Source organism: Antribacter soli (assembly GCF_021568775.1).
GTDB lineage: Bacteria > Actinomycetota > Actinomycetes > Actinomycetales > Cellulomonadaceae > Antribacter > Antribacter soli.
On the sequence record NZ_JAKGSG010000013.1, the window covers coordinates 1 to 41,772 of the forward strand.

The following is a 41,772-nucleotide window of genomic DNA, read 5'->3' on the forward strand; positions in this document are numbered from 1 at the left end:
GCCTTGGGTTGGTCGTGTTGCCGCCCCCCGCCGCCCCCCGGGGGGGGGGGGGGGGCGGGGGGGGGGGGGCCCCCCCCCCCGGCCGCCGTGCGGATCGCGTCCGGGCTCAGCGCCCGTCAGCGGATCGGATCAGCGGGTTCAGGAGATCCCGAGGGCCTTGAACGCCTCGACCGCCTTGTCCCACGAGGCCTCGGCGTCGTCGGTCTTGTCGACCTCCACGCGCGTGATCGCGTCCGTGACCGTCTGGTGGATCGCGAAGTAGTTCGCGCCCTTGAACGGGGCACCGTCGATCGCCTTGGCGCGGTTCGAGAAGATCTGGCCCACCGGGGCTTCGTTCATGAACGCGTTGGTGAACTCCTGGACCTCGGCGGAGTCCTGCGCCTCGACCTGCGACGGGAAGGTGCCGGCCTCGACGAATGCGGCGGTCTGCTGCTCAGGAGCGGTCAGCCAGGCAGCCAGCTTCTGGGCGGCCTCGGTGTTCTCGCCGGAGGCGGGGACGGTCAGGAAGGAGCCGCCCCAGTTGCCCCCGCCGCCGGGGAAGACGTCCGCGACGTTCCAGCCCGTGACGCCACCGGAGTTCGACTCGATCGGACCGGTCATCCAGGACGGGCAGAGCATCGTGGCGAAGGCGTTGTTCTGGAACCCCGCGGTCCAGTCGTCGCTCCACTGGCCAAGGCCGGCGGAGAGGCCCTTGGTGACCGAGGCCTCGATCACGGCGTCGTAGATAGCCTTGATCTCGGTGTTCTCAGCGAGGTCCTTGACCGTGCCGTCGCTCTCCTCGTAGGCGTTGTCGATCTGGTTGACCATGCCCTGCGAGATCGCGGTTCCGGCGTCGAACCACGCCGAGTCGGACGCGGCGACGAACTGCTCGCCGGCGGCGAAGTAGTCGTCCCACGTGGCGCTCTCGCCGCCGAGCAGCTCGGCGACCCCGGCCGGGTCGGACGGCAGGCCGGCAGCCTCGAAGAGGTCCTGGCGGTAGCAGATGGCCTCGGGGCCGATGTCGGTGCCGTAGCCCAGGAGCTGGCCGTCCGGCGTGGTGGCCTGCGCCACCTTCCAGTCGACCCAGCGGCCCTCGAGCTCGGGGTCCGTGAGGTCCACGAACAGGTCCGGGTACTGCATGAGCTCGGGCAGCCAGTCGACCTCGATGGCCTCGATGTCGGCCAGGCCCTCGCCGCCGGCGGCGAGCTTGGTGGTGAGATTGGTGCGGGCGTCGCCGGACTCGGCGGCGACGACCTGCTCGACCGTGACGCCCGGGTTCTCCGCCTCGTACTGGGCGAGGAGCTCGTCCGTGTAGCCGAAGTTGTTGAAGGTGGCGACGGTGAGGGTGATCTCGCCGCCATCGGCGCCGTCCCCCTCGTCCGTGCCGCCGCCGCAGGCCGTCAGCGCGAGAGTGATGGTTGCGATGCCGGCTGTAGCCGCGAGGGCGCGGCGCCGGGTGGTTCGGGTGCTGCTCAGCACGGTGACTCCCTTGTCTGGTGTGACGTGTCGGAACTGACAGGTCTGTCCGTGGTTGCGCTCCCACGGTCCTGTGGTAGCGCTTCCATGGTGCCCCCTGATGGTGCCGGTCACGCCAAGCAAGAGTCAAGCCGCAAGTTGTCCCGAGCGGGCCGCCGCGCGTCACTCCGTAATGAATCCGCAGGTCAGAGGCCGTTTCGCGCGCCCCGACGTGACCCGATCGTTATGCGAAAGGTCCGGCATGTCACCGACGCGGCGCGTCAGCCTCGCCGGCGAGCCACACGCGGCCGGCCTCGGCCTCCGCCTCGAGGGTCGACCGGACGGCGCCCGCCGCAGCCTCCTCGACGACGGCCGCGAACAGGGGGACCGACGCCCGGACGTCGCCCGAGTACGTCAGGCGCGTGCCGCCGTCGGGCAGCGAGTCCAGCGACATGGTGCCGACCACGCGCACCGGGACGCCCGGGATCTCGACGGCGACCGTGCCGACGCGCCGGCCGCCCGAGGCGGCCTCCCACGCCTCCGCCTGCCGGATCTCCAGCTCGGCGCCCACGAACGGGCGAGCATGGGCGGGGATCTGGTCCGTGGAGAAGGTGCGGCGCACCACGACGGTGAAGCCGGCGTCGACGGAGCCCGTCACGTCCGTCTGTTCGACGATGCCCGTGCCCACGGTGCGCTCCGCGCGCCAGCGGACGAAGACCTCGTCGGCGAGCATCGCCGAGACGTCGTCGAGGCTCGCGGTGTACGTCTGGTCGACGATCAGGTGCACGGGCTCTCCTCGGGGCGTGCCGGTGGGTGAACTCTAACTTCTCCCAGGTGTACGACGTCCGGGCGGTCACCGAAGTTTCAGGAATCGTCTCCGGAACCGTCTTCCCTGCCCGGCCTGTGTCGGCCCGGCACGGGCCGCCGCGAAACCTCTTAGGCTGGGCGCGTGTCCGCCATGAGTGACCTCATCTCCCAGCACGCCGACCTCGAGCCGGCCGACGTCGAGTGGCTGCACCTGCTCGTGGGGGACTGGCAGGTCGTCTCCGACCTGGCCTTCGCGGACCTGGTGCTCTGGCTGCCGACCGCCGACGGCGGGTTCGTCGCCATCGCCCAGTGCCGCCCCTCGACCGGTGCGACGGTGCACTACGACGACATCGTCGGCTCGTTCGCCCCCGAGGGCCAGCGCCCGCAGCTGACCCGCGCCCTGGACGAGGGCCGGGCCCAGCGCTCCCGCGAACCGCGCTGGTTCGGCGCCTACGCGGTGCGCGAGGAGGCGATCCCGGTGGTCCACAAGGACAAGGCCGTGGCCGTCGTCGCGCGGCAGACGAACCTCGGTTCGGGGCGCACGCCCTCGCGGCTGGAGCTCAACTACGTCGAGGCGGCCGACGACCTCGTGGCCATGGTCGCGCGTGGCGAGTTCCCCTCGCCGAACGCCGCGACCGGCCCGCGTCGCGGTGCGCCGCGCGTCGGGGACGGCCTGATCCGCCTCAACTCCGAGGGTGAGGTGCTGTACGCCAGCCCCAACGCGCTGTCGTGCTTCCACCGGCTCGGCGTGATCGGCCCGCTCGTGGGCCAGTCGCTCGTCGAGGTCACCGCCGACCTCATGGAGTACCAGAAGAACCCCGTCGACGAGTCGCTGCCGCTCGTCGTCATGGGCCGGGCGCCGTGGCGCACCGACATCGAGGCCAAGGGCGTGGCGCTGTCGCTGCGGGCGCTCCCGCTGACCGACCACGGGCAGCGCATCGGCGCCGTCCTCCTGTGCCGCGACGTGTCCGAGCTGCGCCGGCGCGAGCGCGAGCTCATCACCAAGGACGCGACGATCCGTGAGATCCACCACCGGGTGAAGAACAACCTCCAGACCGTGGCGGCGCTCCTGCGCCTGCAGGCCCGGCGCATGGACCTGCCGGAGGCGCGTGCGGCCCTGGAGGAGGCGATGCGGCGCGTCGCGACGATCGCGCTCGTTCACGAGAGCCTCTCGCAGACCCTCGACGAGGTCGTCGAGCTCGACGACATGGTCGGCCGCGCCCTTCGGCTGACCGCCGACGTGGCGTCCGCCGGGACGAGCGTGCGGACGGTGCGCACCGGGTCCTTCGGCCTCGTCCCCGCCCAGGACGCCACCCCGCTCGCGCTCGTGCTCACCGAGCTCGTCACGAACGCCGTGGAGCACGGGTTCCACGGGCGGTCCGCGGGCGTGGTCGAGATCGGCGTGGAGCGGCACGACTCCGCGCTGCGCGTCGTCGTGGCCGACGACGGCGTGGGGCTTCCCGAGGGCCGCGGGCCCGGCAGCGGGCTCGGCACGCAGATCGTGCGGACCCTTGTCATGAACGAGCTCGGCGGCACCATCGAGTGGTCCGGGCGCGAGGGCGGCGGCACGCAGGTGGTGCTGGAGCTCGTGCTGCGCGACGGCGCCGGGCGCAACGCCTGAGGCGGTGGTCCGGGCGGCGGTCGCGCCGTCCGGGCGTGCGGTCCGGGCGTGCGGTCCGTGGGTCGGCCGCGCTGCGCCGTCGGCCGCCCCTGCCTCCTGCCGGAGACGCGCCAACGGGCCTGGGCCCCCGGGGGTGCTCAGGCCCGCTGTTTCGTACGGGGTGGTCTCAGCCGGCGCGGCGGGCGCGGGCGGTGCGGCGCTTCAGCGCACGACGCTCGTCCTCGCTCATGCCGCCCCAGACGCCGGCGTCCTGGCCGGAGTCGATGGCCCACTTGAGGCAGGTGTCAACGACCTCGCAGCGACGACAGACGGCCTTGGCCTCCTCGATCTGCAGCAGGGCGGGGCCGGTGTTGCCGATGGGGAAGAAGAGCTCGGGGTCCTCGTCGAGGCACGCAGCGCGGTGGCGCCAGTCCATGGTTCGTATACTCCTTGGAAAGGAACTTCCCGCCGTTCGCTCGCCGCCGTGGGGGGAGCCGTGGTCGTGCGTTCTGGGGGCGCAGGACCAGGGTGGAAAGTGATGTTCCCTGATCGCCCGGCAGCCGAGAACGGGGGTTTGTTCGGGGTGGTAGTGGATTGCTGGGATCAAGATTCACACCTCGTGAAGCGCCGCACAAGGGGTTACGGCGAAGTTTCTCGGGTATGAAGCGTGAGGTATCCGTCACACTATTGTGAATGCCCGGTTCGCGGCTATCCTGGCGCGTCGCGGTCGTTCCCCGAAGGCGTATTCGTGCACAAGTCTTTGCTCTTTCTGCGTTCACTCCTCACCCTGCTTGTGGTAGAAGCGGCGGTCCTCGCTGCGCTCGCGGTGGTCCTCCTCGTGGAACTCGTGGCCGGGCGGTCCGGATCCGTCGGGGTGAGCCTCTTCCTCGTCCTGTTCCTGCTGGGTGTGGGCTGGGCGCTCGTTGCCGCAGGAAGGGCCCTGCGCGCCGGCCGTCGAGCCGCGCGCGGTCTCGTCATGACCTGGCAGCTCTTCCAGGTGCTTGCCGGCGTGTGGTTGATCGGGAGCGGAGCCGCCTGGGCCGTCGTCGGCGGGATCGCCGCACTGGTCCTGGCCGCCGGCGTCGTGGCGCTGCTCTTCTCGCGCCCCGTCGTGGAGGTCACGACCGAGGGGTGAGCGGCCGCGCCCTCAGCCGACCTCAGCCGGTCTGAGCCGGCCTCAGCCGGGCACGAAGACCTGGCACAGCACCGGGTCGCCCGGGCCGAGCCAGACGGCGCGACCCGGCGGCCCGCCCGCCCCGGCGAAGCGGGCGGGCGCACCGAGCGCGGCATCCGCGTGCCGGTCGTTGCCGAGCAGCACGAGCCGCGGCCCCACCCGGGCCGTCAGACCGCCCACCGACGGGCCGTCGGCCGACAGGGCGAAGGCCGCGCCCTCCGTGAGCGCCGCCCAGAGCGGGTCCTGGCCCGGCAGCGCGGGAGGTAGCGCCGCACGCAGGGTCTCCACACCGTCGACCACGACGAGGGTGCGCGGGGGCTCGTCCGTGAGCCGGTCCGTGAGCGAGCCGTCCGTGGGCGAGCCCAAGGCGTGCGAACGCAGGAGGGCCGTCACCGCCGCCGTGTCGTGCGGTCCGGCGAGCGTCCCGAACCCGGGGTGCGCGCGCAGAGCACCGAACCGACCGGCCGACCGGGCGGGCACCAGCGCGTGCACCCGCAGGCCCCGGCGCAAGGCCTCGGCCGCCAGCGTCACCAGGGCCGTCGTCCGGCCGGACCGCACCCGCCCGACCACCGCCAGGTGTCCGTCCGCCGGGTTCCAGGCGACCACCGCCCGCCGCTGCTCGTCGGGCAGGTCGCCGAGCGCCAGCGGCACGCTCCCCGACGCCGCACCGGTCGCCTCGGGTGGGAATGTCCTGACCGTACGGGCAGCGCCGGTGGCCAGGGCGGTCACCGCCGGGTCGTCGGCCATGACCCGTTCCGGCAGGGGCGCCAGCCAGGGGGCCGGTCCCGGCCGCAGATCCGCCGCCTTCGCGGCCGACCGCAAGCCGTCGACGATCTGCTGGACCGGATCGGCCGCTCCGTCGGTGACGTGACCGCGCAGCAACCCGGGCGGGCTGACTGCTTTGCCGCCCGGGGCGGCCGCTCCGCGCCCCTGGCCGGGTCGGTGACCGGTCCCGTGCCCGGGCCAGGCCGGGGCGCGGCGCACTGCCGGCGGCACGGGTCGCGGCGGGACCGCTGCACAGGCGGCCTGCAGCACGACGGGCGTCCCCGCCCCGACCTGGAGCAGGGCACGCCCGGGCAGGCCCACCGGGATCCGGGCGGCTGCGGGGCTGCCCACCACGTCACGGGACTCGGTTGCGTCGACGACGCGCAGCGCCAGCCGTGCCGTCACGTTCGCCCGCAGATCGGCGCCGACCGCGCCCGCCGGCCGCTGGGTCGCGAGCACGAGGTGCACGCCCAGGGAGCGACCCTGGGCGGCGACGCGCAGGAGCCCGGGCACGAAGTCGGGCACGTCGTCGGCGAGAGCGCGGAACTCGTCGATCACGACGACGAGACGCGGGAGCACCCCGGCGGGGAGGCGTTCGACGTCGGCCACCCCGTGCCGGGCGAGCGTGGCCTTGCGACGACGGAGCTCCGCGCTCAGCCCGGCCAGCGCCCGGGCGGCGAGCCCTGCCTCGAGGTCCGTCACCCGGCCGACGACGTGCGGCAGCGCCCCGCACGCCCCGAGACCGGCGCCGCCCTTGAAGTCGACGAGGACGAGCGCGAGGTCGGCGGGCGACCGGCCCAGCGCGAGTCCGAGGATGAGCGACTGCAGGAGCTCCGACTTGCCCGACCCGGTCGTGCCCGCGACCAGCAGGTGAGGCCCGTCGGCGACGAGGTCGATCGAGACCGGCGCCCCGTCGGTCCCGACGCCGAGCGGCACCGCCCACCCGCTTCCCGCCGCCCACCGCGTGGTGGTCCGCTCGGCGAGCTCGGTCGCCCGCCGTTCCGGGGCCCAATGAGGCCAGGACCTGGCGCCGGGGCTGTCCGCCGCCGTGGGCGGGGTGTCGAGCCCGTGCAGCGCGGCGAGCGACACCGATGCCGGCAGCCGTGGATCCTCCGGATCCGGCTCCTCGACCGAACCGGGACCGCCAGGAGGAGCGAGGCCGCGGGACCTCACGTCCCCGACGCCGACCAGCGCCGTCGCGCTCCGACCCACCCATGCCGCGCGGACCAGGCGTCTGCCGAGCCGCTCGGCCCAAACCGCGTCGACGCCTGCGGACCGTCCCCGCAGCCGGGGGCCGTCGGCGCGCCGGACCTCGACCCGGCCGTCCCCGGCGACGCGTGCCACGGCGCGACACCACGCGGGCACGGGCGGCCCGGCAGCACCCGGCCCACCAGCACCCGGCCCACCACCGGACCCGCCGGCGATGGACCGGACGACACCCGGCCCACCACCACCGGACCCGCCGCCGAGGCGTGGCAGGCCCGGTCCCGTGGTGAGGCACAACAGCACGAGCGCACCGGCGCGCGCGGCGTCGGCGGCCGCGGCCAGGGCCGTCGGCGTGGCCGGGTCGTCCACCACGAGGACGCGTGGCCCCGCCCGCTGCGGCAACCAGCGGCACCACTCCCACGTCGCGATGCTCTCGCCCGCCACGTCCACCCTCGCGCCGCGCACGGCGAGCCCGGCGACCACCGCACGGGCGAGGCTCCGCGCCTTCTCGGCCGGCCCGTTGATGACGAGTGACCCGTCGGCGACGAGCGCGTCCGCGAGCCGGGCCGGCAGCCACCGGGCGCCGCCCGCCGGCCAGGACGCGAGGTGGCGGCCCGGCATGCCTTCGCTGCCGCCGGCGCCGCCCAGGTCGTGCCACGCGGAGCACGCCGCCGCCCACGCTCCCTCCGGCGCGTCGTGCAGCGCGACGGCGAACGCCATCAGCGCGTCCGGTCCGCGTGGCCGCGTCCGGCCACGTCGAGACCGGCGGAACCCGCCGGCCCACTCGCCCACGCCGATCCCGGCACCGGCCCCGTCGCCCGTCCCCGCGCCAGACCCGGAGTGGTGCCGGGAGGCGAGCGACCGGCGTCGGGCGGCGAGGACCTGGGGGACGACGGCCACGAGGCCGACGAGGGCGAGGAGCGCCAGCGCGGGCTGGTGGAGCGCGGCCGCGAGGCCGAGCGAGCCGGCCGCAGGCAGGACCGCCGCCACGAGCGCGATCCCGCCCAGCCTGTCGCGCGGGACCGGCGGCATGAGAAGCCGCGCCACGCCGCCCGCCACCCCGTACTCGACACGGCCACAACCAGCCCCGGAGACCGCGAGCGTCGCGCCGGGCAGGAGGGGCGGCAGGCCGACGACGGCGTCGTCCCCGACGGGCACGCCGTCGGCCTCGAGGGGCTGGTGCGCCAGCTCCGGACGGCGCAGGAGCGCGGCAAGGGCACCACGGAGGTCGCCCAGGCGGGCGCCCGGCCGCAGCAGCAGGTCCTCGTCCGGGTGGAGGGTCACGCGGACGCCGGGCACGGGGTCGGGAGACGTCATGCCCCCACGGTGCCGCGCCCGGGGGTGGTGGCGGGCGGACGACGACGGCGCCTGTGCACAGGTCCGCCGTGCACAGGCGCCGCGTCAGCGACGGACGACCGTCACTCCACCGCGAGCGCCGCCACCGGCGAGGTGCGGGCCGCTGCGCGCGCCGGCACGACCGACGCGAGGAGGCCTGCCACGAGGGCGACGACGATCACCACGATGACGTCCGTCCAGGGCACCGCATACTGCACCTCCCCCATGAGGGACAGGGCTGTGGCCGCGCCGGCCCAGCCGTAGACGAGGCCGAGCGCGACGCCGAGGACCGCGCCGACGCCGGCGATGAGCATGCCCTCGACCGCGAGCATGCCGCGCAGCTGCTCCTTGCTGAGGCCGATGGCCCGCAGCGTCGCGGACTCCCGAGTGCGCTCGATGACGGACAGGGACAGCGTGTTGGTGACGCCGATCAGGGCGATCACGACGGCGACGGCGAGCAGGCCGACGACGATGCCGAGGATCACGTCCACGACCTGCCGGAACTGCGCGGCCTGGGCGGCCGGCCCCATGACGAGTGCGGAGCCGTCCACCTGACCGACGGCCTGCTGCACGTCGGCGAGCACCGTCGTGGGGTCATCGCCCCCGCCCAGGTGCGCCCAGACGTCGGTCCAGGTGTCGTCGCCCGCGACGCGGGCGAGGTCGGCGGAGGTGAGCGTGCGGTTGAGCGGCGCGGAGGCCGTGAGGACCACGCTGAGGTCGATCGAGCCCTCGGGCCCGGTCACGGTGACCGGTTCGCCGGCGGCGACGGACAGCGACTCGGCAGCCTCCTGGGTGAGCAGGATCGAGCCTTCGGTGAGGCGCTCCGCGTCGTCGGGCGTGTTGACGACGCGGGCGAGCTCCGCGGGGTCGGCCGCCGTGACCTCGAGACCCTCCACGTCGCCGACCGTGAGGATCGCGTGGGCCACCTTGGCAGTAGCGGCGACGCCCTCGGTGGCCGCCGTGGCGTCGTGGACGTCCGCGAGGTACCTCTCGTCGGACGGCGCGACGCTCAGGTCGTAGGGGAACGCTTCGTCGAGCATGACGTCGCCGGACGACCGGGCGCTCGCCGCGCCCGTCGACATCATGGTGACGAGGGTGACGCCGATGAGCAGCGCCGTGGACGTGGCGGCCGTGCGGCGCGGGTTGCGCAGCGTGTTCGCCACCGCCAGCCGTGCGGCGGGGCCGGTGCGGGCCACGAGAGCACCCAGGCCGGCGGCCACGCGCGGCAGCCACAGCACGGAGCTGAGGACGACGCCGAAGAACGACAGCGCACCGCCGAGCACGCTCGCGACGAGTCCGAACTGGGGACCGCCGTTCATCCCGAGGACGACGCCGAGGCCGAGGGCCGCGAAGCCGCCGAGGGTGCACAGGATCGCGATCACGAGACGGGCGCGGCCCGAGCGGGCGCGCAGCGTCGGCGCGTCGGCCGGGCGGAGCGCGGCCAGCGGGGCGACCCGCGTCGCGGCCCGGGCGGGTGCGAGCGCGGCCAGGACGGTCACGCCGATCCCCACGGCGAACGGCAGCACGACCGACTGCCAGGTCGGCGTGATCGCCCCGGGCAGGGGCACCCCGAGGTCGAACGCGGGTGCGACGAGCAGCGCCACCTGGGCGAGGACGCCCCCCGCCAGGATGCCCGCGGCCGAGGCGATCGCGCCGAGCACCGCTGCCTCCAGCAGCACGCTGCGGTAGAGCTGGCCGGTCCCGGCGCCGATGCAGCGCAGGAGGGCGAGCGTCCGGGTGCGCTGGGCCACGAGCACCTGGAACGTGTTGGTGATGACCATGGCCGCGACGAGCAGCGCGATGGCGGCGAACGTCAGCACGAAGACGAGGAAGACGAGGTTCTGGCCGCCCGTCTGCGCGGCGGTCTGGTCCTCCGCCCTCTCCTGGGTGGTCTTGACCGCGACGTCTCCGGCGACGGCGGCCGTCGCCGCGTGGATCGCGTCGTCCAGGCCGGCCGGGACCGTGGTGCCCTCCGGGGGCGTGTCGAGCGCGACGAGCAGCTCGGTCACCAGGTACGGGGAGGGCTCGTCCGCGTTCCAGGCGTCGATCGTGACGGACGTGACCGCCGCCGCGCCGCCATAGCCCGCGTACGCGCCGTAGGGGTCGTCGGTGAGGCCGGTCACCTCGAGCTCCTCGGTGACCTCCTCGGGCTCGCCGAGCTCGGCAGCCGGGTCCTCGGACCGGCTGTCGGCCCAGCCCTCGGGATACACGGTGCGCCGGAGGGTCACCGTGTCGCCGATCCCGGCGCCGAGCCGCTCGGCGACCTTCGTCGTCAGGGCGACCTCGTCGCCGGAGGCGGGCCACGCGCCGTCGGTCAGCTCGAGCGGCGAGAGACGTGGCTCCACCGGCACCGGCGCGAAGGCCAGGTAGCCGCCCTTGCCGCCGTTTCGCAGGTCGCCGTAGTAGCCCACGACGGGCTGGACGGCGGCGACGCCGTCGACGGCGGCGACCTTCTCGACGGTCTCGGCGTCGAAGGCGGCGAGACCCTGGTCGTCGTCGACGGAGACGACGACGTCGGCCCCGGCGTACGACGCCGCCACCATGTCGTACGTGGTCCTGGTGATGACGCCGCCCGCGAGCAGCGTCACCGTGACGAACGCCGTGCCGATCGCGATCGCGACGCCCGCGGCGGTGAGCCGCCCGACGCTGCGCCGCATCTGCCCCAGCGTGAGACGCGCGGTGGGGTAGGACGTGGGCATCAGGCCACCGGACCCGTCTGCACGGCCGGCTCGAGCGTGCGCAGGGCGTCGAGGCCCGCGAGCGCCGACTCCGGCGTCGGGTCGGTGATGTCGCCGGCGATACGGCCGTCCGCGATGAGGACGACGCGGTCCGCGTAGGCCGCGGCCGACGGGTCGTGCGTGACCATGATGATGGTGCGGCCCAGCTCGCGGACGGAGCGGCGCAGGAACGACAGCACCTCGGCCCCTGAGCGGGAGTCGAGGTTGCCCGTCGGCTCATCGGCGAAGACGACGTCGGGCTGCGCGATCAGGGCGCGGGCGATCGCGACGCGCTGCTGCTGCCCGCCCGACAGCTCCGCCGGCCGGTGGCTCAGCCGCTGCTCGAGCCCCAGCGTCGAGACCAGGGTGGCGAGCCACTCCGGGTCCACGCTGCCGCCTGCCAGCTCTACCGGCAGCGTGATGTTCTGCTCGGCCGTGAACATCGGCAGCAGGTTGAACTGCTGGAACACGAAGCCGACGCGGTCGCGGCGCAGGCGGGTCAGCTCCCGGTCGCCGAGCCGCGTGATGTCGGTGGTGCCCAGGAACGCCTGACCGCTCGTGGCCGTGTCCAGGCCGGCGAGGAGGTGCATGAGGGTCGACTTGCCGGAGCCGGACGGCCCCATGATCGCGGTGAACTGCCCGGCCGCGAAGTCGACGTCGACGCCCGCGAGGGCGTGCACAGCCGCCTCGCCGGTGCCGTAGGTCTTGGTCAGGGAGCGGGCTCGGACTGCGGGCGACGACGACCCGACGGGTAGGTACACGGTGGTGTCCACGGGGGTTTCTCCAGGTCTGGGGATCTGACGCTTGCCTCCCGCGAGGGTCCAGGCGAACCGTGGCCGGGCGGAAGCCGAGAAGGATCTGACGCTTGCCTCCCGCGAGGGTCCAGGCGAACCGTGGCCGGGCGGAAGCCGAGAAGGATCTGACGGTGCCGACGCTACGGAGCGCGGGTCGCCGGCGCGTCCCGCTCCGGGCTGGTCCTGCGGTGCAGGGGCGTCATCCCCGGGTCGTACGTCCCCCTGAGCCTCCCCGCACGGCCTCGGGGCGGGTCACGCTCCCGGACGGACGAGCCCCGCCTCGTACGCGGTCACGACCGCCTGCACGCGGTCCCGTGCCCCCAGCTTGGCCAGGATGCGTCCGACGTGCGTCTTCACGGTCGCCTCCGCGACGTACAGCTCGCCCGCGATCTCGCCGTTGGAGCGCCCGCGCGCCATGAGGACCAGCACCTCGCGCTCGCGCTCGGTCAGGGCGGAGAGGGCAGCGTGCGCGGTCGCCAGGGCCGGGTCCTCGGCCGGCAGGGCGGTGACGAGGTGCTCGAGCAGGCGCCGGGTGGACGACGGCGCGATCACGGCGTCGCCGCGGTGCACGGTCCGGATCGCGGCGAGCAGGTCCTCAGGCTCGGCGTCCTTGAGCAGGAAGCCGCTGGCGCCGGCCCGGATCGCGTCCAGGACGTACTCGTCCAGGTCGAACGTGGTGAGCACGATCACGCGGGGCGCGTCGCCCGACGGCGGGGGTGTCGCCCCGCCGAGCAGCCGCGCCGTGGCCGAGAGCCCGTCCAGGTGAGGCATGCGGACGTCCATGAGCACGACGTCGGCGCGCAGGCCGTCGGACGGGCCAGAGGTGGCGAGCAGCTGCAGCGCCTGGAGCCCGTCGCCCGCCTCGCCGACGACCTCCAGGTCGGGCTGCGAGTCGATGACCATGCGCAGGCCAGCGCGCACGAGCGGCTGGTCGTCGACGAGCGCGACCCGGATCGCGGGGCGGGTGGTGGTGTCGGTGGTCATGGCTCCTCGGTGGGCCCGGGGACGGCGGGCACGGGCTCGTCGGCGGCTGCGGGATCGTCGATCATGACGGGCGGCACCGGCACGGCGAAGCGCACCCGGAACCCGCCGCCCGGGCGGGGGCCCGCGACGAGGGTCCCGCCGAACAGCGCGGCGCGCTCCTGCATGCCCCGCAGACCGTACCCCGGCGTCGCGGCGCGGGCGCCGCCGTCGGGATCGTCGCGCCCGGCACCGCCGTCGGCGGCGAGCCCGCGCCCGTCGTCGTCGACGCGCAGCTCGACCTCCCGCTCGCCCCAGCCCAGAAGGACGCCGACGCGCGGCTCGGGCCCGGCGTGCTTGAGCACGTTCGTCAGGGCCTCCTGGCAGATGCGGTACAGCGTCAGGCCGACCCCGGGCGGCAGGCTCCGCTCCGCCCCCACCCGGGTGAGGGAGACGCGTGCCCCGCTCGCGCGCACCTGGTCCACCAGGGCGGCGATCTCGGTCACGTCCGGCTGGGGCGCCAGCGGCGCCGGGCCGGCGTCCGTACCGCCTCGGGTGCCCGACGGCGGTCGCCCGCCGTCCGCCGTCGTCGCCGGCGGAGAAGGTGCCGCCGTCGACGGGCTGGACGCGGCAGGCTCGCCGCCCACAGGGAGGGGGAGAGGGAGCGGGCGGTGGGCCGGCGGGCTCGGCGTCTCCTGCCGCAGGACGCCGAGGAGCCGGCGCATGTCGGCGAGGGCCGCCCGGCCGGTCTCGGCGATCGTGCCGAGCGCTCGGCTCGCCGCCTCGGGGTCGTTCGCCGCGGCGTACCGGCCGCCGTCGGCCTGGGCGATGACGACGGACAGCGAGTGCGCCACGATGTCGTGCATCTCGCGGGCGATGCGGGCGCGCTCGGCCGCCGTCGCGATCTGCGCCTGCTGGTCGCGCTCGATCTCCAGGCGGACGGCGCGCTCCTGCATCGCGACGAGCATGGTGCGGCGTGAGCGGCGGACGAGAGCGAAGGCGAACACGGCGAGGAAGACGAGGATCGCGAAGATCGTGGACGGCACGGCCTCGAACCAGGTGTCGCCGGACATGCGGCCCACGAGCACGCCCATGAGGACCGAGCCGCCGAGCGCCGCACCGGCGCACGTGAGGTACGCCCAGCGGGGGCCGTAGACCGTCAGGGTGTACAGGGCGCCGGCGACGAAGAGGTCGGCGGGCAGGATCGCCGGGTATCCGCTGATCATGTGGGCGAGGACGACGGCGTACACCGCCAGCGTGGAGTGGACCGGCCGCAGCCGCGCCCAGGGCAGAGGCGCGAGGACCGCCAGTGACCACAGGGCTGTGGGCACGCCGACCCCGTAGCCCGTCATGCTGCTCGCGAGGGGCACGGTCAGCAGCGCGGCGAGCACCGTGCCCCCGAGATCAACGAGGAACCGGTGGTCCTCCTGCCACCGCGTCAGCCGTTCGTACCAACCCATGCGGGCCAGGGTAGGTGCCGTGATTGCGCCTTCGCGTCCTCCCGTGGTAGCACTCTCCTCGTACCCCAATCACCCGAATGGATTCGGGAGGGGCAAACCGACACGGCTCTGGGATGGCGCTGCAACGTGTGGAATGCCCTAGCATGGGGGAATGACTCACGTACTCCTAGCCGAGGACGACCCGGCCATTGCCGAGCCGTTGGCACGCGCGCTCACCCGTGAGGGTTACGACGTCGTCGTGCAAGGAACCGGCAAAGGTGCGATCGAGAGCGCGAGCGGGGCGGATATCGTCGTCCTGGACCTTGGTCTGCCGGACATGGACGGGCTCGACGTGGCGCGAGAGATCCGGAGCAGCGGCCTGACCGTACCGGTCCTGGTGCTCACGGCGCGCGCCGACGAGGTCGACCTGGTCGTCGGCCTCGACGCCGGTGCCGACGACTACGTCACGAAGCCGTTCCGGCTTGCCGAGCTGCTCGCACGCGTTCGGGCGCTCCTGCGCCGCTCGCACGGCGAGACCGGCGAGGAGGAGGAGCTGCACGCCCAGGACGTGCGCGTGGACGTCGCTGCCCACCGCGCCTTCCAGGGCGACCGCGAGCTGCACCTGACCACCAAGGAGTTCGACCTCCTACGCGTCCTCGTCGCCAACGCCGGCTCCGTCGTCGTGCGCGACACCCTGATGCGTGACGTGTGGGGCTCGGACCCGGTGGGCTCGACCAAGACGCTCGACATGCACGTGTCGTGGCTGCGCCGCAAGCTCGGCGACGACGCCAACGCTCCGCGCTACGTCTCGACGGTGCGCGGTCTGGGCTTCCGGTTCGAGATCGGGGCGAGCTAGCCGCATGCGTGAGCGGCTTCGGGCGGCCACGCTCTGGGCGGTCCTCGTCGCGGTGATCCTCCTCGGCGTGCCGACGACGATCTTCGGCGCGCGCTACATCTACGGCGAGGAGGTCCAGCGGATCGCCGACCGGGCCACGGAGCTGTCCGTGACCTTGGAACGCCTCTACCAGGCGGACCGCGAGATCTCGCAGGAGACCCTCGACAACGCAGCCGAGGGCCTGTCCACCGACATCCCGGCGCACGTGCTCATCAGCCTGCCGACGGGCGAGGAGCTCACGGCCGGCGAGCCGGTCGACGGCCCGCGCATCGATGCGGGCCCGCCCGGCGGCGTGACGGAGAGCCGGATCTCCGTGACCCTCGCCGTGTCGGCCTGGCCGGCGTGGATCAAGGCGGCGAACGCCATGTTCCTCGTGCTCCTGGCCAGCATCGCGGCGTTCGTCGCGGGCGCGATCGTCGCCGTCATCCAGTCCAACCGCCTTGCCGAGCCGTTCGTGTACCTCGCGGCGTCCGCGGAGCTGCTCGGTGCCGGGCAGGTCCGGCCACGCCTCGAGCCGTCGGGCGTCGAGGAGATCGACCTCGTCGCGGCCGAGCTGGCCCGCAGCTCCGACCGGCTGGCCGGCCGGCTCGCCGTGGAGCGCCAGTTCACCGCGGACGCGTCGCACCAGCTCCGCACCCCGCTGACGGCCCTGACGATGCGCCTGGAAGAGATCACCCTCACGTCCTCCGAGCCGGACGTGCAGGAGGAGGCGCGCATCTCCCTCGAGCAGGTCGAGCGCCTCGTCGGCGTGGTCGACGACCTGCTCGCCCGCTCGCGCAAGGCGCAGGGCGGCACCACCGAGACGGTCGAGCTCGGGGTGATCTTCCGTCAGCAGGAGGAGGAGTGGCGGCCCACGTTCGAGCGGGAGGGGCGCGGCCTCGCCGTGGAGGTCCCGGCCGAGGGACTCGACGTGCTCGCCACCCCGGGCGCCCTGGCGCAGGTGCTGTCCACCCTCCTGGAGAACTCGCTCAAGCACGGCGCGGGCACGACGACGATGCGCGCGCGGCTCTCCGGCACCACCGGGGCCGTGGCGATCGAGGTGACCGACGAGGGCGAGGGCGTGCCCGAGGAGCTCGCGGGCCAGATCTTCGAACGTGGCGTCACCTCGGGCGCCGGTACCGGCCTCGGTCTGGCACTGGCCCGGGACCTGGTCACCGCCGACGGCGGACGGCTCGAGCTCTCCCAGCGCACACCGCCGGTGTTCTCCGTGTTCCTGGCGGGGGTGCCGAAGTCGTACGACCCGCGTGTCCTGCTCCCCGAGGGCTCGGTCGTGTCCTCCGAACGCCGCCGCAAGGGTCGCCGCTCGCGATCGTGAGAGGATCGGGTCCCGTGACGCAGATCATCGACATGGCGACATCCACCACCGCGATCGACGGCCTCCTGGTCCTCACCATGAAGCAGGTGCAGGACGACCGGGGCACCGTCCGCGAGCTCTTCCGCGCTTCCGCCTACACCGGGCTGCTTCCCGGCGTGGACCGCTGGCGGCAGGTCAACGCCACCGAGACCCGGTACGGCGCGGTCCGTGGTCTGCACGGCGAGGCGATGACCAAGCTGGTCGCGATCGTGAGCGGCCGCGCGCACGGGGTCTACCTGGACACGCGCGAGGGCTCGTCCACGTACGGTGCGGTCGTCACCGTCGACCTGGTGCCGGGCACCCAGGTACTCGTTCCGGCCGGCGTGTGCAACGGCTTCCAGTGCGTGAGCGAAGAGGGGTCGCAGTACATCTACTGCTTCGACGACGAGTGGACGCCGGGCATGGCCGGTGTCGCCTTCACGCCGCTCGACGAGGGCCTCGGCATCGAGTGGCCCGTACCGGTCGACCCGGCGGACCCCGCTCAGATCTCGGCGAAGGACGCCGGTGCGCCGCGCTTCAGCGAGGTCCGCGCCGCTGTCTGACCGCGCGGACGGGTGAGGGGCCGGCGCCACGCAGGCCCGCACCCTGTCCGGTATGTGAGGTGCGCGGGAGCCGCGGAATTCCGCCGGTATTCTTGGCCACCGTGACCGTAATTTCTGGGCCTCCGCCCGGCCCTGGACTACCTGGATCCCGCGGGAGGCGCACGTCACCACCTGTGGTCGCGGTGGTCGGCGGAGGACAGCTCGCCCGCATGATGGCCCCCGCGGCGGCGGAGCTGGGCGTCCGCCTCCGGGTGCTCGTCGAGGAGCCGGGGTCGGCGGCCGCCCAGGTGATCACCGACGCCCCCGTCGGTGCCGCCTCGGACGAGGCCGCGATCCGTGCGCTCATCGCGCCGGACGACGGCCGGGACCCGGCCGCCGTGCTCACCTTCGAGCACGAGCACGTACCGAACGCCCTGCTGACCGACCTGATCGAGCACGGCACCCCCGTGCGCCCCGGCCCGCACGCGCTGGTCCAGGCGCAGGACAAGATCGTCATGCGGGAGCGCCTGGAGGCGCTCGGCGTGCCCTGCCCGCGGTGGCGCGCCCTCCCGTCAGGCCCCGGCGCCGGTGAGGCCGGGGGACCGGCCGCCCTGGCCGAGTTCCTCGCGACGGTCGGCGGAGCCGCCGTCGTGAAGACCTCCCGCGGCGGGTACGACGGCAAGGGCGTGCGCCTCGTGACGTCGCCCGACCAGGTGGCCGACTGGTTCGCGGCCGCCGCGGCCGGTGCTCCGGCGCTGCTGGTCGAGGAGAAGGTGCCGTTCACGCGCGAGCTCGCCGCGCTCGTGGCGCGCCGGCCGTCCGGCGAGGTGCGGGCGTGGCCGGTCGTGGAGTCCGTGCAGCGCGAGGGCGTGTGCTCGGAGGTGATCGCCCCCGCCCCCGGCATCAGCCCGGAGCTGGCTCACCGCGCCCAGGAGATCGCCGTGACGGTCGCTGAGGGGCTCGACGTCACCGGCGTGCTGGCCGTCGAGATGTTCGAGGTGCCCGGCCCGGACGGCGAGCCCACCGTGCTCGTCAACGAGCTCGCGATGCGGCCCCACAACAGCGGCCACTGGACCATCGACGGTGCCGTGACGAGCCAGTTCGAGCAGCACCTGCGTGCCGTGCTCGACCTGCCGCTCGGCGCGACCGACCCGATCGCGCCGTGGACCGTCATGGTCAACGTGCTCGGCTCGGCCTTCACGGAGCTCACCGACGCCCTGCCCGCGGTCCTGTCCGAGTTCCCGGAGGCCCGGGTCAACCTCTACGGCAAGGGCGTGCGTCCCGGACGCAAGCTCGGGCACGTGAACGTCTCGGGCTCCGACCTGGACGAGGTGCGGAGCCGCGCCGCCACAGCCGCCGCGCTGCTGCGCGGGGAGCCTCTGCCCGGGGCAGCCTTGGAAGGGGCGAGCGTGCCGCCCGGGGCGACCCGCCCCGGAGGGGCAGGCCAGAGCGAGCGTGCGAGTGCCGGTCTGCGCCGACCAGACGGCCCGTCGGGCCGCCTGACCGAGACCGAGGAGGTCGTCGCATGAACCCGCAGGTCGGCATCGTGATGGGGTCGGACTCCGACTGGCCCGTCATGCAGGGCGCCGCCGAGGCGCTCGAGGAGTTCGGCGTGCCCGTCGAGGTGGATGTCGTCTCCGCGCACCGGATGCCCACCGAGATGATCGAGTACGGGCGCGACGCGGCCGGGCGCGGGCTCCGCGTGATCGTGGCCGGGGCCGGGGGCGCCGCCCACCTGCCGGGCATGCTCGCCGCCGTCACGCCCCTGCCGGTCATCGGCGTGCCGGTGCCGCTCAAGCACCTGGACGGCATGGACTCGCTGCTGTCCATCGTGCAGATGCCCGCCGGGGTTCCCGTGGCCACCGTGTCGATCGGCGGCGCCCGCAACGCGGGCCTCCTCGCGGTGCGCATCCTCGCGTCCGGTTCCGGCGACGAAGCCGCCGCGCTGCGCGAGCAGATGGTCGCGTTCCAGGCGTCGCTGCGCGACGTGGCGAAGGAGAAGGGCGAGCGCCTGCGCGCCGCGAGGGCCCTGATGTGACGCCGTCGGGCGCCGGCAACGGTGAGATCCCCGCCGTCGCGGCGCCTGTCGAGTACCGTCACGACCTCGACGGCCTGCGCGCCGTCGCGATCCTTCTCGTCGCGGTCTACCACGTCTGGGTACACCGGGTGTCCGGCGGCGTCGACATCTTCCTCCTGCTCTCCGGGTACTTCGTGGGTGGCGCCCTGGTCCGCGGGTTTGCCGTGGGACGACCCGTGGAGCTGCGCACGTACGTGCCGCGGCTCGCTCGCAGGCTCCTGCCGGTTCTTCTCGTGGTGCTCGGCGTGGTGGTCTGCGCGTCCTGGATCGTGCTCCCGCGGACGCGCTGGGCCGACATGTCCTGGGAGACGCTGGCGTCCCTGGGTTACTGGGAGAACTGGCGCCTCGCGGCCTCCGGCCAGGCCTATGGTGCCCCGGACGTCCTGCAGAGCCCGTTGCAGCACGTCTGGTCGCTGTCCGTCCAGGGCCAGCTCTTCGGGGCGCTGCCGCTCGTCCTCCTCGGCGTGGCGGCCCTTGCTCGGGGCCTCGCTCCGGAGTCCCGCACGCGTCTGCTGCGCTGGGCCGTGGCGTTCCTGGCCGTGGCCTCGTTCACGTACGCGACCGTGATGGTCCAGCTCGACCAGGGCTTCGCGTACTACGACACGGCGGCGCGCGCCTGGGAGTACCTCGCCGGCGTCCTGCTGTCGTTCGGCGCGGGCGTCCGCCTCGCGCGGCGGTGGTCCGCGCTGCTCGGGTGGCTGGGTCTCGCGATCGTGCTCGCCGCCGGCGTCCTCGTCGACGGGCAGGCACAGTTCCCGGGGCCGCAAGCCCTCGTACCCCTGGCGGGCGCCGCTCTCCTCGTGCTGAGCGGCGGTGACGGCGGGAGCAAGGGGCCGGGGCGGATCCTTGCCTGGAGACCGCTGTCACGCGCCGGCCGCTATGCGTACGCGTACTACCTGTGGCACTGGCCGGTGCTCGTCCTCACCATCGCCGTCCGCGACCGTCCTGTCGGATGGCTGGCGGGGACCGGCGTCCTCGTCCTCTCCGGGCTCCTCGCGTGGGCGACGTACCACCTGGTGGAGGCATCGCTGCGACGGGCGCCGGCGCCGCGGGCCCGCGTCCGGTGGACGTGGGGCTCGCGGGTGGCGTTCGCGGTGGTCGTCGCCCTGGGAGTCGGCACGGTCGCCGCCCCGGCGGTCTGGCTGCAGCACGTGCAGGCTCTGCGCGGGTCGGCGTCGGTGGCGGGCGACCCCGCGATGCTGGCGAAGTACCCCGGGGCGCTCGCGGTGGTGGACCCGAAGGACTACACCTACGACGCGTCCCTGCCCCCGATCCCCGATCCCGTCGCGGCGTCGGAGGACAAGGTGCGGGCCGTCTTCGAGGCGTGCGGCACCCCTGCCGGCGACGCGAACGTGACGGTCTGCTCGTGGGGCGACCTGGACGCGGAGCGGGTCGTCACCGTGGTGGGAGGCTCCCACGCCGAGCAGTGGATCGACGCGCTCGCGGCGATCGGCGAGGAGGAGGGCTTCCGCGTCGACTCCGTGATCAAGTGGGCCTGCGCGCTGTTCGACGGCACGGAGGGCGTCGAGGAGCTCCTGGTGGACCCGACGTGCCGGCAGTGGAACCGCGACGTCTTCCGCCTCCTGGAACGGAGGGTGCCCGACGTCGTCTTCACGACGGCGACGCGACCGGCGACCGACGGCGAGACCAGCAAGGAGAAGGTCCCGGGTGCGTATGTCGCCGCCTGGGAGCGGCTCGCCCGGTCGGGCATCAGGACGGTCGCTGTGCGGGACACCCCGTGGACCGGGACCGATCCGGTGGCGTGCGTCGCCGAGGTCGGCTCCGGCTCCCCGTCGTGCCAGGTCGCCCGGTCCGCTGTCCTGGACGAGGTGAGCCCGCTCGAGCTGTTCGAGCCGCCTGCCGGGACCGTGTTCCTGGACCTCGACGACGTCCTGTGTCCGGACGACTCGTGCCCGTTCGTGCAGGGCGGGCGCATCGTGTACCGGGACCAGCACCACCTGACCGCCACCTACGCGACCTCCGTGGCTCCGGTGCTGCGCGACCGGCTCGGCCCGGCTCTCGGGTGGTGGTGACCTCCAGGGTTCTGGAGGATGGTCCCGCGTGCCCTAGGATCCGTGTGCCTTCTGTGATTGGAGAGCTTCGACGATGAAGTGGACCCCGCGTGGCGAGAGCCGCCCCGAGACCTTGCCCGAGCCTGCGGCAGGCGGTGTCTCGAGGACGATCTACCTCGTGACCACGGCCGGCCACCCCAACTACGGCGACGAGGTCATCGTGCGCGGCTGGCTCCGGCTGCTCGCGGAGCGGGAGCCCGGCGCCGAGGTGTGGGTCGACTGCCCGAACCCCGGACCCGCCGCTGCCCTCCTGCACGGCGAGCACCCGAGGGTGCGGTTCACCGACACGCTGTACAGGCTCTGCTGGGAGGCGCCGTCGGACGACCCGCGGGACGTGGGGGAGTTCGTGACGAAGACGCTCGAGGACCCCGGCGCAGCGCCGCGCTGGATCGCGGGCATCGACATCGCCCGGTCGGCGGACGTGGTCCACGTCGTGGGCGGCGGATACATCAACTCGGTCTGGCCGCGCCACGTGGGCCTGGTCGCTGCGGCCGCGTGGCTCCGGCGGGAGCGCGGGGTCCGGCTCGGAGCGACCGGCCTGGGGCTCCTGCCCGTGGAGCGGGGGGTGGCCGAGGTGTGGACCGAGAGCGCGGCTGCGTTCGACGTGCTGACCGTCCGGGACGAGCCGTCGCTCGTGGTGGCACGGGCAGGCAACCCGCGCGCGCGGCTCGCGATCGACGACGTCTTCGTCTCCGGGATGGCAGACCTCCTCGCCGGCAGTGCCAACGACGCCCCGGACACCATGGTCTGCGTCCAGACGGACATGTACGACGGCGACTTCGGGCTCGTCGTCGACTATGTCCGCGAGGTCGCCCGGCGGTGGCAGGGGCCATGGGGCTCGGTCGGGTTCGTCGAGTGCATGCCCCAGGTCGACCGGGCCATCTACGACGCGCTCCGCGACGACTTCCCCGAAGCCCGTTTCTACTCGGTCTGGGAGATACTCGCGGACGGCCTTCCCGCCCGCCGCGGGCAGCGCTGGATCTCGACGCGCTTCCACACCCACCTGCTGGCCGCGGCAGCGGGCGCGTCCGGCATCGCGCTGAGCCTGAACAACGACTACTACGCGGTGAGTCACGCCGCGGTCGTCGCGGCCGGTTCCGGGTGGACCCTCGGATCGCTGGACGACGCGTCGTCGGCGAAGGCGGGGGGTGCCGGCGAGCTGCCGGCGCGTACCGAAGAGCTCACTGCGGCTGCGCGGTCGGCCGGGGCGGAGCTCTACGGCTGGTGACCCGGCGCGGCCTGCGCCCGGCTCAGCGCCGCATCGCGTCGGCGCGGTAGGCGCGCCGGCGCAGGCCTTCCGGGACCAGGCGGTAGCCGCCGCGCAGCACGACGTTCCGGGCGCACTCGAGCGCGGAGGTCACGCCGAGCGTGTACATGCGCCGCTGGAGCTCGAGCTCGCTCCGGAGCAGCCGGATGCCACCGCGACGCGCGTAGGCGCCGGCGCCGACCCGGTACAGGACGAGGGGTTCCCGCACGTTGCCCGTGGCCATCCCGAGCGAGATCATCCGCGCGAACAGCCAGTAGTCCTCCATGAGCGGGAGGTCCTGGTACCCGCCCGCCCGCGTCACGGCAGACCGTCGGTAGACCACCGACGGGTGGTTGAAGGGCGAGCGGAAGCCCACCGCGCGAGCGATCTCGGCCTGGGTCAGCGGCGGCGTGCGCACCATCCCGTGGGCGGGAGCGCCGAGGGCGGGTTCCTCGTCGAACTCCTCGATCGCGGAGCCGACGATGTCGAGCCCCTGCTCGACCAGCGGTACCTGGACGGCGAACCGGGCGGGGCGCGACACGTCGTCGGCGTCCTGCCGGGCGACGATCTCGTAGGAGCACGCCTCCATGCCCTGGCGGAGAGCGATGGCCAGGCCCTCGTTGCGCTCGAGCGGCACGACGGTCACCGGGACGGGTGACGACGCGACGAGCGCGTCGAGCACCTTGGTGAGCTCGGGCCCGACCGGTCCGTCGCGCACGACGACCACCTCGGTGGGCGGCAGCTCCTGCTCGGACGTCACCGACGTGAACGACCGCTCGAGATGTACCGGGTCGTCGCGGCGATAGACAGGGAGGAGAACGGAGAAGGGCGCGGTCACGCGGACGGCCTCCGCGCCGTCTCGAGGGCCTCGATGCCGGTGAGCGGGCCCGCGCCCTGCAGGACGTCGGTGGTGGTGCGCGGGCTCTGCAGGATGCCGTCCCGCAGCCCCCGCAGCCCAGCAGACCGGAGCACGTCGCGCCGTGCGGACCGTGCGTACGTCCGCGCCCAGCGCCGGATGGAAGCGCCCGTGTAGAGGACGCGCTCGAACGGCGAGAGCGCCGACGAGCGCGTCAGCATCCAGATCTTGTTCCGCACCTCGTAGTAGAAGCGTTCACCCGGGTCGACGTCCGTCGCGCCGAACGTCTTGGTCCGGTGGACGACGACGGACGCGGGCACGTGGAGCCCCGTGCTGCGGCGCAGCAGCCGGCAGGAGTACTCGAAGTCGTCGTTCCAGATGAAGTAGTCGGCCACGGGCAGGCCGTGGTGCCGCACCGCGCGCGCGTCGACCAGCATCGACACGAACGACGACGAGCGGACGGGCACCGCCCCCGCCGACGCCGCACGCGCGATCAGCTCCGCCGAGGCCCCGGGGCGCCGCCGGGGGGTGTTCATGGGATGCTCCCGGCCGTCGTGCCAGACGACCTTGCTGCCGAGCAGCGCGACAGGTCCCGGGTACGCCTCCCGCGCGCGGAGCAGCTCGGCGAGCGCCTCCGGCGTCGGGATCGTGTCGTCGTCCATGAGCCAGACGAGGTCCGCGCCCTGCTTCTCGACCGCGTGCGCCAGGCCGACGGCGAAGCCGCCCGCCCCGCCGGTGTTGCGCACGAGGGACAGGACCTCGGCGCCGACCGGGTGCTCCGCCGCGACGACGGCGGAGTCGTCGTCCGAGCGGTTGTCGACCACGACGACGGCGTCGAGCTTGCGGGTCTGCTGAGCCAGGGCGTCGAGGGCCTCGCGCAGCAGGTCGCGGCGGTTGTACGCGACGACGACGGCGACGACCCTGTCACCCTGGCGTCCGGTCTGCGGGGCGCGATCTGGCACGTGCTGCAGCGTACCCGAGCGGGCGCGACCCCACGCCGCCGCTCTGCACAACTCCTCCACGCCGTCCGACCCGGCCGGGCCCAGCCGCTACCAGTCAGGCGATTACGCTCTTCTGACGTGAGACCTCGCGTGCTGCCCCGTCCTCGACCGAGCCTTGGCTCGGCCCGGGGCCCGGTGCACGCCCGGAGCCTGCACTCGCACCGGCTCGCCCGCGCGATCGGCATGACGCTGACCGGCGGCCTCGCGTTCGCGACGGCCGCGAGCGCGACCACGGCCCTCACCCTCGCGGGAAACATCGACAGCACGGACGCCGACGCCGTCCTGGAGGGCGTGGACCGGCCCGAGGCGGAGCCGCCCTCCGACCCGAACGCGGGCACCGTGCTGAACATCGTCCTCCTGGGCACCGACGACCGGAGCGGCGAGAACGGCGAGCTCGTCGCCGACGGCGAGCTCGGCGCGCGGTCCGACACGACGATCATCCTGCACGTCTCGGCCGACCGGTCGCGCGTGGAGCTCGTCTCGATCCCGCGGGACTCGACCGTCCCGATCCCGTCGTGCCCGACGACGAACGGCGAGCAGACGAAGGCGATCCGGAGCTCGAAGTTCAACGCGGCCTTCGCCCAGGGCGTGCTCGTTGGCGGCGACGTCCACTCCGGCGCGATCTGCGCGCTGCACACCCTGGAGACCCTGACCGGGGTGCGCATGGACGGCTACGTCGTCGTCGACTTCGCCGGCTTCCAGCAGATGATCGACGCCGTCGGCGGCGTCGACATGTGCATCCCCCAGGACGTGTACTCCCCGAAGGCGAACGACCTGCGCCTCGACGCGGGGGTGAAGCATCTCGACGGCTGGACGGCGCTCAACTACGCCCGCGCGCGGACGGGCGAGGGCCTCGACGGCTCGGACACGAGCCGGATCGGCCGGCAGCAGGAGCTGCTCGCCGCGCTCTCCCGGGCGGTGCTGGCGCAGGACGTCCTCACGGACGCCCCCCGGCTCCTGGCCTTCCTCGACGCGCTCACGAGCTCGCTCACCACGAGCGACAACTTCGCCTCGGTCTCGGAACTCACCGGCCTCGCCTTCAGCCTGCGGTCCCTGCGGGCTGAGAACATCTCCTTCATGACCGTCCCGTTCACGACCGACCCTGAGAACCGGGCGAACGTGATCTGGACGGACGAGGCGGGCGCCCTGTGGGCGAACCTCAAGGCAGACCTGCCGGCCCTCGGCCAGGACGCGCCCGTCCAGGTCGGCTCACCGAGCACGCCCGCCACCCCCGCCGCGCCGTCCTCGACGGCGACCGGCCCTGCACCCACTCCCACACCGACGGTCACGCGGAAGGCGGGCGAGGAAGCCTTCTCGTCGGCCGACGTCACGTCCGTCTGCGGCTGAGGACACCATGACCAGCGACCAGAGCCCGAGCGCCGAGCAGCCGCGCCGCCTTCCGCCGAGCTTCACGCCCCAGCCCCGGCAGGGCGGGCGACCTTCGGCGACGGACGACGCCATCGCCATCGGCAACTCGGGCAAGGAACGCCCCTCCGGGGGCCGGATCGGCCGACCCGACGACGCGGTGCCCCTCGCGCCGCGCGTGCAGCGCCAGTCCTCCCGCGAGATCCCCATCACCACCCCGCGTGGCGGGAACGTCCCGGAGGGCTCGCCCCGCGCGATCCCCCCGCGGTCCGCGCCCCCGCAGTCGATCCGGCCCGGCCGCGGCAGCGCCCGCACGGCTCCGGCCCCGGCGCACGACGGCGCGACCAGGGTCGGCTCCGTACCTGCCGCGCAGCAGTCGCCGGTACGCCAGCCGCCCGCCCGCCCGGCTCCCGTCCGACCGGCGTCGGGCCGCGGCGCGACGTCGCACCCGGGCGTCGCCGCGGCGCGTCCCGCCGTCGGCCGTCCGCAGGGCGGCGGCCTGCGGGTCCGCCGCCGGCGCGTGGCCGGGCTGGTGGCCCTGGTCGTCGTCGCCGGCCTCGTCGCCTGGCCGGTCGGCCTCCTGATCTGGGCGGACGGCAAGCTCCAGCACGTCGACGCGCTGTCCGGGGCGAGCGGGACCAGCGGCACCACGTACCTCCTCGCCGGGTCGGACGCGCGTGGCGACGGCATCAGCGAGGACGGCACCACGGGTGCCCGCACCGACACGATCATGGTGCTGCACAAGCCGGGCAGCGGTCCCGCCTCCCTCATCAGCATCCCCCGCGACACCTACGTCGAGATCCCCGGCTACGGCGGGAGCAAGCTCAACGCCGCGTACTCCTACGGGGGCGCACCGCTGCTGGTGCAGACGGTCGAGGGCCTGACGGGTCTGACGGTCGACCACTACGTCGAGGTCGGCTTCGGCGGGGTGCAGGGCGTCGTCGACGCGCTCGGCGGCGTGGAGCTGTGCCTCGACTACGACGTGAACGACTACCGCAGCGAGCTCGTCTGGACCGCGGGCTGCCACGTCGCCGACGGGCACACCGCGCTGGCGTTCTCCCGCATGCGCTACTCCGACCCCACGGGCGACATCGGTCGCGCGGAGCGCCAGCGCCAGGTCATCAGCGCCGTGTCCGCGAAGGCGGCGGACAGCAGCCTGCTCTACCGGCCGGCCGACCAGGTGGCCCTGATCGACGCCGGCATCGGTGCGCTCGTCGTCGACGAGCGCACCGGGATCGTGGACCTCGGGTTCCTGGCCCTCGCGTTCAAGTCCGCGACCGGCCCGGAGGGCGTGACCGGCACCCCGCCGATCTCGAACCCGGACTACCGGCCGGGCGACGTCGGCTCGACGGTCCAGCTGGACCCGGAGACCGTCGGACAGTTCTGGGTCGACGTCCGTGACGGAAACCTGGAACCGGGTAGCACCGTCGGTGGCCTTCCGCAGTAAACCGCCCGGAGATAGTCAAGCAGAACCCGATAAATGGGGTGAACAGGACATCCGACTGAGTCGGATAGCATGTACCCCGCTGCCTCCCCGACCTAGGAGTATTGAGTGAACGCGGATCTCGTCGTCGTGGGGTCAGGCTTCTTCGGCCTGACCGTCGCTGAGCGGATCGCCGAAGAATTCGGGCGAAAGGTGCTGGTAATCGACCGGCGCTCTCATATCGGTGGGAATGCTTTCAGCGAGGCCGAGAAGACGACCGGAATCGAGGTGCACCGTTACGGCGCACACCTCTTCCACACGTCGAACGAGCGTGTCTGGGAGTACGTGAACCGCTTCACCGCCTTTACCGACTACGTCCATCGCGTGTACACCACCCACAAGGGCGAGGTGTACCCGATGCCGATCAACCTCGGCACGATCAACCAGTTCTTCCGCTCCGCCTACGGCCCGGAGGCCGCGCGTGAGCTGATCAAGGAGCAGTCGGCGGAGCTCGGCGGCAAGAAGCCGGAGAACCTGGACGAGCAGGGCGTCTCGCTCATCGGCCGCCCGCTGTACGAGGCGTTCATCCGCGACTACACGGCGAAGCAGTGGCAGACCGCCCCGACGGAGCTGCCGGCGTCGATCATCTCGCGCCTTCCTGTGCGGTACACGTACGACAACCGCTACTTCAACGACACGTACGAGGGTCTGCCCGTCGACGGGTACACGAAGTGGATCGAGCGGATGGCCGACCACCCGAACATCGAGGTGCAGCTCGGCGTCGACTTCTTCGACGAGTCGCAGCCGGTGAGCAAGGGCAACGTGCTTGGCAACGTCCCCGTGGTCTACACCGGCCCGGTGGACCGCTACTTCGACTACGCCGAGGGCGAGCTGTCCTGGCGCACGCTCGACTTCGAGGAGGAGGTCCTCCTCACGGGCGACTTCCAGGGCACGCCGGTCATGAACTACGCCGACGCGGACGTCCCCTACACCCGTATCCACGAGTTCCGCCACTTCCACCCCGAGCGGGAGTACCCGACCGACAAGACGGTCGTCATGCGCGAGTACTCACGCTTCGCCACGCGGGAGGACGAGCCCTACTACCCGGTCAACACGGCCGAGGACCGCGAGATGCTCCTCAAGTACCGTGACCTCGCCGCGGCCGAGAAGAACGTCCTGTTCGGCGGACGCCTGGGTACCTACAAGTACCTCGACATGCACATGGCCATCGGTGCCGCGCTCTCGATGGTGGACAACAAGCTGGCACCCCACTTCGCCACCGGCACCGGGATCATCAGCGGGGGTGTCGACGCATGACCGCAAAGCCTGCTGTCCGCGTCCTCCAGCGCGTCGTCTTCCCGCTCGAGCCGGACCAGGACATCCTCCCCCTGTACGCGGAGGGTGAGCTCGGGCAGATGCTCACGGACGCACAGGGCGCCACCATGAGCACCGCGGCGTCGCACCAGGACTCCGTCCAGGTCGCCTCGCGTCGCTCGTTCCGTATCGACGCCAAGTCCCGTACTTCGTTCGGCACCTACTTCAACGCGTTCCCGGCGAGCTACTGGAGGCGCTGGACGACGGTCGACGCCGTCCGCCTCGTCGCCGAGGTGAGCGGTTCGGGCTCCGTGTTCGTGTACCGCTCGAACGCCCGGGGCAACGTCTACCGGGTCGACGGCACCCGTTTCGACGGGGCGGCCGGCGAGATCGTCGCCTTCGACCTGCCGCTCTCGAACTTCGCGGACGGCGGGTGGTACTGGTTCGACGTCGTCGCCGGCGGCGAGGGCGCCACGCTCGACAAGGCGCACTGGGAAGCGGACTCTGACCGACCCCAGGGCACGGTGACGGTCGGCATCACCACGCTGAACCGCGCGTCGGACGTCGCCACGCTGCTCGGGCAGCTGGCGGCGGACGACGCCCTGCTCGACATCCTCGACCGGGTGACCGTCGTCGACCAGGGGACCCAGCACCCGGAGGACGCAGACGGGTTCGACGAGGCCGAGAAGGCGCTCGACGGGCGGCTCCGGATGATCCGCCAGGCCAACCTCGGCGGGTCGGGCGGGTTCTCCCGGGGCATGAGCGAGACGCTCGACGAGGGCGTCAGCACCTATCACCTGATCTCCGACGACGACGTGCGCGCCGAGCCCGAGGGCATCCTGCGGGCCGTCACGTTCGCGGACCTCGCGCGCCGCCCCACGATCGTGGGCGGGCACATGTTCTCGATGTTCGACCGTTCCCACCTGCACTCGATGGGCGAGCGGATCAACCCCTACCGCTTCTGGTGGGCACCTGTGCTCGACGCCCCGGAGGGGCACCACCTCGACGAGGCCGCGCTGCGGTCCACGCCGGAGCTCCACCGTCGCATCGACGTGGACTACAACGGCTGGTGGATGGAGCTCATCCCCACGGTGGTGATGCGCAAGCTCGGTCTCTCGCTGCCCATCTTCATCAAGTGGGACGACGCCGAGTACGGCCTCCGGGCCCGTGCCGAGGGCATCCCGACGGTGACGCTGCCGGGTGTCGCGGTGTGGCACGTGCCGTGGACGGACAAGGACGACAGCCTTGACTGGCAGGCCTACTACCACGAGCGGAACCGGTTCGTGGCCGCCCTCCTCCACTCGCCGTTCCAGCGTGGCGGCCGGCTCGTGCGCGAGAGCCTCTACCACCAGATCAAGCACCTGCTCGCGGCCCAGTACTCCGTGGCCGAGCTGCGGAACCAGGCGCTCGAGGACCTGCTGTCCGGCCCGGGGCACCTGCACGAGCAGCTCGACACGCGTCTTGCGCGGATTCGCGAGACGCGAGCCGCCTACCCCGACGCCCAGATCCACAAGGAACCGGGCGCGTTCCCTGACAAGCGTCGCAAGAAGGTCTCGAAGCACGGCGAGGTGCAGCTTCCCGACGGGCGGTTCGGTACCTACGCCATGGCCGCACGCGGCTTCCTGAAGGCGGTCTGGCCCGTCTCGGACCTCAGCCGCGAGAACCCCGAGGCCGAGGTCGCGGCGATGGACGCCCGGTGGTGGCTGCTCTCGCAGTTCGACTCGGTCGTCGTGTCGACGGCGGACGGTTCTGGTGCCTCCTGGTACCGGCGCCAGCCGGCGCAGTTCCGCACGCTGCTGCGTCGTTCCGTGGTGCTGCACGAGCGGGTCCTGCGTGACTGGGGCAGCCTCTCCGAGCAGTACAAGGAAGCGCTCCCCGAGCTGGTCGGGCAGGACGCGTGGAAGGCCACCTTTGCGCGGACGGAACCGACGCCGAGGTGACTGACGTGATGCCCATGGTCACGCCTGGGATAGGGCGTGGCCTGCTCGACGTGGTCGAGCGTCGATTCCTCCTCCGGCTGATCGTCCGCAAGGAGCTCCGCGTCCGTTACCGCGGCTCGGTGCTCGGCATGGCGTGGTCGTACGTCAAGCCGGCGATCCAGTTCGGCGTCTACTTCGTCGCGCTCGGCGTCTTCCTGCGGATGCGCGACACCGTGCCCGACTACGCGGTGTACCTGTTCGCGGGCATCGTCGTGATGAACTTCTTCGGCGAGGGATTCGGGAACGCGACGCGGTCGATCATCTGGAACGCGCCCCTGATCAACAAGATCTACCTCCCGCGGGAGCTGTTCCCCGTGGCGTCGTTGTACGTGTCGGCGGTGCACTTCTTCCCGCAGCTCGTGGTCCTGCTCGTCGCCGCCCTGATCTCGGGTTGGCGCCCGACGGTGGCCGAGGTGCTCGCTGCCGTGGTGGGGTTCCTCATCGTGGCGATGCTCGCGCTCGGGCTCGGCCTGCTCTTCGGGGCGGCGAACGTGTTCTTCCGCGACGCGGAGAACTTCGTCGACCTGATCGTGATGGTGGCGACGTGGGCCTCGCCTGTCCTGTACACCTGGGGTCTCGTCCAGGCCGAGCTGCCGCGCTGGCTCTGGTTCGTCTACCAGGCGAACCCGCTCACCGCGGCGGTCGAGCTCTTCCACTACGCCTTCTGGTACGGGGGCACGGGCCGGCCGGCCCTGCTGCCCAACGGCACGGCCCCCATCCCCGACAACCTCTGGGCAGTCGGGGGCGGCGCGCTCGTCGTCTCGCTGGTGGTGCTCGTCGTCGGCCAGCTCGTCTTCAGGCGCCTCGAGGGGCGCTTCGCGCAGGAGTTGTGATGACCACGTACATCGACGTCTCCGACGTCTCGAAGCGGTTCACGCTGCGCCACAACCGATCGCTCAAGGAGCTCGCCGTCGCCGCGATCCGCGGCCGGGACCTGGGCGACACGTTCCTCGCGCTCGAGGACGTCTCGTTCGAGGTCTCCGAGGGCGAGACGGTCGCGCTCCTGGGCTTCAACGGCTCGGGCAAGTCGACCCTCCTCAAGCTGATCTCCGGGGTGCTCAAGCCGGATGTCGGCTCGATCCGGACCCGTGGCAGGGTGGCCGGCCTGATCGAGGTGGGCGCCGGTTTCCACCCCGACCTCACCGGCCGGGAGAACGTCTACCTCAACGGGGCGATCCTCGGCATGACCGAGGCTCAGATCAGCGCGTCGTTCGACGACATCGTCGCGTTCAGCGAGATCGAGCGGTTCATCGACACCGAGGTGAAGTTCTACTCCTCGGGCATGTTCCTCCGCCTCGCGTTCTCGGTCGCGGTCCACTCGGACCCGGAGGTCTTCCTCATCGACGAGATCCTGGCGGTCGGCGACGAGCCGTTCCAGCGCAAGTGCCTCGACCGGATCCGGTCCCTCAAGGCCGAGGGGCGCACACTGGTGATCGTCAGCCATGATCTCGACATGGTGGCGAAGCTGTGTGACCGAGGCATCCTGCTGGAGCGGGGCAAGATGGTCGACGACTCCGACGCGACCGCCGTGGTCGCCCGGATGCGTGGAGAGGGTGCCTGACCGGTGAGCGTGACGCGAGTGGACCCCGAGACGGTGCCGGTGGCGGGAGCCACCGACGAACCCGCCGCCGAACCGGACCGGCGGGCCGGCCTGCGAGAGCTGGTGTGGACGGTGGCGACCGCGGTCTCCGTGGTCGTCGTCGCGATCCTGCCGCTCCTCTTCGATCCCCGCTTCTACTTCGCGGACGACACCCAGGCCGGGGCGTACCCGATCTGGGTCTCGATCGGCGAGCACCTGCGACAGGGGCAGCTGCCCTTCTTCGAGCCCTCCCGCTGGATGTCCGGGAACTATCCGGCCGAGGGACAGTGGGGGCTCTACAACCCTGTCGTCTGGCTCGTCGGGTGGTTCGTGAGCGGTGCCGGCGACGCGGTCGTGGCGAGCTCCGTGGTCAAGATCGCCTTCCTCGGGATCGCGGCGGGCGGGGCGTACCTCCTCGCCCGGTCCTACGGTGCGACGCGGCCCTGGGCCTACGGGGCCGGCCTCCTGGCGCCGACCGCCGGGTTCACCATGTACATCGACGCGGCGTCCTGGGTGACCGCCCTGTTCGTCTGGGCCCTGCTGCCCTGGGTCTGGTGGGGCCTGCGCCGGGTCCTGGTGCACGGGGGCAACCCGCTCGTCCCGTTCGTCGCCGGGTATCTCCTCGTGACGGTCGGGTACGTGCACGGGACGCTCATGATGTGCTTCGTGATGTCCGGGGTGCTCCTCGAAGGGCTCCTGCTCAAGCGCGTCGCCCCGACGGTCCGCGTGCTCGTCGTGAGCTGCCTGCTCGGGGCGGTCGCGATCGCGGTCTACCTGCCCGGGGTGCTCACGGCTCCGGTGACTGCGCGCGGCTCCGCGTCGATCTTCAACACGAACTTCATGTCGCCGGACCTGTCTGGTCTGGCGACCTCGGGCACGCCGCTGACACGGCCCTGGATGACGGGGTTCTGGGGCACACCGCCCGAAGCGCCCCTCCTGTACGTGGCGTGGCTGCTGCCCCTGGTCGCGCTCCTGTCGTGGTCGAAGGTGCTCGACGTTCTCTCCCGGTCTGCCGCGCTGCTCGTACTGGGCACCGCCGCGGCCGGGCTCGTGTTCGGGCCGAGCGACGTGGGCCCCCTGCGCTTCCCGGCACGGGTGTTCCCCTACCTGGCGCTCGCCATCGTCGTGCTGGTGGCCGTGCTCGTGAGCCGCGCGGCCGTTCGCCCGACCCGCTCCCGGGTGATCGCCGTCCTCGTCCTCGTCGCTGCCGGTGGCGCGTTCGCCTGGTTCGAGATTCCCGACCAGTGGTTGCTCGTCGGCCTGGGCATGACCCTGGCCGCCCTGGGCCTCCTCGCATGCCTGTGGTTCCTGGCGCGCAGCCGGGCCGCCGCGCCGGGCATCGCCGTGACGCTCCTGGTGATGGCCGTGGTCGTCACCGGTGCGCAGCACTGGGCCTTCCCCAGGTCGCCGTTGCCCGACTTCGGCCTGCCCGCGAGCACGAGCGACTACAGCCACGCGCTCCAGGGCGTCGACGGCGACGCGATGATCGTCGGCAACCCCACGATGACCTCCGACCCGGTGGCGCCCGGTTCCGAGTGGTGGAGGTCGACGCTCTACGCCAACGCGTGGTACCTCAGCGACACGACCGTCGTGAACACGTACTCGCCGATCCTGCACAAGGCGTTCGCCGAGGACCTCTGCGTCGACGCGCACGGGGTCGTCTGCTGGGAGACCCTCGAGCGCCTCATGGCGCCGGACGAGACGACGGGGGAGCCGCTCGTCGACCTCCTCGCGGTCAACGCTGTCCAGGTGCTCGCCCGGCCCGGGGCGCCGGCCGGTGACGTTTCCGCGGACCCGTACACGTATGCCGTGCCTCCGGCAGGCTGGCACGAGGCCTCCCGCGACGCGGCCGGCGCGGTGTGGGTGCGGGACGTCCCCGTCGAGCCGGCGGGCGGGGTCGTCTGGACGTCGGACGGCGTGGCCCTGAGCGACGTGCGGATCACAAAGACCTCCGTCACGCTGCACGTCGACGAGGTCCCTGCCGGCGGCGGCACGATCGTGTTCTCCCGCCTCAACTGGCCGGGCTACGAGTTCGAGGGGGCCCAGGAGGCCGACCCGGTGCGTAACTACCTCCTGGCGGCGGAGGTGGCTCCGGGATCGAGCGGCGAGGACGTCACGGTCTCCTTCACGCCGCCCGGGTGGGCGTTCGAGCTGGCCTGCCTGTTCGGCGCGATCGCCGCCGCCATGGTCTGGGGAGCGGCTGCCGTCGTCGCCGGAGTGCTCGCGCGACGACGTCAGACGGTCTGACCCGAGGCATAGTCCCCGGAAAGTCCCGGGAGATGTGAGAGGGGCCCGCCCCCCACCCGGGTGGGGGGGGGGGGCCGGGACCAACAAAGGGGGCGGGGCCCCGTTACCGCCCGGGGAGTGTTGCGGGGCCCGGCCCCCCACCGGTGTTGGGGCCGGGCCCCTCTCACATCTCTGTCGGACGGGGCGGGTCAGACGGAGGCGGCTGCCGCGGGCAGGGGCTCCATCCTGCGCCCCAGGACCGCGTATGCGGCCCGCCGCTGCATGGCGACGACGTGAGCCATCGCGTCACCGACGCGGACGTCCCAGTCGGAGATCGTCTCGGGCGCGAGCGACTGGGCGATGCGGTGGAACTCCGCGGCCTCGTCCGCCTGCTGGCGCATGAGCCGCACCGACCACTGGCTCGCGCTCACACGGAACGACGCGAGGGACGTGCGCTGCGCGAACATCTTGCCCATCGCGAGCACCGGGGCGTACGAGCCTGCGTCGATGTAGTAGCGCAGGTCCTGCCACCAGCCGGCCTTCTCGAGCGCCGCGGTGCGCATCATGACGCAAGCAGGCTCACCGAAGATGTTCGTGCCGGAGCGGACCGTGGCGCGCAGCGCTGCCCGTCCGTCGACGACGCCGTCGAGGCGCCCCAGCCCGCGACCGGTGACGAAGGTCTCCCCGCGAGCATCGACGAGGTCACGCTGGGAGGCGACGAGCAGGACGTCGGGGCCGCTCTCGTCGAACGCCCGGACCTGCTCCTCGAGCATGGTCGGATGGATCAGGTCGTCGCCGCAGACGAGCTTGACGAGCTCCCCCTCGGCGCGGGTCGTGACGGCGTTCCAGTTGCGGCGCGCGCCGCCCCCGGCCTCGGTGCGGTGGAGGCTGACGCGGGGGTCGTCGGCGAACTGCTGGAGCAGGTCCCAGGTGCTGTCGGGCGACGAGTGGTCGGCGACGACGAGCTCGAAGTCCTCGAAGGTCTGGTCGAGGACGGACCGGATGGTCGCCTCGATGTACTGCTCGTTCTTGTACGCGGGGATGACGACGGAGACGCGGGGGGTCATCGGGAGACCTCGGTGGTGTTCGGCGGGGTGGAGGGCGTGGTGCCGACCGGCTGGTCGGCGACGTCGCTGGCGGGCTGCTCGTGCTTCCTCCGGAACGAGAAGTCACGGTGCCCGAAGTAGCTGACGAGCGCGGTCACGCAGGTGACCAGGAGCTGGGCGTAGATGGGGCGCATCCCGGTGGACTCCGTGACGAGGGGCAGAGCCACCGCGTTGATCCCGAGCGCCGTGAGGTTGACGACCTCGAACCGGGCGAGGTCGAGCCAGAGGTGCCCGCGGACGCGGAAGACGAAGTACCGGTAGAGGACGAAGGCACAGAGCACGGCGGCGACATGGGCGCACAACAGGCTCAGCAGGTAACCGAAGCGTCCGACCTCCTCGCCGAAGGCCAGCTCGAAGACGATGAACCAGGCCGTTCCCAGGACGGTGTTGAATCCCCCCACAAGGAGGAATGCGATCCGCTGGTCCTTCACGAGACGGAAGAGAGGGCCGAGCGAGCCCTCCATGCCTGCCGGCGGCTTCGGGAGCGCCGTGCTTGCGGTGGCGGGCTGGGGCTCAGGGTCCATGACCACGGGCGATGTCTCCTGGTACTGGTCCGGTCGGAAAGAACGTGCCGACGAGGTCGCGTGACGCGCTTTAAGGTGCAAAACGGGAACGCGATTCACGACTATAGTCGGACGCGTGACCAACCCTAGCGCGCAGCCTGCGCAGCACAGGATCTCCGTCGTCATCCCCGTGTACCAGGGGTCACGAACTCTGCCCGGGGTCCTGTCCGAGATCGACGTCCTGACGAAGGGTTTTACGACCCCGGGCGGCGCCGACGGTCTCGTGGCCGAGGTGCTCCTGGTCTTCGACCACGGCCCTGACGGTTCCGACGCGACGATCCGCGAGCTCGCCGAGCGATACGAGTACGTCCGCCCGGTGTGGCTCAGCCGCAACTTCGGGCAGCACGCCGCGACGCTCGCCGGAATGGCGTCGTCCGGCGGCGACTGGATCGTGACCCTCGACGAGGACGGCCAGCACGACCCCGCGGAGATGATGGGGCTGCTCGACGCGGCGGTCGAGAACCGGGCGACCGTGGTCTACGGCGCGCCCTCGAACCCCGCCCCGCACGGCTTCCTGAGGAACCTGGCGTCGAAGGGCTCGAAGAAGGTCATCGAGATGGTGCTCGGTGGCACGGACACGTCGTCGTACCAGAGCTACCGGCTGGTACTGGGCGAGGTGGGCCGGTCGGTCGCCGCGTACGCAGGGGCGGGCGTGTACCTCGACGTCGCGCTGGGCTGGGTGGCGGGTGACGTGGCGCTGGCCCCGGTCACACTCCGCGAGGAGGGCGGGCGCAGGTCCGGCTACTCGTTCCGCCGGCTGCTCTCGCACTTCTGGCGCATGGTCCTGACGAGCGGTACGCGCGGGCTGCGCCTCGTTGCAGGGCTCGGGATGTTCCTGGCAGCTGTGGGCGTCGTCATCGCCGTCTATCTCGCGGTGACGCGGATCCTCGGAGCCGATGTCCCCAGCGGCTGGACCTCGATGATGATGGTGACGCTGGTCACCTCCGGCGCGGTGCTCTTCTCGCTGGGCATCGTCGCCGAGTACGTCGGCGTCGCCGTCAACATGGCCATGGGCAAGCCCCTGTACCTGATCGTCGGGGATCCGGAGAACGGGCCCCTGGGGCGCAAGGTCCCCCGGCGGTGAGCACTTCGGGGACCGGGCCGGTGCTCGTCGTCGGGTCGAGAGGCCTGCTCGGTGAGGCAGTGGTCCGGGAGGTCGCCCGGCGGGGTCGCCCGGCGCTCCGTGCACAGGTGCGCTGGGGCGCCGACGCCCGGACGGACCTCGCACAGGCGCTCGACCAGGCGCTGGAGGCGGCGGGCGAGAGTCCGGTGCAGATCGCGTGGTGTGCCGGGGTGGGCGTCACCGCTACCCCTCAGGAGGTGCTGGACGCCGAGTACCAGACGCTGTGCGCCTTCGCCGAGCTCCTGACGGGCCTGCCGGAGGCGACCCGCCACCGGATGACCCTGTTCTTCGCGTCGTCCGCAGGAGGCGTCTATGCCGGCTCACCGTCCCAGCCGCCGTTCGACGAGCGATCCCCGGTAGGTCCCCTGGCGCCCTACGGCCGGGCGAAGCTGAAGGCGGAGGAGCGGCTCGTCGAGCTGACCACGTCCGGGATCCGGGTGGTCGTCGGCAGGATCGCCAACCTGTACGGGCCGGGACAGGACCTCACGAAGCAGCAGGGGCTGATCTCGCAGCTCGCCCTGGCGCAGCAGACGGCCCAGCCGTTGGGCGTGTACGTGTCGATGGACACCCTGCGTGACTACATCTACGTGGATGACTGCGCGTCGATCGTCGTCGACATGATGGACCGTGCGCACCAGCTCGACCCGGGCTCGCCGGCGGTCACGAAGGTGCTCGCCTCGCAGCGGTCGGTGTCGATCGCCGCGCTGATCGGCGAGATGCGGCGGATCCACCGGCGTCGGCCGCGCGTCGTCGTCGCCCCGTCTGCCCGCGCACTCCAACAGGCACGCGACCTGCGGCTGCGCTCGGTCGTGTGGCCCGACCTGGACCACCGGCCGCTCACGCCGCTCGCCGTCGGCATGGTCTCGACCGGCGAGGACATCAGCCGCAAGCTCAGGGTGCGCGGCAGGTCGCGCTCCTGAGCCGGGCCGGACGCACGACGCACGTCTACGTCCGGTAGATTCTTCCGCGGCCCCATGTCTCACCTTCCGGAGGACCAGTGGAACTCGTAGTGACCGGCGGCGCCGGGTTCATCGGCGCGAACTTCGTGCACCAGACCGTGCGTGAGCGCCCTGACGTCCACGTGAGGGTACTCGACGCGCTGACCTACGCGGGCGACCGGGCGTCGCTGGCGCCGGTGGCCGACAGGGTCGAGCTCGTCGAGGGCAGCATCACCGACGCGGCGCTGGTCGACCGGCTGGTGGCCGAGGCCGACCTGGTGGTCCACTTCGCGGCTGAGTCGCACAACGACAACTCGCTCTCCGACCCGTCGCCGTTCGTGCAGACGAACCTCGTCGGGACCTTCACGCTCCTGGAAGCCGTCCGCAAGCACGGCGTGCGGTTCCACCACATCTCGACGGACGAGGTGTACGGCGACCTTCCGCTGGACACCCCGGAGAAGTTCACGGCGAGCACGCCCTACAACCCGTCGTCGCCCTACTCGTCGACCAAGGCCGGCAGCGACCTGCTCGTACGCGCGTGGGCCCGGTCGTTCGGCGTTCAGGCGACGATCTCGAACTGCTCGAACAACTACGGGCCGTACCAGCACATCGAGAAGTTCATCCCGCGCCAGATCACGAACCTGATCGACGGCGTGCGCCCCCGGCTCTACGGTGCCGGCCTCAACGTCCGGGACTGGATCCACGTCGAGGACCACAACTCCGCGGTGTGGGCGATCATCGAGAAGGGCCGGGTCGGTGAGACCTACCTGATCGGTGCGGACGGCGAGAAGAACAACCTCGAGGTCGTCGGCACGCTGCTGGAGATCTTCGGGCGGGACGCCGAGGACTTCGACCACGTGGCGGACCGCCCCGGGCACGACCTCCGCTACGCGATCGACGCCTCGAAGCTGCGCGACGAGCTCGGCTGGACCCCTCGGTACACGGACTTCCGTGACGGGCTCGAGGCGACCGTCGAGTGGTACCGCGCGAACGAGGCGTGGTGGCGTCCGGCCAAGTCGGCCACCGAGGCCAAGTACGCCGCTGTCGGGCAGTGACGCGGACGCCCGGCGACGACCGGGCGTGACGTGGCCGGGGGCGGGTGGCCGACGGCGGCCCGCTTCCCCCCGGCCGCAGGCCCGGTACGCCGGGGTGCGTCAGGCCGGTGAACCCTCGGGGATCTCGCCGACCGCGGCGCTCGTGAGCACCGTGATCGGCGGGATCTTCCCGCCGTAGAGCGCGACGAGGCGTTGCCACGACGAGACGTGGTGTCTCTTGCCGTCGCGCACGACGTACACCGCGTCCGAGTCGGGCGCCTTGAGGAGCTCCGTCAGCGACGGACCGCCTCGGAGGGAGTCCCAGCCCGAGCCGGTGAGGCCGACCCACTCGGTGCACGTCGCCCCGTACCTGGCGATCATGGCGCAGGTCTCGGCGTGATAGCGGGTGCCCGCGTCGACGAGGGAGATCGCGCCGTCGCGGGGGTCGCGCACGAACCGGCCGGCGTCCGGTCCCGTCGAGAGATAGGACAGGTACACACCGGGGGCGTCCGAGACACGTCCCAAGGGCGCCAGCGACGTCAGCAGACTCATGGAAGGCACGCGGTGCTTCGTCGTGCCGGATACGAGGTAGACGTCGGACTGCCACGGCGACATGACGAACGCCCCCGTGCCCTGACCCCTGATGGCTCCGTACTCGGCCTGTGCTGCCTTCACACGCCGCCGGATCTCGTCCTGGCGACTCCAGAGCGTGTTGCCGGGGCAGCTCGTCGAGGCGACGTCGCGGTGGCCGAAGATCGTGGGCAGGGTGTTGCCGTTGAGGGTGGTGGTGGCTGCGGCGTCGACGCCGTGGAGCGAGAGCTTCCACGCCAGGAGGCGCACGACGGCGTCGACGGCCTCGTTGGTGACGGTCGCGGTGCTGGTGTTGCCCATGACGGAGACGCCGACGGTGTTCCTGTTGTAGCCGGAGGCGTGGGCGCCGATGGTCTCGAGCTCGATGCCGCCGGCTCGGCCTTCCCAGATGTTGCCGTACTTGTCGACGAGGAAGTTGTAGCCGATGTCGCCCCAGTCCCGGGTCTGGGCGTGATACGTGTAGATGCCGCGCAGGATGGCCGGGACGTCCTGGGGGGTGTAGTCGTTGGTGCCGGCGGTGTGGTGGATGACGCCGCCCTTGATGTCGCCCTGTGCGGGCCGCCAGGTCATGATCGACTCGTCCGCACCCCACTGCTCGCGGTTGTAGAACGACGGTGCCCCGACTCCTCCCGGCCAGCCCGTGACCAGCGACGACGCGATGGGTGTCGACCGGCCGCCGGGGGCGATGCTCGGAGGAGGGGTGGTGACCTGGGCGTCGGCGGCACGACGGCCGGGGTCCACGACCGTGAGCCGGACCTCGCCCAGCGACGATGCGCCGGAGCCCGAGACCACCGCCTCGACGCGGGAGACCTCGCCGACCACGAGCGGGTCGGTGCCGCCCTCGCCGCCGGGCCCCGGTTCGACCTCCAGGGCGGTCCACAGGCCCCACGTGCCCGCGCCGTCCATCGTGCGAACCTCGACGGCCGGGGCGGCGAGGTTGTCACCGGTCCAGGTCACGCCGACGGTGGCGAAGCCGGTGACGGCGGCCGACGCCGTGAGGCGCACGTCGCCTTCCTGGGCTGCCGGGCCCTGCACCAGGGTCTGCGGGCCGTCGTCCTGGAGCACCACCGACGTCGTCCGCGGCCCCTCGGCCTCGGTCGCGACCGAGGCGGAGGGGCCGGACGGTGTCATCGGTGCGCCCGTCGCCGGTGCGAGCACACCGGTCACCAGGACCGCTGCGACGGCCGCCGACAGCGCGCGGAACGGAAGCGCTCGAACACGGCTCATGGGTGCCCCCCGTCAACGTCCCCCTGACCCGCATCGGGACGACGTGCCGGCGGCCGGGCCGCAGCGGTCAGTCCTCGAGGAGTCCCAGCAGGTATCGACCGTAACCCGACTTGACGAGCTTGTCCGCGCGGGCGCGAAGCTCGTCGTCGGTGAGGAAGCCGCGGCGCCAGGCCACTTCCTCCGGGGAGCCGATCTTGAGGCCCTGGCGGTTCTCGATGGTGCGGACGTAGTCCGACGCCTCGAGGAGGGAGTCGAACGTTCCGGTGTCGAGCCACGCGGTGCCCCGGGGCAGGACCTCGACCTGCAGGCGCCCCTGCTCGAGGTAGGCACGGTTGACGTCGGTGATCTCGTACTCGCCGCGGGCCGAGGGCTTGAGGTCGCGGGCGATCTCGACGACGTCGTTGTCGTAGAAGTACAGGCCGGGCACGGCGTAGTTGGACTTGGGCTCGGCGGGCTTCTCCTCCAGCGAGAGGGCCTTGCCGTCGGCGTCGAACTCGACCACGCCGTACGCGGTGGCGTCCGCCACGCGGTAGGCGAACACCGCGCCGCCGTCGAGGTCCTCGAAGCGGGTGAGCTGAGAGCCCAGCCCCGGCCCGTAGAAGATGTTGTCGCCCAGGACGAGGGCGGCCGAGTCGGTCCCCACGAAGTCCGCGCCGAGGACGAACGCCTGCGCGAGCCCGTTCGGCTCGTGCTGGACCGTGTACGAGATCGAGACGCCGAACTGGGAGCCGTCACCGAGCAGGCGGTGGAACTGCTCCGCGTCGTGCGGGGTCGTGATCACGAGGATGTCCCGGATGCCCGCCAGGATCAGCGTCGACAGCGGGTAGTAGATCATCGGCTTGTCGTAGACCGGCACGAGCTGCTTGCTCACACCGAGAGTGATCGGGTGCAGTCGGGTGCCGGACCCGCCGGCCAGGATGATTCCGCGCATGCCCCGGATCATCTCACGGCCGGGCGGGTCTCACGGTGGCCCGGGCCGGGGGGGGGGGGGGCGGGGGGGGGCCCCCCCCCCCCCCGCCGGGCGCGGGGCCCCCCCCCCCGCCCCCCGAAG

At 72.5% G+C, this 41,772-nt stretch carries 33 protein-coding genes; 19 read left to right on the forward strand and 14 right to left on the reverse strand.

Annotation, left to right across the window (positions count from 1 at the left end):
• Positions 1-138 precede the first annotated feature (138 nt).
• Together L1785_RS03775 and L1785_RS03780 are read right to left on the reverse strand one after the other, a co-directional pair.
• Positions 139-1,458, reverse strand: a complete 1,320-nt coding sequence (locus tag L1785_RS03775; RefSeq protein WP_236087804.1) for an ABC transporter substrate-binding protein — start codon at positions 1,456-1,458, stop codon at positions 139-141.
• A 241-nt stretch (positions 1,459-1,699) separates the two neighbouring features.
• Positions 1,700-2,221 carry a DUF2505 domain-containing protein gene (locus L1785_RS03780; RefSeq protein ID WP_236087805.1) on the reverse strand — a complete coding sequence of 174 codons (522 nt, stop codon included), beginning with the start codon at positions 2,219-2,221 and terminating at the stop codon, positions 1,700-1,702.
• Between the two features lie 171 nt (positions 2,222-2,392).
• On the opposite strand from L1785_RS03780, the gene L1785_RS03785 reads away from it, so the two are divergent.
• Positions 2,393-3,862 carry a sensor histidine kinase gene (locus L1785_RS03785; protein WP_236087835.1) on the forward strand — a complete coding sequence of 490 codons (1,470 nt, stop codon included), beginning with the start codon at positions 2,393-2,395 and terminating at the stop codon, positions 3,860-3,862.
• 166 nt (positions 3,863-4,028) lie between these two features.
• Here the strand turns inward: L1785_RS03785 and L1785_RS03790 are convergent, their stop codons facing one another.
• Entirely contained in the window at positions 4,029-4,277 is a 249-nt protein-coding gene (locus tag L1785_RS03790) for a WhiB family transcriptional regulator (protein WP_125774843.1), read from the reverse strand.
• 357 nt (positions 4,278-4,634) lie between these two features.
• On the opposite strand from L1785_RS03790, the gene L1785_RS03795 reads away from it, so the two are divergent.
• Positions 4,635-4,976, forward strand: coding sequence for a hypothetical protein (locus tag L1785_RS03795; protein ID WP_236087806.1), 342 nt, complete (start codon positions 4,635-4,637; stop codon positions 4,974-4,976).
• 42 nt (positions 4,977-5,018) lie between these two features.
• On the opposite strand, the gene L1785_RS03800 is transcribed toward L1785_RS03795, so the two are convergent.
• The 5 genes from L1785_RS03800 to L1785_RS03820 form a co-directional block, all read right to left on the reverse strand.
• A complete protein-coding gene (locus L1785_RS03800) occupies positions 5,019-8,303 on the reverse strand; it encodes an FtsK/SpoIIIE domain-containing protein (protein ID WP_236087807.1) in 3,285 nt (1,094 codons plus the stop codon).
• 101 nt (positions 8,304-8,404) lie between these two features.
• Entirely contained in the window at positions 8,405-11,020 is a 2,616-nt protein-coding gene (locus L1785_RS03805) for an FtsX-like permease family protein (protein WP_236087808.1), read from the reverse strand.
• Complete coding sequence (locus L1785_RS03810; protein ID WP_236087809.1) at positions 11,020-11,811, reverse strand: ABC transporter ATP-binding protein; 792 nt, start codon at positions 11,809-11,811, stop codon at positions 11,020-11,022. Before L1785_RS03810 ends, L1785_RS03805 begins: the two co-directional genes overlap by 1 nt.
• Before the next feature lie 273 nt (positions 11,812-12,084).
• Positions 12,085-12,816: a response regulator gene (locus L1785_RS03815; protein WP_236087810.1), complete on the reverse strand. Its 732-nt coding sequence runs from the start codon at positions 12,814-12,816 to the stop codon at positions 12,085-12,087.
• Positions 12,813-14,252, reverse strand: coding sequence for a sensor histidine kinase (locus L1785_RS03820; protein ID WP_236087811.1), 1,440 nt, complete (start codon positions 14,250-14,252; stop codon positions 12,813-12,815). Before L1785_RS03820 ends, L1785_RS03815 begins: the two co-directional genes overlap by 4 nt.
• A 151-nt stretch (positions 14,253-14,403) precedes the next feature.
• Between L1785_RS03820 and L1785_RS03825 the strand changes: the two genes are divergently transcribed.
• The 7 genes from L1785_RS03825 to L1785_RS03855 all read left to right on the forward strand — a co-directional run bounded on the left by L1785_RS03825 (position 14,404) and on the right by L1785_RS03855 (position 22,378).
• Positions 14,404-15,087 carry a response regulator transcription factor gene (locus L1785_RS03825; protein WP_236087812.1) on the forward strand — a complete coding sequence of 228 codons (684 nt, stop codon included), beginning with the start codon at positions 14,404-14,406 and terminating at the stop codon, positions 15,085-15,087.
• A 4-nt stretch (positions 15,088-15,091) separates the two neighbouring features.
• On the forward strand, positions 15,092-16,441 hold the full coding sequence (locus L1785_RS03830) for a sensor histidine kinase (protein ID WP_236087813.1): 1,350 nt from the start codon (positions 15,092-15,094) through the stop codon (positions 16,439-16,441).
• Positions 16,442-16,455: 14 nt separating this feature from the next.
• Positions 16,456-17,022, forward strand: a complete 567-nt coding sequence (locus L1785_RS03835; protein WP_236087814.1) for a dTDP-4-dehydrorhamnose 3,5-epimerase family protein — start codon at positions 16,456-16,458, stop codon at positions 17,020-17,022.
• Between the two features lie 209 nt (positions 17,023-17,231).
• Positions 17,232-18,530 (forward strand): 5-(carboxyamino)imidazole ribonucleotide synthase, encoded by a 1,299-nt coding sequence (locus L1785_RS03840; protein WP_236087815.1) that lies wholly within the window; start codon positions 17,232-17,234, stop codon positions 18,528-18,530.
• Positions 18,527-19,039: a 5-(carboxyamino)imidazole ribonucleotide mutase gene (purE, locus tag L1785_RS03845; protein WP_236087816.1), complete on the forward strand. Its 513-nt coding sequence runs from the start codon at positions 18,527-18,529 to the stop codon at positions 19,037-19,039. The genes L1785_RS03840 and purE overlap by 4 nt, the downstream gene beginning before the upstream one ends.
• A complete protein-coding gene (locus L1785_RS23150) occupies positions 19,036-21,111 on the forward strand; it encodes an acyltransferase family protein (protein ID WP_236087817.1) in 2,076 nt (691 codons plus the stop codon). Before purE ends, L1785_RS23150 begins: the two co-directional genes overlap by 4 nt.
• Before the next feature lie 73 nt (positions 21,112-21,184).
• Positions 21,185-22,378 (forward strand): polysaccharide pyruvyl transferase family protein, encoded by a 1,194-nt coding sequence (locus tag L1785_RS03855; RefSeq protein ID WP_236087818.1) that lies wholly within the window; start codon positions 21,185-21,187, stop codon positions 22,376-22,378.
• A 22-nt stretch (positions 22,379-22,400) separates the two neighbouring features.
• Here L1785_RS03855 and L1785_RS03860 read toward each other — a convergent pair whose 3' ends face one another.
• Together L1785_RS03860 and L1785_RS03865 are read right to left on the reverse strand one after the other, a co-directional pair.
• Positions 22,401-23,234, reverse strand: coding sequence for a glycosyltransferase (locus L1785_RS03860; RefSeq protein WP_236087819.1), 834 nt, complete (start codon positions 23,232-23,234; stop codon positions 22,401-22,403).
• Positions 23,231-24,214 (reverse strand): glycosyltransferase family 2 protein, encoded by a 984-nt coding sequence (locus L1785_RS03865; RefSeq protein WP_236087820.1) that lies wholly within the window; start codon positions 24,212-24,214, stop codon positions 23,231-23,233. Before L1785_RS03865 ends, L1785_RS03860 begins: the two co-directional genes overlap by 4 nt.
• Before the next feature lie 117 nt (positions 24,215-24,331).
• Between L1785_RS03865 and L1785_RS03870 the strand changes: the two genes are divergently transcribed.
• The 7 genes from L1785_RS03870 (at position 24,332) to L1785_RS03900 (ending at position 34,160) form a co-directional block, all read left to right on the forward strand.
• Positions 24,332-25,600, forward strand: coding sequence for an LCP family protein (locus tag L1785_RS03870; RefSeq protein ID WP_236087821.1), 1,269 nt, complete (start codon positions 24,332-24,334; stop codon positions 25,598-25,600).
• 7 nt (positions 25,601-25,607) lie between these two features.
• Entirely contained in the window at positions 25,608-27,065 is a 1,458-nt protein-coding gene (locus L1785_RS03875) for an LCP family protein (protein WP_236087822.1), read from the forward strand.
• A gap of 105 nt (positions 27,066-27,170) precedes the next feature.
• A complete protein-coding gene (gene glf, locus L1785_RS03880; RefSeq protein ID WP_236087823.1) occupies positions 27,171-28,358 on the forward strand; it encodes a UDP-galactopyranose mutase in 1,188 nt (395 codons plus the stop codon).
• Positions 28,355-30,295, forward strand: a complete 1,941-nt coding sequence (locus L1785_RS03885; protein WP_236087824.1) for a glycosyltransferase — start codon at positions 28,355-28,357, stop codon at positions 30,293-30,295. The genes glf and L1785_RS03885 overlap by 4 nt, the downstream gene beginning before the upstream one ends.
• Before the next feature lie 14 nt (positions 30,296-30,309).
• On the forward strand, positions 30,310-31,167 hold the full coding sequence (locus L1785_RS03890; RefSeq protein ID WP_236087825.1) for an ABC transporter permease: 858 nt from the start codon (positions 30,310-30,312) through the stop codon (positions 31,165-31,167).
• Positions 31,167-31,895, forward strand: coding sequence for an ABC transporter ATP-binding protein (locus tag L1785_RS03895; protein WP_236087826.1), 729 nt, complete (start codon positions 31,167-31,169; stop codon positions 31,893-31,895). The genes L1785_RS03890 and L1785_RS03895 overlap by 1 nt, the downstream gene beginning before the upstream one ends.
• 3 nt (positions 31,896-31,898) lie before the next feature.
• Positions 31,899-34,160, forward strand: coding sequence for a hypothetical protein (locus L1785_RS03900; RefSeq protein WP_236087827.1), 2,262 nt, complete (start codon positions 31,899-31,901; stop codon positions 34,158-34,160).
• Positions 34,161-34,348: 188 nt separating this feature from the next.
• Here the strand turns inward: L1785_RS03900 and L1785_RS03905 are convergent, their stop codons facing one another.
• Entirely contained in the window at positions 34,349-35,206 is an 858-nt protein-coding gene (locus L1785_RS03905) for a glycosyltransferase family 2 protein (RefSeq protein ID WP_236087828.1), read from the reverse strand.
• The gene (locus L1785_RS03910) at positions 35,203-35,769 is read right to left on the reverse strand and encodes a GtrA family protein (RefSeq protein WP_236087829.1); all 567 of its coding nucleotides are present in this window, start codon (positions 35,767-35,769) and stop codon (positions 35,203-35,205) included. The genes L1785_RS03905 and L1785_RS03910 overlap by 4 nt, the downstream gene beginning before the upstream one ends.
• A gap of 115 nt (positions 35,770-35,884) precedes the next feature.
• Between L1785_RS03910 and L1785_RS23155 the strand changes: the two genes are divergently transcribed.
• The 3 genes from L1785_RS23155 to rfbB all read left to right on the forward strand — a co-directional run bounded on the left by L1785_RS23155 (position 35,885) and on the right by rfbB (position 38,924).
• Positions 35,885-36,892 (forward strand): glycosyltransferase, encoded by a 1,008-nt coding sequence (locus tag L1785_RS23155; RefSeq protein ID WP_236087830.1) that lies wholly within the window; start codon positions 35,885-35,887, stop codon positions 36,890-36,892.
• Complete coding sequence (locus L1785_RS03920) at positions 36,889-37,851, forward strand: NAD-dependent epimerase/dehydratase family protein (protein WP_236087831.1); 963 nt, start codon at positions 36,889-36,891, stop codon at positions 37,849-37,851. The genes L1785_RS23155 and L1785_RS03920 overlap by 4 nt, the downstream gene beginning before the upstream one ends.
• 77 nt (positions 37,852-37,928) lie before the next feature.
• The gene (rfbB, locus tag L1785_RS03925; protein ID WP_236087832.1) at positions 37,929-38,924 is read left to right on the forward strand and encodes a dTDP-glucose 4,6-dehydratase; all 996 of its coding nucleotides are present in this window, start codon (positions 37,929-37,931) and stop codon (positions 38,922-38,924) included.
• Positions 38,925-39,023: 99 nt separating this feature from the next.
• Here rfbB and L1785_RS03930 read toward each other — a convergent pair whose 3' ends face one another.
• Entirely contained in the window at positions 39,024-40,721 is a 1,698-nt protein-coding gene (locus tag L1785_RS03930) for a peptidoglycan recognition protein family protein (protein WP_236087833.1), read from the reverse strand.
• 67 nt (positions 40,722-40,788) lie between these two features.
• Positions 40,789-41,652, reverse strand: a complete 864-nt coding sequence (gene rfbA / locus L1785_RS03935; protein ID WP_236087834.1) for a glucose-1-phosphate thymidylyltransferase RfbA — start codon at positions 41,650-41,652, stop codon at positions 40,789-40,791.
• Positions 41,653-41,772 lie beyond the last annotated feature (120 nt).

Excerpts from the sequence above, each read along its gene's own strand:
- L1785_RS03785 (WP_236087835.1), top strand. The coding sequence starts at position 2,393 with ATGAGTGACCTCATCTCCCAGCACGCCGACCTCGAGCCGGCCGACGTC.
- L1785_RS03790 (WP_125774843.1), bottom strand. The coding sequence starts at position 4,277 with ATGGACTGGCGCCACCGCGCTGCGTGCCTCGACGAGGACCCCGAGCTC.
- L1785_RS03800 (WP_236087807.1), bottom strand. The coding sequence starts at position 8,303 with ATGACGTCTCCCGACCCCGTGCCCGGCGTCCGCGTGACCCTCCACCCG.
- L1785_RS03805 (WP_236087808.1), bottom strand. The coding sequence starts at position 11,020 with ATGCCCACGTCCTACCCCACCGCGCGTCTCACGCTGGGGCAGATGCGG.
- L1785_RS03815 (WP_236087810.1), bottom strand. The coding sequence starts at position 12,816 with ATGACCACCGACACCACCACCCGCCCCGCGATCCGGGTCGCGCTCGTC.
- L1785_RS03820 (WP_236087811.1), bottom strand. The coding sequence starts at position 14,252 with ATGGGTTGGTACGAACGGCTGACGCGGTGGCAGGAGGACCACCGGTTC.
- L1785_RS03825 (WP_236087812.1), top strand. The coding sequence starts at position 14,404 with ATGACTCACGTACTCCTAGCCGAGGACGACCCGGCCATTGCCGAGCCG.
- L1785_RS03830 (WP_236087813.1), top strand. The coding sequence starts at position 15,092 with ATGCGTGAGCGGCTTCGGGCGGCCACGCTCTGGGCGGTCCTCGTCGCG.
- L1785_RS03840 (WP_236087815.1), top strand. The coding sequence starts at position 17,232 with ATGATGGCCCCCGCGGCGGCGGAGCTGGGCGTCCGCCTCCGGGTGCTC.
- purE (WP_236087816.1), top strand. The coding sequence starts at position 18,527 with ATGAACCCGCAGGTCGGCATCGTGATGGGGTCGGACTCCGACTGGCCC.
- L1785_RS03855 (WP_236087818.1), top strand. The coding sequence starts at position 21,185 with ATGAAGTGGACCCCGCGTGGCGAGAGCCGCCCCGAGACCTTGCCCGAG.
- L1785_RS03875 (WP_236087822.1), top strand. The coding sequence starts at position 25,608 with ATGACCAGCGACCAGAGCCCGAGCGCCGAGCAGCCGCGCCGCCTTCCG.
- L1785_RS03885 (WP_236087824.1), top strand. The coding sequence starts at position 28,355 with ATGACCGCAAAGCCTGCTGTCCGCGTCCTCCAGCGCGTCGTCTTCCCG.
- L1785_RS03890 (WP_236087825.1), top strand. The coding sequence starts at position 30,310 with ATGGTCACGCCTGGGATAGGGCGTGGCCTGCTCGACGTGGTCGAGCGT.
- L1785_RS03895 (WP_236087826.1), top strand. The coding sequence starts at position 31,167 with ATGACCACGTACATCGACGTCTCCGACGTCTCGAAGCGGTTCACGCTG.
- L1785_RS03905 (WP_236087828.1), bottom strand. The coding sequence starts at position 35,206 with ATGACCCCCCGCGTCTCCGTCGTCATCCCCGCGTACAAGAACGAGCAG.
- L1785_RS03910 (WP_236087829.1), bottom strand. The coding sequence starts at position 35,769 with ATGGACCCTGAGCCCCAGCCCGCCACCGCAAGCACGGCGCTCCCGAAG.
- L1785_RS03930 (WP_236087833.1), bottom strand. The coding sequence starts at position 40,721 with ATGAGCCGTGTTCGAGCGCTTCCGTTCCGCGCGCTGTCGGCGGCCGTC.
- rfbA (WP_236087834.1), bottom strand. The coding sequence starts at position 41,652 with ATGCGCGGAATCATCCTGGCCGGCGGGTCCGGCACCCGACTGCACCCG.